The organism is Aquimarina sp. 433, assembly GCF_054054605.1.
Genome location: NZ_JBSWZK010000004.1, coordinates 346,030 through 403,700, shown reverse-complemented (window position 1 = coordinate 403,700; position 57,671 = coordinate 346,030). Strand labels below are relative to the sequence as shown.

The following is a 57,671-nucleotide window of genomic DNA, read 5'->3' as shown; positions in this document are numbered from 1 at the left end:
GAAATCTGGAAAGTATCGTGCGAAGTTTCTTATTGAGTCGGTGAATGATTTACGAGAAAATCTACTCAAAAAAAATATTTCCCTTTTAGTTTATACGAAGAAACCTGAGGATGTAATTCCTAATTTAATTGAAGATTATGAGGTAAATACAATCTATAGCCAAGAAGAGTGGACAACAGAAGAAACAGATACATACAAAACGGTAAGGAATGCAACGAAAAGTCAAGATATAGATTGGGTAACTTCTTACGATCAGTTTTTATTTGATCCACAGGATATTCCTTTTGATATTCAAGAAATCCCAAAAGTATTCACTGTCTTTAGAAAGAAATGTGAAAAATATGTACAGGTTGCAAGTGAAGTTGATATTTCAGGATTAGAACCAGATAATTTAATAGAAAATGAAACCAAGATACCCGTTTTGGAGGATCTAGGATTCAAAACTTTTGAGGTTGACTCAAGAACGGCATTTCCTTTTCTTGGAGGAGAAAGCGCAGTATTAAAAAGGATACAATCCTATTTTTGGAAAACCCATAAGCTTTCATATTACAAGAAAACTAGAAACGGTTTATTGGGAACTGATTATAGTTCTAAACTTTCTGCTTGGTTAGCTAATGGTTCTATTTCCGCGCGTACTATTTATAATCGGGTGCGTGATTATGAGAAAGAGATCGAAAAGAATCAAAGCACGTATTGGCTAATTTTTGAATTGATTTGGAGAGATTTTTTCAAGTATGTGTCCCTAAAACATGGTAATGATTTGTTTAAGAGAAACGGCATACTCCATAAAGAATATTCTTGGTCTCAAAATCAAGAGAAGATTGAGCAATGGATTCAGGGTGAAACTAAAGAGCCTTTTGTAAATGCAAATATGATCGAACTTTTACACACAGGATGGATGAGTAATCGAGGGAGGCAGAACGTAGCCTCTTATTTTGCAAAAGAATTACAATTAGATTGGAGAATTGGAGCTTCTTATTTCGAATCTTCGTTAATAGATTATGATGTGCATAGTAACTACGGAAACTGGCAATATGTGGCAGGAGTAGGTAATGACCCCAGAGATCGAAAATTTAATATCCAACTCCAATCCGAACGTTACGATCCACAACAAAAATTTCAAAATCTTTGGCTTCAACCTACATTATTCTAACCTATGATATTACGATTACTACTTGGCGACCAGTTAAATTACGAGCATTCTTGGTACAAAGAGGTTGAGCAAGATGATGTTTGCTACTTTATGGCAGAAATGAGGCAAGAAACCGATTATACCAAGCATCATATTCAAAAAGTTGTTGGTTTTTTTAGCAGTATGCGAAACTTTTCTTCTTGGCTAAAAGAGCAAGGGAAACAGGTTGTTTATTATCAACTCGATCATAAAAAAAATAAACAAGACTTAGTTGGCAATTTAAAGCAGATAATAAAGGAAAATAAGATTACTAAATTCGAATATCAACTCCCTGACGAGTATCGACTAGATGTACAGTTAAAAGAGTTTTGTGAAACACTATCCATAGAGTTTGAAGTATTTGATACGGAACACTTTTTGACTTCCAGAACTGATTTTGCTAAATTTTTTGAAGGTAAAAAGCAGTATATCATGGAATACTTTTATCGTGATATGCGCAAGAAATATGATATCATGATGCTTACCAAAAAAGATCCAGAAGGTGGTAAGTGGAACTTTGATCATAGTAATAGAAAAAAATGGAATGGAAAACCGGAAATACCCAGTCAGAAAGATTTCAAAAAGGATGTAAGTAAGATTGTCGAGCTAATTCATGATTGTGAAGTTAGTACTATTGGAAATATTGACCCGAAACAGTTTAATTGGCCAACTTCCCGAAAAGAATGTCTTTCGTTGCTTACTTATTTCTGTGAAAACTTATTAATGTACTTCGGAGACTATCAGGATGCAATGCATGTAAAAGAAAAATATTTATTTCACAGTAGGTTGTCTTTTGCGATGAATAGCAAAATGTTACATCCTAAGGAAGTAATCACCACTGTTATTGAATATTGGAGAGATAGACAAGATGAAATTGATATTTCGCAAGTAGAAGGATTTGTAAGGCAGATTTTAGGTTGGCGAGAATATATGAGAGGAATGTATTGGAGTCAAATGCCAGCCTACAAAAACCTAAACGAACTTCAGAATACAAACAAGTTACCAGATTTTTACTGGACGGCGAATACTAAAATGAATTGTTTACGTTCTGCCATTCAGCAAAGTTTAGATGACTCGTATGCACATCATATTCAGCGATTAATGATTACGGGTAACTATGCTTTATTGACTATGATCGATCCAGATGAAGTGGATCAATGGTATCTTGGAATTTATATAGATGCTATCGAGTGGGTAGAGATTACCAATACTAGAGGAATGAGTCAATTTGCAGATGGAGGTTTGGTTGCGACCAAACCCTATGTATCCAGCGGTAGTTATATCAATAAAATGAGTAACTATTGTAAATCATGCGAGTATAAAGTATCTAAGAAACATGAGGATGATGCGTGTCCTTTTAACGCTTTATACTGGAATTTTTTAGATGAGAAGCAAGACTATTTTAAAAATAACCAGCGTATGTCCATGATGTTGAATCTCTTGCATAAAATGGATAAAGAAAAATTACACAAATTAAAAACCAGGGCTAATCATATAATAGAAAATCCTGATGAGTACTAATAAAGAGCATGTAAATATTGTTTGGTTTAAACGGGATCTTAGATTGCAAGATAACGAGGCGGTTTATAACGCAATTGCGACGGATTCGCCTACGTTGTTGTTGTATGTTTTTGAGAATTCTTTAAAAGAGGATAAGCACTATAGTCAACGTCATTGGAACTTTATTAAACAGTCTATAGTTGATCTAAACACTCAGCTAAAAGTATATGATACAAAAGTGCTATGTGTTTCTTCTGAAGTTATTCATACAATCGGAACACTACAACAATTCTGGAAAATAGATCAGGTGTTTTCTCATAAAGAAACTGGAATAAGAAAGACATATGAAAGAGATAAAGCATTTTCAAGATTTTGCAAAAATAACTTGATTCAATGGGTGGAAAATAACAATAATGGTATTCACAGAGGTCTTAAAAACAGAGAGAGTTGGAGAGAGGACTGTGAGCATTATATGAATCAACCTCAATTTGAATTTAATCCGAAACCTGATAGTTTTATTTCATTAGAAAAAATAGGTGAATTAGAGAAAGTTTTTCATATCGAGAACCTAGATACGGTACCAGATACTAATTTTCAACAAGGAGGTACCAATAAAGCATATCAATACTTAGTTTCTTTTTTTAAAGGAAGGTATAAGAATTATAGCTTTCATATTTCGAAACCAGAATTAGCTCGTAAAGGTTGTAGTAGGTTATCTCCATATTTGGCTTGGGGAAACTTATCTATCCGACAGGTATGGCAATATGCTATTCAACAACGAGCTACATCTGATAGTAAAAAACAAATAGATGCCTTTACTTCTAGATTACAATGGCAAGTTCATTTTGTACAAAAATTTGAGATGGAAGATATCATGGAGTTCGAAAGTATTAATAAAGGATATCGGAAATTAAAAAAACAAATATCAGAAGAATACAAAGCTGCCTGGAAGGAGGGAAGGACAGGTTATCCTCTTGTAGATGCTTGTATGAGATGTTTAAAGGAAACTGGGTATATAAATTTTAGAATGCGTGCGTTGGTAGTGTCTTTTTTTACGCATAATCTTTGGCAACCATGGCAAGAGGCGAGTGCTCACTTATCTAGTATGTTTTTAGATTTTGAACCAGGTATTCATTTTCCTCAGCTTCAGATGCAGGCTGGAGAAACTGGAATTAATACGCTTAGGATTTACAATCCCATAAAAAATAGTATTGACCATGATCCAGAAGGTGTTTTTATAAAAAAATGGGTTCCAGAGTTGAGCAATTTGCCAATTGCTTATATACATGAACCTTATAAAATGCCACCACTAGAACAGCAATTTCATGATTTCGAATTAGGAAAAGATTACCCATATCCTATTGTCGAAATGAATAGTACTAGGAAAAGAGCGAGCGATACACTCTGGAAAATGCGAGATGATGCATTGGTGAAAAGAGAAGGATATCGAATCCTAAAAAAACATACATTACCGAACAGAAAAATTTAACAGTAGATGCAAAAAGAATTATCCATACGTGATATTGACAGAATCATAGAAATGGCTTGGGAAGATAGGACACCATTTGATGCAATCCTTATGCAATTTGGATTAAAAGAGCAAGAAGTAATTAATCTAATGCGAAGAGAAATGAAACCTTCGAGCTTTAGAATGTGGAGAAAAAGGGTACAAGGAAGAAAAACAAAGCATTCAAAAAAACGTACTTTTGAAGAAGGTAGATTTAAATGTTCTCGCCAGAAACAAATTACACATAACAAAATTTCAAAAAGGAACTAATGAGCAATAAGAAACCAGACCAAGTAGTATATAATGAAGATGAAGAAAGGTATGATGCTGCCTTAAAACCTTATGCTACGGATGTAGGAGCACCGTCAATTACCATTCCGGATACGGTTGCTTGGAAAAATACAAACGTACACAGGGTAAATAAGCAGGTAAAGGCAAAATACGATGAGCTAAAAGCGCAGTATGATGTATTGATGGAGCAATTTGAGTATAACAATTTAGTTTATAATGCTAAGTTTACTTTTGAACCTATCGTGGGAGAAACGTATCATCTATATCGCAATAGCAATGAAGAACCCTTTTTATCGATCATTGCTCCAACAGAGTGTAGCTTTGATCATCTAGGAACATTTAGATTAAATGCTGATAAAATGTGGGAGCGGTTGTAATCAACTGCATGAATTAGTGTATTCTCTTTTTCTTTTGGAAAGAAAACCAGTTTCTGGTTTTTAAATGAATATTAAGCATATTATTTTCTCTTGGATAGTTTATAGCTTTTAATCCACTTTTGTTGTTGATGTTTTCGCGTGTGTTAGATTTACTTATTTTTCGGTATTATGTTGTTTTCCTTTTTTTGATACCCTTCTTTGTACATACGACTGTAATTTTCAAACGAATACCTTGTTTTTATGCAATGGTGTGCTGCTTTAGTAAAACTTAAATCCTAGCTCTTTCATAAGTTTATATGCTTCGCTATATTTCTTTTAGAATTATAATTGATATTAATCGGGAGAATTAAAATATTTTAAAAACAAAAAACGCTTCAACAATAAGTTAAAGCGTTTTGCTTGCGGAGAAAGAGGGATTCGAACCCCCGGAGGTGTGACCCTCAACAGTTTTCAAGACTGCCGCATTCGACCACTCTGCCATTTCTCCAGTGTTTAGTCTCATCAGGTATTCCCTGAATGCGGGTGCAAATATAACAACCTTTTTTAAATCTATAAAAGTTTTTTTAAATAAATTTTGAAGGTTTTTTTTATGAAAATATTGATAAAATCATCTGCTGCTAAATCTGTATATTGCATAGTGTTATAAAAAGAAATAAATGAGAAGTATTTTAATCGTTATTTTAGGCTTAGTATTTTTATATTCCTGTGGAAGCTCACAAAAATCATCTAACAAGCCTGGTAATAACAAAAAAGCAGATATCATATCGTATGCAGAGACAATAACTTCAGATGAACTTCAGAAGTATTTATACAAATTTGCAGGGGATGAATTTGAAGGTAGAGATACAGGAGAGCCTGGGCAAAAGAGGGCGGCAGAGTATTTAAAAAAGCAGTATATGAGAATGGGAATTCCTTCTCCACTTGGAGGAGAAGATTATTTCCAGGAAATAGATGAAAGTTATTTTAGAGGAAGAATTAAATCATCTGAAAATGTTTTAGCGTATATAAAAGGAACTGAAAAGCCTGATGAAATAGTAGTAATTTCTGCACATTATGATCATGTAGGGGTCGATTCTAATGGAAATATATATAATGGAGCTGATGACGATGGATCAGGTACTGTAAGTATTTTGGAAATAGCTCAGGCTTTTGCGAAAGCAGCAAAGGATGGTTATGGTCCCAAAAGAACTATATTGTTCTTACATGTAACCGGAGAAGAAAAAGGGTTGTATGGATCTAGCTACTATACAGAAAATCCAGTTTTTCCATTAGAGAAAACGGTAACTAATCTTAATATCGATATGATTGGTCGAATTGATGAAAATCATAAGAGTCCAGAAAAGAATAATTATATCTATTTAATAGGTAGTGATAGGTTGAGTACAGAGTTGCATAATTTAAGTGAAGAGATAAATAAGGAGTTTACTCAATTAGACCTAGACTATACCTACAACGCTAAGGATGATCCGAATAGATTTTATTACCGAAGTGATCATTATAATTTTGCAAAGAATAATATTCCTATCATCTTTTATTTTAATGGTGTTCATGAGGATTATCACGAGCCAACGGATACGGCAGACAAAATAGAATACGATCTGATGACAAAACGGGCTAAACTAATTTTTTATACAGCCTGGGAGATTGCTAATAAAGAAGAAAGATTAATTGTTGATGGTATTGGCAAAGAATAGAATCAGGAAAAGCTAAGTCTTACGATATGTAATATAAAACGAAAAAGACTCCGCAGTTACGGAGTCTTTCTTTTTAAAAGGGTGGAAGATCGGTCTCGAACCGACGACCTCCTGAACCACAATCAGGCGCTCTAACCAACTGAGCTACAACCACCATTTAATTTCGGCTGCAAAAATAAGGTATTTCTTTGTTTCTGCAAAGAAAAAAATGAAATTATATAAGGTCAAATATGGAATCTACTGCGGCATAGCGTTCTACAGTATAACCTTCTGCATGATCTACTCCGATGATTCTACCTAAATCAGCAGCTCTATAGCGAATACTTTCCATAAAATTCCTACTAGAAATTGGAGTAGAAGGCGCTTTGCTATCTGCATCATAAAACTGAGTTTTATAGGCCATTACACTTTCCATTTTTTTATCTAAATATCCAGTGATATCTACTACAAAATCTGGTTCCAATATTTTCCATTGGATATAGTGATATACTTTTTTAGGTCTCCAAGCATCTTGCTTCGTTCCTTCTAAAGATGTTTCTATTTTGCGTAATCCTGATAAAAAACACGAATCACTAACTAATTTGCTTCCTTTACCATGATCTATATGACGATCATCAATAGCATTACAAAGCACTATTTCTGGTTGGTATTTACGTATGATTTGGATAATAGCAAGTTGATGTGCTTCATCATTTTTAAAAAAACCATCTCTAAACCCTAGATTTTCTCGAACAGTTACTCCTAGAATTTCTGCAGCATCCTTTGCTTCTTGATCTCTAGTTTCTGGAGTTCCTCGAGTTCCTAGTTCTCCACGTGTAAGATCTAGAATACCTACTTTTTTACCATGATCAATTTCTTTGGCAAGGGTTCCTGAGCAACTTAGTTCTACATCATCAGGATGCGCTCCAATAGCTAGTATGTCTAGTTTCATATTAATGTTCTAATTCTAAGACTTTAATTTTTTGAAGTGCCTGTTCAATATCCATCATCAAATCTTCTTTTTCTTCAATACCAACACTAAACCTTAGCAACCCATCATTTATTCCTTGGTGCTTTCTTTCTTCTGCAGTTAATAAAGCATGAGAAGTTAGTGTAGGGGAGAGTATGGTACTTTCTACTCCAGCAAGACTCATGGAACTTTTTATAAGCTTTAGTTCTTTCTGAAATTTACTAGCATCTAACCCTTCTTTTAATTCAAAAGATAGCATTCCACCAAATCCTTTCATCTGTCTTTTTGCTATTTCATAGTCGGGATGTGATTTTAAACCAGGATAATATACCGCTTGGATATCGTCATGTTTTTCTAACCATTTGGCTAGTTTTTTTGCATTTTTATTTTGTTGTTTTACCCGAAGTCCTAAAGTCTTTATGCTTCTTTCTAACATCCATACCGTAAAATCACTTAAACTTCCGCCAAGATTCTTAGCTAACTGAAAAATTTGTTCGATATTTTTTTCAGAAGAAACTACGGCTCCAGCAAGAATATCGCTATGTCCTCCTAAATATTTTGTAGCAGAATGAATTACAATGTCGATACCTAATTCTATAGGGTTTTGATTAACAGGAGAAGCAAAGGTATTGTCTATCATCGTAATAATACCTTTTTCCTTTGCTAGTGCTGCTATTGCTTTTATGTCTGTTATGGTTAATAATGGGTTAGAAGGAGTTTCTATATAAATTATTTTAGTGTTGTCTTGGATTTTTTCTTCGAACCCTGTCACGTCCTGACTATCTACATAAGAGTATTCAATACCATATTTGCTAAATTCTTCATTAACCAAATTAGCAGTACCTCCATAAAGTGTTCTTTGTAATACGATATGATCATCTTTGCTTAAAAAAGCAAGTAAAGCAGTACTAATAGCTGCCATTCCGCTTCCGAAAATAAGTGATGATTCACCTTTTTCAAGTTTTGCTATTTTTTTACAAAGCGCTTCTTGATTTGGAGTATTAAAATAGCGTGGATATCTTTTAATATCTACATCTTCAAAAGCGTAAGATGTAGAGAGGTAAATAGGAGAAATCGCTCCTTTGAATTGTTTATCTTCTATTTCGCCCACATGGGTGCAAATAGTATTAAAACCAGTGTCTTTTGAGTTCATGTTAATGTTCTAAGCTTAAATTGAGCTCTAAAAATACTATATAAAAGATTAAAGAGAATAAGCTTTAACAGAATAAGTTAATAAATAAGAAAAGAACTAGAATTAATTGATGTATTTTACTTTGGAAATATTCTTCATGATTGTTTGGAAGAATTGCTGAGTATCGTAAGGTTTAATGATCACATCATTCATACCTACTGATAAAGCTTGATCTCTAATCTCACCTTCTTCAACTGCTGTAAGTGCTATGATTGGGATGTGAGTATTAAAGGTTCTTATAACAGTAGTAGCATCTAAACCATTCATTTCGGGCATGTTGATGTCCATAAGAACTAAGTCAAATGCATTTGTTTTCACCATCTCAATAGCTTTCATACCATTGCTAGCAAGATCACAAGTATACCCCTTTTTCTTAAGAATATTTTGAGTAACTATTTGATTGATTTTGTTATCATCAACGATAAGGATATTAAAATTGGTAGTTCCAATACTGATACTTTCTCCCGTTTGAGAAGAGATATCTTTTTCTTTTACCGCTTTTTCATACACTAAATCAAACGTAAATTCAGAGCCAACCCCTTCTTCACTATCAATAAAAATTTCACTCTTATGCAGATGGATAAGCTTTTTCACGATCGCTAGTCCTAGACCAGTACCTTCGTATTCTTGATTCTCATTTTTTACCTGAGCAAAGTTTTCAAAAATAGTAGCTTGCTTGCTTTTTGGTATCCCAATACCGTCATCTTTAATGATAAAACGTAAATTGTAATTATCTCCTTCAGATGCTTGGCTTTTTACTTTTATCCAAATATTCCCATTATTAGTAAACTTTAAAGCATTACCAATCAGATTTATCAATATCTGAGATAGTCTTACAGAATCACCAAGTAATGTAGTTTTAATGTTTCTATCAATATCAATATGAACAGTATTGTTATTGTTTTTTTGTTTTGAATGGAGGGAGTTTACAATTCCCTCTATTAAAGACCTAAGATCAAAGGAAACTTTTTCTAGTTTTACTTCATTAGTTTCTATCTTACTTAATTGAAGCACATCATTAATCAGCGCAAGCAAATAATCCCCAGAAAATTTTAAAGATTCTAAATATTCATTTTTCTTCTTTTCTTCTGGGTTTTCCATAAGTAATGAAGTAAGACCAATAACCCCATAAAGAGGTGTTCTTAGTTCATGACTTACAGTAGAGATAAACTGAGATTTAAGTGTGGAAACTTGTTCTGCAGTTTCTTTTGCGTTCACCAACTCCTTATTTTTCTCTATAAGATCATAATTAAGCTTCTTCTTTTGTAAATTGTTTTTATATGAACTGATTAAGAAAGCCAGAGAAATTAATATTAGCACCACTCCAAGTATGGTAATGATCTGCCATTTGATTTCTTTAGAATAGTTTTTTGCATCCTTTTCATCAGCTTTTTTTACCTTATCCTTCATTCGATTTACATCGAATTCAATCTCAGCTTTTATCAGCTCTATTTTTCTGGTAATTGCTTCGGATTTTTTTTGGTTTTCGTAATGTTTTTCTAGATACGGAATGGCTTTTTCAAATTCCTTTTTAGCCCTGTAAACTCTATGTTTTGTGTAATATGCAGTGGCAAGTTCTTGATAAGAGTTAGAAATTACTAGTTCGTTATTTTCAATATTATTTATTTCACTACTGGCGTAGGATACAGCATTATCAATGTGTTCGTCCGCTCTTTCATATCTGCGTACCCTTAGGAAATATTTTCCTAGCAAATTACTTAATTTGATTTTTTGACTTGGAGCTAAATCAAAATTGGAACCTATTAATGCTCTTACTTTTGTTAGGTATTTGTCACTAGTTTGGTAATCTCTATTATCAATATAGTGTTCTGCAAGTGTTAACCAAGGTTTAATAATTTTTGTAGTATCATTAATCTCTTTGGCTATTTTAGAACTTTCTGTAAGATGATTGATACCATTCTGTACTTTGTTATCATTCTTCAGATATAATTTTCCAAGATTATACGTTATTTTTGCCTGTACTTCTTTGCTTTTTGAAGTAGAAGCATAGGTTATAGCAGTTATATAATTGGTAATCGCTTCGCTATCCTGGCTATTTAGCTCATGTATCTTTCCGATTAGAAATCGTATTTTTGCTCTACTTCTATCATCGTTATTGTAGGTAGCGCTTTTTAAAGCAACCTGTACTTTTTCTAAAGCTTGTTGATACTTAAATTCTTCCAAGAACAATTCTGCTTGTTCTATATGGATTTGAATACTATCTCTATCTAGAGATGATTGTGCTACTGTACCAATGTAAATACAAGTAAAAAATAAATAGATTATATGTTTTGTAAAGTTCTTCAACTTTTTGGTTTAGAGGCTAATTATATGCAGCGAAAATACAAAAATAGATCTAACAATGTGCAAATCATCGTGTAAAAAGAACAATTTATCCGTAATTTATGTAAGGTATTTTATTTTTTTGTAAGAATTTTTGAAGTATTGTTAGAAAGATAATGTGTATTAGAAAAAACTATATGAATATAAAAAAATCTAATTATCGTATCCTTTATATATGTATAGGCAGCGTATATTTGCCACTTCAAAAATTAATTAATTACTTTTTAAATTAACAAAAAAATGGCATTTGTAGGTAAAAAATTCCCAGATCTTAACGTTGACGCAATGAATGAAATGGGAGATACTTTCAAACTAAACGTATTGGAAGAGGCAAAAAATAACAACAAAAAGGTACTTTTATTCTGGTACCCTAAAGATTTTACTTTTGTTTGTCCAACGGAATTACACGCATTTCAGGAGGCTTTAGTAGAATTTGAAAAAAGAAACACAATTGTGATTGGTGCTTCTTGTGATACTCCTGAAGTTCATTTTGCATGGTTAAACACTTCTAAAGACAACGGAGGTATAGAAGGTGTAACATATCCTATTTTAGCAGATTCTAATCGTAATCTAGCGAGTACATTAGGAATTTTAGATATCACTAATGAAACGTACAATGAAGAAACAGGTGTTGTAACTGTAGAAGGAGATAACGTTACCTACAGAGCTACATATTTAATTGATGAAGAAGGAACTGTTTTTCATGAAGGTATCAACCATATGCCAGTAGGAAGAAATGTAGCAGAGTTTTTAAGATTGATCGATGCTTATGCTCATGTACAGAAAAACGGAGAAGTATGTCCTGCGAATTGGGAAGAAGGTAAAGAAGCAATGTCTGCAAATAGAGATGGAGTAGCTTCTTATTTAGCTTCTCACTAAGAACTTAGATCAAAATAGTTTTAGAAGAAACTTCTCTAAATACTAAAAGTAGTAAAGAGAAGTTTCTGTTTTACACGAAAAAATAGATTATGATTCAAGAATTAACAGCGGATAATCTTTCTGAATTAGTACAAGCTAATGATAAAGTTATCGTTCAGTATTCTGCTACATGGTGCGGTAATTGTAGAATTATGAAGCCAAAATTTAAAAAATTAGCTTCTGAAAATGAAGATGCTACTTTTGTAATTGTTGATGCAGAAAAAAATCCAGAATCCAGAAAAATGGCCACGGTAGATAACCTGCCAACGTTTGCTACTTTTAAAAATGGAGATTTTGTGAATCAGGTACAGACAAATAAGTTTGAAGTTTTAAAAGATTTAGTAAATGAAGTTACCAATAATTAAACATTTAACGTCTTTTATAGAGGAGAATGATGAGGATTTTGTTGTGGAAGCAATAGAAACTTTGGAAGCACTTACAGAAGTTCCTTCCTTAAAGGATGAGGAGCTAGATGTAATAGGAGAGCTTATTTCTAATATGTATGGTGCCATTGAAGTCAATAAAATGGTTAAAGAAGGTACTCCAAAAAAGGAAGCCCTAAATGGTTTTATGCAACGAGTTATGGGATCTATCGATACTTAAAATATTCCTAATCATATGTGCCCAAGCGATTATGTTTTATAAAAAAGCCGAAACAATATTGTTTCGGCTTTTTTATAAAATACTTTTTTACAGGTTTTAATTTGATATTACTTATACCTAATTCTCAATGAATTTTAAGTTTCCTTTTTTAATTTTTGAAAGATTTAAAATACATTTTGTTTAGAAATTTGAACATCTGAGAAATAAGTAACCAATAATAATGTGAAGGTTAACATAATATTTTTCTCATGAAGATTAAGGTTTGTTTATTTTAAAAACATTTATCCCCTTTAAAACCCTAAAAATTTTTTTATTTCTTGGTTAATGTGTAAACTTGAAGTAGAAATAAATCGGCTTAAATCTAAAGTTAAAAACACATAAAAATGGCTACAATCACATTAGGAGGAAACGAGATACACACCAGTGGTGAACTTCCAAAAGTAGGAGAAAAAGCTCCAGATTTCGCATTGGTAAATACTGATTTATCAATAGCAAAATTATCAGATTATGAAGGATCTAGAGTAGTACTTAATGTTTTTCCTTCGATAGACACAGATGTATGTGCTACATCGGTAAGACAATTTAATCAACAAGCTAGTCAATTAGAGAATACTAAAGTACTGTGTATTTCTAAAGATTTACCTTTTGCACAAAAAAGATTTTGTGGAGCAGAAGGGTTAGAAGGAGTTATCAATCAATCTGATTTTAGAGAAGGTAAATTTGGTAAAGATTATGGTTTAGAAATCGTTGATGGACCTTTACAAGGATTGCACTCTAGAGTGGTTATAGTGCTTGATGAAAAAGGTACTGTGGTGTATACAGAACAAGTTCCAGAGATTGCTCAAGAGCCTAATTACGAAAATGCTCTAAAAACATTGGCATAATCATTATATGAGTAATTTCTCAAAGTTTATACTTGGCAGAATACGAGGATGTGGATATGCACTAAAAGGTGCATTGATTTTGATTAAAACAGAACCAAGTATTCAGGTACAGGCTGTCATAGCAATTATTATGACAGCCTTAGGTTTTTATATGAATATCACCGCGACCGAATGGATATTACAAACTTTTGCGATTGGATTGGTTATGAGTATTGAAGGATTAAATACCACAGTAGAAGCAATCGCAGATTTTATTCATCCAGATTTTCATAATAAAATAGGTTTTATTAAGGATATCGCGGCTGGAGCTGTTTTTATAGCGGCGATTACAGCAGTAATTATAGGAGGTGTCATCTATATACCTTACTTGTTATAGAAAATTTTTTTTCCATTTTTACGTTCCAATATAGATATTCGTATTTTTGCGATAACATATCCAAAAAATGGCAAAAAAAAAGGCAACAACAAAAAGAAAAACCACTAAAAAAACTAAAACTCCTCTAAAAGAAAGACTTACTTTGTCTAGGCAACAAAAGGTTATTTTGGGAAGTTTTTTGTTCTTTTTAGGTATTGCATTATTCTTTTCTTTTATTTCATTTTTCTTCAATTGGAAAATAGACCAGAGTGAAATTTCTCAATTTCCTGACAGAACGGCATCAGCAAAAAATTGGCTTAGTATTTCTGGAGCAAAGGTTAGTGACTTTTTTATTTTTAGAGGTTTTGGAATATCAGCCTTAATATTACCTGTTTTAATTTCCCTAACAGGAGTTTACTTATTTTTTGATTTAAACAGAAAAAAACTAGCAGGGTTCTGGTTTTGGGGAACTTTGGTAATGCTTTGGATATCTGTAGTTTTTGGCTTTGTACAAAAAGAAAGTGGTTTATTTGCTGGAGTTATAGGTTATGAAGTAAATGATTTTATGCAGGACTATATTGGCTTTATTGGAACTGTATTGGTACTAGCGTTCTTTGCTATAGTATATATTGTAGTTCGTTTACGATACACGCCAGAAAAGATATCAGCTTCTTTAAAGAAAACTCAAAGTGAAATCACAAAAGATTATCAGGCAGCTAAAAAATTGAATGGAGCAAAAAAAGTAAAGACAGCAGAAAAACCAGTAGATGAAGAAAAAGAGGAATTATCAATTGGCGAGACGCAAGATTTATCGATAGAAAAACCTTTAGCGAATGCAAATACAACTCAATCAACTCAGATCTTAGATAAAACGAATACATCTAGTAGAACAACGGTAAATGAATTTTACGGAAATCCTGAAAATCAGTCAGATGAAATTCCAGAGAAATTGATCATAAAATCTGAAGATAATCCAGAAGATATTGCCATGGAAGTAGAGGCTGTGGTAGAAGAGGAAGAGGTAGAAAATCTTAGTGCTAAGCTGGTTAAAGACTTTGGAGAGTTTGATCCAAAGTTAGAGCTAGGAAATTTTAAATTCCCAACTATAGAATTACTAAAAGATTATTCTGTGCAGAATGGAGGTATTACTATAGATCAGGGAGAATTAGAAGAAAATAAAAATCGTATTGTAGAGACCCTTAAGAACTACAAAATAGAAATAGCTCAGATCAAGGCGACTGTAGGACCTACGGTAACACTATATGAAATTGTACCAGAGGCCGGTATTCGTATTTCTAAAATCAAAAATTTAGAGGACGATATAGCACTTTCGTTAGCAGCATTAGGAATTCGAATTATTGCACCAATACCTGGAAAAGGAACTATTGGTATCGAAGTACCTAATAAAAAATCTACTATAGTCTCTATGAGGTCGGCGATAGGTTCTTCTAAGTTTCAAGGAGCAGAAATGGAATTACCATTATCGTTGGGGAAAACAATTTCGAATGAGACTTTTGTTGTTGATTTGGCAAAAATGCCCCACTTATTAATGGCAGGAGCTACAGGACAAGGAAAATCCGTTGGACTAAATGCTATTTTAACTTCCTTACTTTATAAAAAACATCCTGCAGAAGTAAAGTTTGTTTTGGTGGATCCTAAAAAAGTAGAACTTACTTTATTTAATAAAATAGAAAGACACTACTTAGCTAAACTGCCAGATGCGGAAGAAGCTATCATAACCGATAATAATAAAGTAATTAATACACTTAATTCTTTGTGTATTGAAATGGATGCTCGATATGACTTGCTAAAAAATGCAATGGTTCGTAATATTAAGGAGTATAATGCAAAATTTAAAGCAAGAAAACTAAATCCAGAAAATGGACATAAGTTTCTGCCTTACATTGTTTTGGTTGTGGATGAGTTCGCAGATCTTATCATGACTGCAGGAAAAGAAGTAGAGACACCAATTGCCAGATTAGCACAATTAGCCAGAGCAATTGGAATACATTTGATCATCGCTACACAACGACCATCGGTAAATGTGATTACTGGTATGATTAAAGCTAATTTCCCAGCTCGAATTGCATTTAGAGTTACCTCAAAAATTGATTCTAGAACAATTTTAGATACAGGAGGAGCAGATCAATTAATTGGTAGAGGAGATATGTTATATACACAAGGTAATGATTTGGTTAGGATACAGTGTGCCTTTGTAGATACACCAGAAGTGGAACGTATTACCGAGTATATTGGTAGTCAAAAAGCATATCCTGAAGCACATATATTGCCAGAGTATTCTGGAGAAGAAAGTGGCACAAGTCTTGATATAGATGTAAAAGATCGCGATAAGCTTTTTAATGAAGCTGCAGAAGTTATTGTCACAGCACAACAAGGTTCGGCGTCTTTATTACAAAGAAAATTAAAATTAGGATATAATAGAGCAGGAAGATTGATTGATCAATTAGAAGCTGCTGGGATTGTTGGACCATTCGAAGGAAGTAAAGCGAGACAAGTTTTAGTTACGGATTTGGTCGCTCTAAAACAATTATTAGACGCTGAGTAAAACTCAGTAATGATTTAAATTTAAACTACACAAAGATTACAGAATGATACGAAGAATATTTTTTTTAGCAATAGCAACACTTTTTATAACCACTGCACACGCTCAAGATGCTAAAAAGCTTTTGGATGAAGTGTCGGCAAAAGTAAAAAGCTATGATAATATTGTGATTGGATTTAAGTATGCCTTAAATAATCCTGCAGAAAATGTATCTCAAGAAACTAGAGGAGATGTTACTTTATTAGGAGAGAAGTATTTATTGAATCTTATGGGTACAGAGCAAATGTATGATGGAAATAAATTGCACATCATCATTCCTGAAGATGAAGAAATTAATATTTCTTCACAAAGTCCAGAAGATGAAGCTAGTGTTACACCTTCTAAAATGCTAACGTTTTATGAAGATGGATATACTTCAAAAATGGATATTGTACAAAATGTACAAGGAAGAAAAATTCAGTTTGTGAAATTAAATCCAATAGATACTAATAGTGATCTTAAAGAGATATTATTAGGAATAGATAAACAAACAAAGCATATCTATAAATTGATTTTAATGCAAAATAATGGTACTAATATTACAATCACAGTAAATAGTTTTAAGACAAATCAACCGTTGTCGAGTACGTTATTTGTATTTGATGAATCAAAGTATGCTAATTATTACATCAATCGCTTAGATTAATTATATATTTAGGCATTATTAGTAAATCATAAACATCCCGAAGTTATTCGGGATTATATTTTATATATACGAATAGGTGAAAATATTAGACAGATATATTCTTACAACTTTTTTAAAGACTTTTTTTCCGCTCTTTATCATTATTATGTTTATTCTTTTGTTGCAAACGATCTGGTTATTTATATCAGAATTAGCGGGGAAAGATTTAGATTTTTCGGTAATTATTAAGTTTTTAACCTACGCAACGCCTAGGTTAATTCCTATGGTTTTGCCACTTACCATTTTGCTTACTTCTATTATGATCTTTGGTAATTTTGCAGAGAACTACGAGTTTGCAGCGATGAAATCATCGGGGATATCTTTGCAAAGAGCCATGAGAACATTATCTGTATTTATATTTTTTGTTGGTATTGGAGCATTTTTGTTTTCAAATACTGTGATTCCTAGTTCAGAGAGAAAATTTGTAAATCTTCGGAAGAATATAGTAAAGGTCAAACCTGCTATGGTAATTACTCCCAATCAATTTAATGATTTGGGAGATATTAATATTCGAGTCTCAGAAAAATATGGAGACAATGATCAGTTTTTAAAAGACGTGATTATCCATAAAAAAGCCGCAAGAGTTGGAAACTTTACAGTGATTAAAGCTACTGATGGTGAATTAAAAGGTAGTATAGATTCGGATTTAATTACATTGGTTCTTAATGATGGTAATTACTATGATGAAATTCAGCAAAATTCTCCAAAGCAAAGAAAGAAATTACCTTTTGCAAAAACACATTTTGAGCAATATGTACTAAATATAGATTTATCATCTTTGGATAATGTTGATATGGATGCCCAACAATATAGCAAAGGGTATAATATGCTTAACGTAAACGGTCTTAGAAACGAAATCGACACATTATCAATACAGGTTAATACCGAGTATAAATCTGCTGATGATGATGTGAATAGAAGAAATGGGTTTAAAGATTTGAATCGAAACTTAAAAATAGATACCTTAAAAAAAGCTACAAAGGATACACTAGATTTAATTGAAGAACGATTTAGTATAAAACAAAAATCACAAATATATAATCTTGCTTTTTCTAATGTAGATGGGGCAATTAGAAGAATCCAAACAGCTAAGAGAGCTGTAGAAGTAAAGAAAAGAGCTCTTAATAAGTATGAGATGTCATTACACGACAAATATGCATTAGGAATTTCTTGTGTACTATTGTTTTTTGTAGGTGCACCGCTTGGAGCGATTATTAGAAAAGGAGGTTTAGGACTTCCTATTGTTATTGGAGTAGTATTATTTCTTTCATATCATTTTATCGGGATATTTGCAAAGAACGGAGCAGAAGAAGGAGGAATTCCACCATTTTTGGGTTCTTGGTTGTCTACCTTCATAATTTTTCCTTTGAGTATCTTCCTTACCTATAGAGCTACAAGAGATAGAGGATTTGTAAGTTTTGATATTGTGATGCAGCCTATTCGTGATTTCTTTGCTAGAATTAGTAGTAAGTCAGAAAAAGTGAAGAGCGTTAATGATGTATCCGATAAACAGTTGGATGTTATTATCGATGACAATACAATGATTGCTGTAGAAAAATCTCGAAAGGATTTTAAAGAAAACTCTTCCATAGCATTGACGATGTTTATCTTCCTGGTTCTTATTAATATCATTATTACTTTAATTTCAAAAGGAGCTGGGGGTAGTAAATTGATGTTACTAACTTTTAATATACTAGGAGCCATCACCTACATTGTATTTCATATAAAAGCGTACATAAACCTTAAAAGTTTTTATTCTGGATTAAAAGGTTTCCTAAAGCAACCATCTTTAATACTCTTTCTGGTAGTTGGAATAGTTTTATTTCCATTAGCATATTTTGTATATCTAAAAAGATCGAATCGAGACCTCGATAGCGTCAGATAATTCATTGATACTTTCCATTTAAGAATTATATAAAGTACCTTTGCTTTTTAATAAAGAATCGGATTCATATGTCACAAATTACGGACACAAAAAATAAGGTTAAGCTAAATACCATCCAAGAAGCTATTGATGATATTCGCCAAGGAAAGGTGATTATTGTAGTAGATGATGAGGACAGAGAAAATGAAGGAGATTTTCTAGCTGCAGCTGAAAAAGTTACGCCCGAAATGATCAATTTTATGGCTACACATGGTAGAGGATTAATTTGTGCTCCAATAACAGAACAACGTTGTAAGGATTTGAAGCTGAATATGATGGTAGATAATAATACCGATCCTATGGAAACAGCTTTCACAATTTCTGTGGATCTTAAAGGGAATGGTGTTACTACAGGTATTTCTGCAAGCGATCGTGCTAAGACCATTCAGTCATTAATCGATCCAAATACTAAGTCTCACGAGTTAGCACGTCCTGGACATATTTTTCCTTTGAAAGCAAAAGAAGGAGGAGTACTTAGAAGAACAGGTCATACAGAAGCCGCAATTGATTTTGCAAGACTAGCAGGTTTAAAACCAGCAGGTGTAATTGTAGAAATCATGAATGAAGATGGTAGTATGGCACGTCTTCCTCAATTGGTGGAAGTAGCAAAAAAATATGACCTTAAACTAGTTTCAATAGAGGATTTAGTAGCATATCGCATGCAACACGATTCTCTTATCGAAAAGAAAGAAGATTTTGATATTGTAACACGTTTCGGGAAATATAGATTAAGAGCTTATAAGCAAACTACCAACAGTCAAATTCATATTGCATTAACAAAAGGTAGTTGGGCTGATAGCGAACCTGTATTAACAAGAATAAATTCCACTTTATTTAATAACGATATTCTTGGAACTTTAACAAATAATGCAGATGAACGTTTAGATGCGATGTTTACCACTATTAATAAAGAAGGAAAAGGAGCGATTGTCTTTATTAATCAAGAAAGTCAATCTTTTAACCTGTTAAATAGGTTAAAAGCTTTAAACGAAGCTCAAAATGGTGATGAGGTGGTAAAAGCACCAAAAATGGCTATGGATTCCAAAGATTTTGGAATTGGAGCGCAAATCTTACATGATTTAAATATTCATAAACTACGATTGATATCTAATAGCATCCAACAAAAACGAGTAGGTATGATAGGATACGGGTTAGAGATCTTAGAATACGTAAATTACTAAAAATACAACTATAAAATACTTTTTAGAGCTTCAATCATTTTTGAAGCTCTTTCTTTTACTTCTTGTTCTGTCCAACCTACTTTAATTAGACAAGAGATTGTTCTACCCATCCAAGCATCACTAGCATCAAAAGATTTATTGTTTTTTTGTAAACCTGCTAACTGTTCTTCAGAAAGCTTGTTTAATGAAGTAGGTTCTAGAAGATGTTCCCATTTTCTATAGTAATGCCAATTGTTATCATACCAATAAAAACAAACATCTACTCCATGTTCTCCAAATGCAGTATGCGCCTTTTTAGCCAGTTTTTCAGTAGGTAAAAAGATATTTAGAAAAGCATAACTTTCTACTCCTGTTTCAGGAACTCTTCTAAAGGTAACTTCTGGAATATCCGATAAAGCATTCCGAAGTATGGTATAGTTTTTCTCTTGCAGTGTTAATGTACTATCCAGTTTTCTTAATTGAGCAATTCCCACTGCAGCATTAAGCTCTGAAAGTCTGTAGTTATATCCAAGAAAAGGGTGTGTTTCTGCTCCACGATTGTTTCCTACATGATCATGTCCATGATCTTGATATTTATGAGCATGATCTGCATATTGTTTGGAGTTTGTGATCAAACCACCACCTTCTCCGCAGGTTACCGTCTTTACATAATCAAAGGAAAAACATCCTAAATCTCCATAACTTCCCAGTGGTTTATTATCGTATGTTCCACCGATAGCTTGACATGCGTCTTCTAATAGAATCAAATTATGCTCATCACAAATGGTTTTTAATTTTTTCAAGTCAGCCATGGAACCACACATATGTACAGGCATAACTACCTTAGTTTTGTCTGTGATTGCAGCTTTTACGGCTTCTGGATCTAAAGTTAAAGTATCATCTATATCACATAGGATAGGAGTAGCACCAACCGATAATATGGCTTCGAAACTTGCTACAAATGTAAAAGTAGGCATGATTACTTCATCACCAGAACCAATACCTGCAGAAGCTAAAGCTACTGTTAATGCAGCTGTTCCGCTAGATACTACTTGAGCATATTTTGATTGCATTCTTTTGGCAAGATCTTTTTCTAGTTCTAGCGCTTTATAGTGTCCATTTCTATTTCCATCAAAACCATATCGCATTAAAACTCCATTGTCTAATACATCTTGCACTTCCTTTTGTTCTTCAGTTCCAAATAGCTCAAATCCTGGCATAGGTATAGTCTTAAAATTAAAAACTCTTTTCGGCAAAAATACCGAAAAGAGTTTTGAAAATATAAAGGATATCTTATCTTTTTGACTAGTAATTATCGATAATCTTAGAAACAAAAGCAAAGTATCTACTAGGATCTCTAAGCGAAGCACTATAGGAACCCTCTTTATCAATTACTTTACCTTTGTGATTCATCGCAATGATATTAGGAAAACCACCTTCCTTATTATAGACTTTTACTAATTTTTTATTTGCTTTTAGTTGGTTTTCCGTTAGAATATCCATTCTTCTGGGAATATCTACTTTAAGTAAAACCACGGATTGTGATTGTCTATTAAACTTTTCGGTAGAAAAGAAGTCTTGCTCTAACATAATGCAAGGAGCACACCAATCACTACCAGTAAAATACATTAATATAGGTTTCTTGGATTCTTTTGATACTTCCTTTGCGGTTTCGAAATCGGTTAACCAGTTTAATTTTGATTCCTGACTATATGATGATATCACAAAAATGAATATTAAAAACGATATGATCTTTTTCATTTTTATAAAGTTTTAGATATTACAAAATTATAATAATTTTCATATACCAAATATCTTGCCAAGGATATGATTATAAAACAATTACTGTTTCGTCTATCGTACGTCTTACTTTTTTTAAGGTAGCAAACATATCATCTTCATCACGATATCCGACTGGTAAGACCAATACAGAAGTAAGTCCTCGTTTTGATAATTCTAGAATTTCATCATACTTTTCTGGAATAAAACCTTCCATAGGACATGCATCAATTTTTTCAGTTGCGCAAACTGTTAATAGATTCCCCATAGCTAAATAGGCTTGCTTAGCTGCCCAATTAGCAATTTCATCTGCCTCCTTGGTTTTAAATGAGTCTATAAGTTGTTCTCTAAAAGGTTTTAATATTTCTTCAGGAGTATTTCTGATAGCTTTTACATGATCAAAGTATTTGGTGATATACGTTTCCCCAACTGTTTTTTCAATACAGATAACAAATACATGTGATGCATCTGCAACTTGTTGCTGATTCCACGAGTGTGCGGTAAGTTCTTTCTGTAATTCTTTATTCTTTAATACGACCAGTTTTAGAGGTTGTAATCCATAAGAGGTAGCAGTAAGATTAAATGCTTTGATAAGTATATTGACTTTTTCCTCTGGTAGTATTCTAGTATTATCAAATTTTTTTGTCGCATAGCGCCATTGTAAGCTTTCTATAATTTCCATTCTAGAATTTTAAAAATATGCTGCAAAGATACAGCTATAAGAGGTATCTTTATGGATTAAACTAATAAGAAAAAACTATATCACTATTATATGAATACTATTGAAGAATTGATTCAAAAATCTGAAACAAGAATTTTTAAAGCTGTTTTTCCAAATACAACAAATCATTATGAAACATTATTCGGAGGAACTGCACTGCAGCTTATGGATGAGGTTTCATTTATTTGTGCTACTCGTTTTAGTAGAAAAAAAGTGGTTACCATTTCTACCGGTAAGATAGATTTTGAAAAACCAATTCCAGAAGGTACCATTATCGAATTGGTTGCTAAAGTTCAGGAGGTAGGAAGAACGAGTTGTATGGTAAAAGTCGATATATATAAAGAAGAAATGTATAGCTACGATCGAGAGATAGCTGTTTCGGGTTTATTTAAGTTTGTAGCCATCGATAATGATAAAAAACCAACACCAATAGTATAGTAGGAATCAACTACCCTCGTGATCATTATACAAAAGGGTAGTTGATATTATAATGTTTATAAACCTAATCCACCAAATAGATCAAAATATTTGTATGCTTCTAAGGTGTTTACTTTTCCATATCCAAAGATTGGATTGGTTCTAAATGGGTAGTCTGATTTTTGTTTTAATGCAAGAACCAAATCAGCTCTAGGAAGTGTGGTATTTTTACCCCATACTAAAGCAGCAATTCCAGCCATTGTTGCTGTAGCTACAGAAGATCCTCCAATAGTAGTTGTGTATAATCCACCTCTTCCAGTGGCAAGCGCTTGTGTACCATTTAATTGTTCCATTACTACTGCAAAATCAACATTTTTACCTTTTACACATTTGGTACAAGCTGTATAGTTAGTTCTTATTCCTGTTACTCCATACACTACATCTCCGTTATATTCGGTCATATTTGCTGGAAATACAATATTAGCAAGATTCGGATATTGACCAGAAACAAAGCTTCCTAGTTCTATGGTTCCTGCGGCAGAGAATATTAATTTTCCTTTTCTATACGCATATACTATTGCATCTGCAATTCTGCTTGATCTGCTTACAGAACCCATACTCATACTAATAATTCGTACATTACTAGTATTTGCTGCAGAAATAAAAGAGTTAGCTACTGCAGTAATATCTCTGGTTCCGTTTATAAATACATCACTATTAGCTCTATAGTTGTACAAGTTACATCCGTAAGCCACTCCATGAATACCATATTTCGCTCTTGGCGATGCTATTACTCCGGATAAAGCAGTTCCGTGACCACAATCATCAATTCGGTAAGAACCATTAGAACCATATTGGTCGGAAAATCTAATGATTCGATTAGAAACCAATCCTTCATTAAACATGTATTGATTTCCTTGAGAAAAACCATCAATTAGTTGTTCTTGTCTATGGCTTAGTCCAGTATCCAGAATTGCAACTCCTATTCCTTTTCCGGTTCCTTTGGTGGTAATTCCACCCCAATCCCAAGTTTCCTTAATTTTGTGGTACTTAAAATTCCAACCCATTTTTCCACCTGGATGTAAGTTGATGTAATCATAATTTACTCTTAAATCATATCTTGGATTATCTTCTCCGCATCCCAAGTCTCCACTGTCTTTAGCGTTATAATCTTCTGTATGACTATTATAATAAATGTCATACATAGGTTCTAGATATCTTAAATTAGGAGAGGAAAGTAATGTTTTTAGAGTTTTAAGATCTGAAATTTTAGCAGTTATACTTAATAAATTGTCTGCTTCTTCTATAATTGCTTCTTCTTTTAGTATTTTCGTTGAAGTTTGGTTAGACTCCAATATATTAGCAATCATATTATCTTTTATATCTACGATATCTTCATCAAGATTTTTCTTGTAATTAAACATATAGTCTCTGGTTTCATCATCATTCCATCCATCTTTTTTGTAACCAATCATAACCTCGTAATTAGAATGCACTATAGCACTCCAAAGCACTTCTTCAGTAGCCATATTCCAATCAAAAGACTTTTGTTGTTGGTCTGTAGTTTCTAAAATAAAATGATTGATTTTTTCTTTACTAAGCACTTTGTTAGAAGGCTGTTCTGTTAAAAAATCATCCTGAAGGTTTTCGTTTTCACAGGAGGCAAGAATACTTGATAAAAGTATTGAACCAATAATGCATTTAGCAATCTTTTTTTGTTGTTTTAAAAAAATCATTTTAAAGTTTTTGAGTTAATTTTTCGGGCAAAAATAGACTCAACAACCTTATATTTTTTGGGTACATGTACTCAAAAAAAACACGATTTTACTAGTATAAAACTAACTTTTTAATTGCTTTATCTTTATTCTAAAAGCAGCAAAAAGCAACGTAGTAAAAGGACTCAACCAATTAAATATGGCAAAAAAGAAATAATCAACGACTGGTACTCCTAAAACACCACTTTGATATGCTCCACAAGTATTCCAAGGAACTAGTACAGAGGTTACAGTTCCTGAATCTTCGAGCGTTCTACTTAAATTTTCTGGAGCAAGTCCTTTATCTTTAAATGCCTGTGCATACATTCTACCAGGAACCACGATCGCTAAATATTGATCAGAGGCGGTTAGGTTTAAAGCTAAACAACTAGCTACAGTACTGGCAAAAAGACCAAATACAGAATCGAATAAACTTAATAGTGCTTTGCTAATTCTTGCTAATGCTCCGATCGCATCCATAACACCTCCAAATACCATAGCACAAACAATTAACCAAATGGTACCGAGCATACCCGACATACCTCCTGCAGTAAATAAATCGTTTAATTCTTTACTAGTAGTTTCTACAGCTGTATCTACTGTCATCGCTTTCATAACACCAATATAAGCTGAATTAAAACTCAAGGTGTCACTACCAGCGATATTCATAACGATTTCTGGTTGCGCGATAATAGCTGCTATTCCACCCAACAATGTTCCTGCTAATAAAGCAATAAGAGGTGGTGTTTTTTTGATGATTAAACCAATTACTATTATTGGTACAATAAATAACCATGGCGAAATGGTAAAAGCACTATCTATCGCTAGCAATTGTTGATCAATCTCCGGGGTTCCCGAAGTGTTTAAAGTAAAACCAATAATAATAAATACGATAAGCGTAACAATAACGGTAGGAACAGTCGTATAGGTCATATATTTTATATGAGAAAATAATTCTCCACCTGCCATTGCAGGAGCTAGGTTAGTTGTGTCGGATAAAGGAGACATTTTATCACCAAAATACGCTCCCGAGATTACAGCTCCAGCCGTCATACCTAAAGAGATTCCTAAGGTATCACCGATTCCTATTAAAGCAATACCTACGGTTGCTGAAGTAGTCCAAGAACTTCCCGTAGCGATCGATATAATTGCACAAATAACTACACAAGCAGCCAAAAATATACTAGGACTTAGAATTTGTAGACCATAATAAATCATTGTTGGTATAATACCACTAATGAGCCATGTACCAGCCAGAGATCCTACCATTAACAAAATAAGCAATGCACCTGTAGTAGATTTTACATTTCTAGCTACTTCTTCCATCATCTGTTTGTAGGATACTTTATTAAAGAAACCAACAATAGCTGCAACAGCAGCTCCTAAAAGTAAAATAAATTGATTACTACCACTTAATGCATCATCGCCGAAAGCGTAGTAAACATTGTAGAATAACATTCCTACTAAAGCAATAATTGGAATTAAAGCTTCCCAAATATTCAATTCTTTATTTTCAATAATTTCTTCGTTTTGGGGATTGGTAGGATTGATTTGCTGACTGTCCATAAATTGTATTCAAAATTTAAGAATGTAATGTTACGATATTAATATACTTTATGCAACGTAATCTTTTTGTTTCAGGATAAAAATTACTTTTCTATTCATTATTGAAATAAATTATGTTTTTTGTCGATTATATTTGTTTTTTGTCGATATTTTGTTTTATATTTGAATCATCATTTCGGTGATATATGAGTATTTAAAATACCTTTGAAATATCAAATAAGAGAATTGATTTATTAAAATATACCGAAAGAGAAAAATTGGAATTGATTGTTACGTTTTTTTGTCCCCAACAAATTTAATCCCCCTACAAGTTAAATTTGAAAATTATAAGCCTCAGAAATGAGGCTTTTTTTTGCACATATTTCAAAGTTAAATGAGCGTAAGTCTTTTTTAAGTTTTATAGGAATAAATTGATTTTTTGGATACTAAAAAATTACTTTCATCGATAAAAATGGTTTTTTATCGATATTTTGGTAAATATTGATATGTAATAATCGGTTAAATATTGATGTATCACGTAAATTTGAAGTGTGAAATAATTAAAGTTTTTATTGAATTAGTTTTAATGTTACCCCATTATAAAAAGGTTCTTCAGAACCTATCGAACTACCTTTTTTAGCCCCAAATTTATTTCGCCCCAATAGCCAATAAGCCTCGTACCCCATGAGGCTTTTTTTTATACATAAACTCTTTTCATGTTTTTCTAAAGATTGGAAACAAACTAAATGTATAGCGAATTTACTGGAAAACTGCACTTAATCGATATAAAAAAGCACTTAATCGACATTTTTAGTGTTTTTTATCGTTTATTTTCAGGTTTATATGTACTTATCCTGTATATTTGAAGTGTTGTTTAAGATTGATATAAATTAAATTTAGTTGTTAAAGTATTGTTGAATACTAATTTTAATTACCCTCAGTAATTAAATATTTTCCCAAAATTTGATTTGTTTCAAAAAAGCCTCTTGCCCGGAGGCTTTTTTATTTGTTAAAAAATAAGTTGTTTCGAATTTTATGCTGAAATTAGTACAAAATTGAAATAATGTCATCTACTTTAGCAAGAGGTTTAGAGTTACTTTTTTTATTTGTTTTACTCCCAATTAGTTTTCTGTTTAATTATCATATTTTGATAAAAGTTGGAATCACACTTGTGGGTTTCATCTATATACTTTTGCATCTTCGGAGATCAGGTCTTTTAAAGTTTAAGAAACCGAATAAACTTAATTGGAAGCCATTTTGGAAAGAAACAATCATAAAGTTAGCCATTATAATAATTGTTACAAGCCTCTATGTATTTTGGATAGCACCTGATAAACTATTTTCGGTTTTACTAAAGAAACCGGGATTATGGTTAATGATTTTATTTATTTATACGTTTTTGTCCGTATGGCCACAAGAAATTATCTATAGAACCTTTTTTTACGATAGGTACGAGGCGTTATTAAAGAACAAATGGTTATTCATATTTATTAACGCCATATTATTTTCACTAGCGCATATTTTTCTAAGAAGTTTTCTTGTGCAATTGCTTACGTTTGTTGGTGGTTTATTATTTGCATTTACGTATCAAAGAACAAAATCCACCACACTAGTATCCATAGAACATGCTATCTATGGGAATTGGCTTTTTACTGTGGGAATGGGAGATATGCTTGCGTTTCCAGGAGCGGATTAATTAGTTAAAAATTCTACTAGTTGTTTGATCGCTTTTCCTCTATGACTAATTAAATTCTTTTCACTTAAGGTTAGCTCAGCAAAAGTCTGGTCGTAACCTTCTGGTTGAAAAATTGGGTCATACCCAAAACCATGAGCTCCTTTTTTTTCAGAAATAATACTTCCTCTACAAATACCAGTAAATGTATCCATATTTTCACCAAAGACTAATGAAATTACCGTTTTAAATTGTGCTTCACGATTATCCTTATCTTTTAGATTTTCTAGCACTTTCTTCATATTGGCTTCAGCATTTTTAGATGCTCCTGCATATCTCGCAGAGTAAACACCAGGATCACCATTTAATGCCTTTATTTCTAAACCAGTATCATCGGCAAAACAATCATATCCGTAGTTCTTTTTTACATATGTTGCTTTTTGAATGGCATTACCTTCTATAGTATCAGAGGTTTCCGGAATTTCTTCGGTACATCCAATTTCTGAAAGTCCTATTAACGTAATATGACTTGGTAATAATTTTTGTACCTCTTTTAATTTATTGAGATTGTTAGTAGCGAATACTAATTTCACAGCTTTAATTTTTAAATTATCGATGGTTCAATGGTTTAGAAAAGAACTCATCATACTATTGGTTAAGTTAAAATCATTGATAGTCTTGCTTATTGAGCAGTTCTAAATATTATTAATTTCAATTCTATTGGCTAAGCTTTTGCATTGTAATTTTGGATCCATTTCCCTTGAACTTTCAGGACTTGTTCGATAACATCTCGAACGCATCCTTTTCCACCTTTTTTAAAAGAAACGTATTTCGAAATTTCTTTAACTTCGGCTACAGCGTCCTGAGGACATGTGGGTAGTCCTACCATTTCCATAACAGGTAGGTCTGGAATATCATCACCCATATATAATACATTTTCTAACTTGATGTTTTTTCTGTTCATATATTCTTTTAGCTGCTCTATTTTATGGTGAGCACCTAAATAAATATCTGTGATTTCTAATCCTTCCAGTCTTTTTCTAACCCCTTCATTTTTTCCTCCAGAAATTATACATAAATTGAAACCTTGACGTACAGCAGCTTTTAATGCATAACCATCTTTGACGTTCATTGTTCTTAATAATTCCCCTTCTGTATTGATGATAACATTTCCATCGGTGAGAACACCATCTACATCGAAAATAAATGTAGTAATATGCTGTAAATATTCTTTATAACTTTTTTCCATATTTAATTTGTATTGCTTCTGTAAGCGCGGTATATAATTGTTTTTGAGAGTCGTTGTTTAAGAGCTTTAAATGCCTGTTAATGGTCTGTATATCATTGCGTATCGCAGGTCCTGTTTGAGCATTATCCGGATTCATTTCTGTTATTTTATTCGCAGTCTCTTGAATTAGCGGATGTAATATTTCAAACGGAACATCATTTTCTTTGCATATATCATTTCCCAAAGAAAATAGATAATTGGTAAAATTGTTTACAAAAACAGCGGCAACGTGTAATGTGTTTCGCTGATCAGAACTTATTTCATAAACTTTTTTTGATAGTTGAGAAGCTACATTTTTTAATAGCATAAGCTCATTTTCTTCTTCAGATTCGATACAAAATGGAATACTGGTGAAATCTACCTCTTTTGTGGCACTAAATGTTTGTAAAGGATAGAAAACACCTCTAATATTCTTGTCGTTCATAAATTTCATGGGAACACTGCCAGAAGTATGGACAACTAATCGATTTTGAAATGGAAGTTGATCAGAAACTTCTACAATCGCGTCATCACTTATGGCTAATATATATAAATCCGCTTTTTTTAAATTCTGCAGATTATCGGTTACGAAAACTTCTTCTTGGTTTTCGTGAATAGGTATTCCTTTTCGGTTATAACATTGTATGACTTTCACTAAATTTAGCGGCAAAAAGGCTTCATAAAGATGTTTAGCCACGTTTCCGGCACCAAGAAGGACTATTGTAATCATTTGGCTAAAATAAGGAAGATCCTTCAAAAATTAGACAAGTTTTATAGTTCTGTTAAAAGGATCAAAATAGGAATGTGATCGTATACAATTATCCTTTCAAAAACATTAAATTTGCCGAGCTAAAAAAGTTACAATGCAAAAGAGATTAGCAAGTATTTTATTTTCTACAAGATTAATGGCAATTCTGTTTATAATTTTCGCTGTTGCTATGGCAGTGGGTACATTTTTAGAGGATGGCTATGGAACAACAGCAGCAAGGATTTGGATATATAATACTTGGTGGTTTGAAGCAATTATGGCCTTTTTTATGATTAATTTTTGCGGGAATATTGTTCGTTATCAATTATATAAGAAAGAGAAGTGGGCAACATTGCTTTTACATCTTTCTTTTATTTTGATTCTCTTAGGAGCTTTTATCACAAGATATATTAGTTATGAAGGTGTGATGCCTATAAGAGAGGGAGAAACTACTTCAGAATTTCTTTCAGAAAGAACTTACCTAACTATTTTTTTGGACGGTGAAATAAATGGAGAGCCAAGAAGAAGACCTCTTTCTGAGCAATTAGAACTTACAGAAGCAACAAATAACCATTTTGTTATAAATACCGATTATAACAAGCAGCCTGTTACGATAACCTATAAAGATTATATCACTGGCGCAGAAATGGGCTTAGTAGAAACAGAAGAAGGTGATAATTATCTAAAGATCGTGGAAGCAGGTGATGGAAGCAGACATGAGCATTACTTAAAAGAAGGGGAGGTTTCTAACATACACAATATTTTAGTAGCTTTTAATGTACCTACAAAAGGAGCTATTAACATTACTTATAAGGACGATGAGTATTATATAGAATCTCCTTTTGATGGTTCATTTTTGAGAATGGCTGATCAAAAACAAGGTTTGGTAGTTAAAGATAGTCTACAGCCCTTAATGTTAAGGTCATTGTATCAAACAGCAGGAATGCAGTTTGTAATTCCTGATCCGGTAATTACTGGGATATACGATGTAGTTCCTATCGAAGTAAAAGACAAAGGACAACAAGATGCGTTAATTTTGGATGTTACTACTAAGGGAGAAACAAAAGAGGTGAAATTGCTAGGAGGAAAAGGATATGCTAATGATATGCAAAAAGTTTCTCTTGGTGGTTTGGATATGTATTTTAGCTATGGATCGAAGCGATTGGAGCTACCTTTTGCTTTAAAACTTAATGATTTCATTGCTGAGAAACAGCCAGGAACTCAAAAGGTGTATAAGTCATTTATGAGCAAGGTTGATATTGTAGAAGAAAATAAAACTCCAGAGCCTTATGATATCTATATGAATCATGTATTGGATCATAAAGGATATCGTTTTTTTCAGGCATCTTTTGAACCAGATGAGAAAACTACGATATTGTCTGTAAGTCATGATTATTGGGGTACTATGATAACCTATGCTGGATATTTGCTATTATATCTTGGGCTCATGTTAATTTTATTTACAAGAGGATCTAGATTTAAAGATCTTGAGAAGATGTTGAATAAGGTAAAGTCGAAAAAGAAAAATTTAGCTATCCTACTAGCATTGGTGACCAGTAGTTTTTCTTTTGCTCAAGAACAAATAGACCATGTAAATCATTTGCAAACGCTACCGAGTAAAGCGAAACTTGATTCTATTATTAAGGCAAATGCTGTAAGCAAGGAACATGCTGCAAAATTTGGAAGTATTGTTATTCAGGACGAGCGTGGTAGAATGAAACCTGTAAATACATTTTCTTCAGAGTTACTTCGAAAATTAAGTAAAAAAGATACTTATGAAGGATTAACGGCGGACCAAGTATTTGTTTCCATGATAGAGAATCCATTTATATGGTATAGCATTCCGATTATTGAGATTCAACGAGAAAATGATAGTTTGCGTAAGATTTTAGGAGTTTCTAAATCAGAAAGAAGAGTGTCTCTAATTGACTTGGTAGAGCAAGATGGATCGTATAAATTAGATCCTTACTTAGAAAAAGCAAGTAGTACAAGTACACCGAGTAGTTTTGAAAAAGACTTTTTGAAAACCCATGATAAGTTTTATTTATTAAATCAAGCGTTAGGTGGCGGTATTCTTAGAATATTTCCTGTACCAAATGACGAAGGTAATAAATGGGTTTCTGTACCTCAATTAAATGAGTATAAGTTTACGGGGATGGATTCTGTATACACTAAACAGATCATTCCAATCTACATACAGTCATTACAGGAAGCAAGAAAAACAGGAGATTATAGCAAACCAGAACAGTATATAGAAAGTATTAAATCATTCCAGAATAAGTTTGGAAGTGAAGTAATGCCAAAAGACGAAAAGATACAAGCGGAAATAGCTCTTAATAAATACGATATTTTTAGAACTTTATATCGCTATTATGGATTAACAAGTGTCTTATTCATTTTAATCATCATTTTTGGAATATTTTTCCACAAGAATAAGTTCGTAAAGTTCTTAATACAGGTTTTTACAGGAATTACCGTACTTATTTTTATGATTCACACTTCTGGTTTAATTATTAGATGGTATGTTTCAGGTCATGCTCCTTGGAGTGATGCTTACGAATCCATGATATATGTCGCTTGGGCTACTATGGCTTTAGGATTGGCATTTGGTAAGAAAAGTAGTCTTACTGTAGCTGCAACCGCTTTTGTAGCTGCAATTATACTATTTTTTGCACACGAGAACTGGACAGATCCTGCGATCGCTAACCTACAACCGGTATTAGATTCGTATTGGGTACTAATTCATGTGTCTATTATAGTTGCTAGTTATGGACCATTCTTTGTTGGAGCAATTCTAGGAATACTCTCGCTTTTATTGATGGTATTAACCACAAAATCAAATAAAAAAAGAATGGATCTAACTATCAAAGAGATTACTATTATTAATGAAATGGCTTTAACTATAGGGTTAGTGATGTTAACCATCGGTAATTTCTTAGGTGGAATGTGGGCAAACGAAAGTTGGGGGCGTTACTGGGGATGGGATCCTAAAGAAACTTGGGCATTAGTGAGTATTATGGTATATGCTTTTGTAATACACATGAGATTAGTTCCTGGTTTAAGAGGTAGATGGTTTTTTAACTTAATGTCAGTTTTGGCCGTAGGATCGATTTTGATGACTTATTTTGGAGTGAATTTCTATCTAAAAGGGTTACATTCTTATGCTAGTGGAGATCAGGTTGTAACTCCAAGTGCTGTGTATTATAGTTTCATAGCATGGGCAGTTTTAGGAGCTTTTTCTTATTGGAGATATACAATACACTATAAGAAAGCATAATTTATAACAATTTGTATTTCATTGGGTTATTCGCAAAAAGACCTATACAAAAACTATACATTCGTATTTTTTTAATATAATCTTTAATAGTATTAAATGATAACTGATATTTTTATGGTGTTAACAAATCATTAAAATTATAAAATGGGTATCATTTCTTTTGTAGGTTTCACACTTTTAGTTGCGGTTATTTCTTATTTAGCTACAAGAAAAACAGACGAAACTTCTTCAGACGGTTATTTTTTAGGTGGACGTAGTTTAACAGCTGTTGTCATTGCGGGATCTTTATTATTAACCAATCTGTCTACAGAACAAATAGTAGGTTTAAATGGATCTTCTTATTCAGAAGGGATTTTGGTAATGGCATGGGAGACTTTAGCTGCTATTGCTATGGTGATCACTGCTATTTTTTTATTACCAAGATATCTTAAAGGAGGTATTACTACAGTACCCCAGTTTCTAGAAAGACGTTATGATACAACTACAAAAGCTTTTACTTCTGTACTGTTTTTGTCAGGATATGTTGTGGTTTTTTTACCGGTGGTATTGTACACAGGTTCTCTTGCTATCACTACTATGTTCAATGTTCCAGAAATGTTAGGGGTTTCTAAAGATACATCTATTTGGATTTGTGTTTTCGGTATTGGAATTATAGGATCCATTTATGCAATTTTTGGAGGACTAAAAGCAGTGGCAGTTTCGGATACAATTAATGCAGTTGGATTATTAATAGGGGGTATTATGATTCCTGTTTTTGGATTACTAGAAATAGGAGAAGGAAGTATTACTGAAGGGATTAGTGTTCTTATGACATCTCATCCAGAAAAATTTAATGCAGTTGGTTCAAATGAATCATCAATTCCTTTTGCAACTATTTTTACAGGAATGATGTTAGTTCAGTTATTTTATTGGGGAACTAATCAGGCTATTATACAAAGAGCATTAGGAGCAAAAAATTTAAAAGAAGGGCAAAAAGGACTATTATTAGGATCTTTTATAAAAATACTAGGGCCAATTATTGTGGTATTACCAGGAATAATCGCTTTTCATATTTTTAAAGGAGAGCTCACTACTGCAGATGAAGCTTATCCAAAGTTAGTTAGCCGAGTATTGCCTCTTTCTTTAGTTGGTTTCTTTGCTGCAGTATTATTTGGAGCGATCTTGAGTTCTTTTAATAGCGCCTTAAATAGTTCCGTGACACTTTTTGGAATAGATATCTATAAAGAATATTTCAATAAAAATGCAAGTGAAAAGCAAGTGGTAAAAGCAGGAAAAAGTTTTGGTGTTGTTTTAGCAATATTAGCAATGTTAGTAGCTCCTTTTTTAGCACAAGCAGAAAGTATCTTTACGTATCTCCAGAAAATAAATGGATGTTATAGTATTCCTATTTTAACAATTATTGTTGTGGGATATCTTACTAAGAAGGTTCCTTCTATTGCTGCTAAAGTTGGTTTGGTTTCTGGAGTACTATTATATGTGCTTTATATACTTTTAGATGAGTTCGTTTTTATAAATAAAGAACTTCCTCATTTTTTACATGTGATGGCGATTCTTTTTGTGGTTAACATAATTATCATGTTAATTATTGGTAAATTGTATCCTAGAGAAGAGGCGTATGAACAGCAGTATACAAAAGAAGTAGATATTACTCCTTGGAAATATACCAAAGTGGTAGGAGCTGTCATATGTTTAATAGTGATATCTACTTACATCTATTTTAATTAATTGAGTATTAGAAAAAGCATATTTTTAATTCTATTTTATGTACTTCCGACTTTTATAGTTGGTCAGGAGTTACCTCCAATAGAGGTGTATTTGCCCGAAGTTTATGGTGCAGAAACTCAAAATTGGTCAATTTCCCAGGCTGCTAACAAGTATGTTTATATAGCCAATAATAAAGGACTGTTAGAATATAATGGAGCCAATTGGGAATTGTATCCTACACCAAATGAAACCGTAATGCGATCTGTAAAAGTAATAGGCGATCGTATTTATACGGGCTTCTATATGGATTTTGGATACTGGAAAAAAAATAACTTTGGCAAACTAGAATATTCCTCTTTAACAAAAAAACTTCAGGACAAACTTATCGAGGATGAGCAATTTTGGCATATCATTAATCAGGATGAATGGATTTTATTTCAGTCATTAAACAGAATTTATCTTTATAATACCAATACAGAGGAAATTTCATTTATAGATGCTAATCTTACTATTACCAATATATTTAATGTTAATGGAAGTATTTATTATCAGGATGTATCACACGGAATCTATAAGATAGTTAAAGGGAAACCAATACTAGTTATAGATAATCCCGAAATTATAAATGATAAAATAGTTAGTATTTCAAAATATCAGAATGAAATCATTTTACTTACTGCAACTAAAGGATTTTTTACTCTTTCCGGTGATAATATAAATAGATGGGAAATACCGTCGGATAATCTATTAGAGAATACCACAGTTTATAGTTGTACGATACTTAAAGATGGAGGTTTTGTATTGGGAACAATTTCTAAAGGAGTAATGTATTTTGATCCGAAAGGAGAGATTGTTTTTCAAATTAATCAAGCCAAAGGCTTAAGTAATAATACAGTTTTATCATCTTTTGAGGATGTAGAAGGAAACATTTGGTTAGGTTTAGATAAAGGGATTAATTGTTTAAATATAAAATCAGCGGTACAAAGTTTTTATGACGATAAAGGAGTAATAGGAACTGTTTATACAACGATCATTTTTGACGGCCATTTATACTTAGGAACAAATCAAGGCTTGTTTTATAAAAAACTTGATGAAACCGAAGAGTTTAAATTTGTAGAAGGAACCAATGGGCAAGTCTGGAATCTTTTTACGTATGATAACACATTATTTTGCGGACACGACGCTGGTACTTTTCTTATAAATAAAGGTGGTTCTAAATTGATTAGTGAAGTAGGAGGGACATGGATATTTAGAACCTTACCAAATCATCCAAATTGGTTGTTACAGGGGCATTATACGGGGCTTAGTATTTTAGAAAAAAAGAATGACAGCTGGGGACTTAAACATAAAATAGAAGGCTTTGATTATTCTGCTAGATTTTTAGAATTTTATGATGATAAGTTTTGGATTAATCATGAATATAAGGGACTTTTTCAATTAACACTTGATACTAACTTTACTAGAATACAAACAGTATCTAAAGATACGCTAACACCAAAAGGAAAGAACTCCAGAATAATAACCTACAAAGATGATTTTTTCTATGTCCATGACAAAGGTGTCTTTCACTACAATAAAAAGGAACAAAAATTTAATAAAACTAACATAATTAATGAAGCTTTTGGTGTTCAAAAAGATAATGTAGGGAGATTGGTAAAAGATAATAAAGGAGGGCTTTGGAGTTTTGCAGAAAATGAATTGAATTACATTTTTCAAAGTCAATTTTCAGAAAATTTGGATGCTAAAAAAATACCAATACCGTATACTTTGCGAAAGGAAATGATAGGTTATGAGAATATGTTGCATCTAAAAGATGATACTTACTTATTGGGTACTACAGATGGTTATATCGTGTTAGATATTTCTAAAGTTCACTCAGAAAATCATACTATTATTCTTGAGAATGTAGAAGTAAAACAAAAAGATACCGAATTTAAAAAAGTAGATATTTCTCAAGGAGATCCAGTTTTTAGATCAAACCTTAATACAATTTCTTTTTCGTATACCATCCCAGAATATGATAAATATCTCATCTCGAAGTTTCAATACAAGCTAGAAGGGTTTTATGAGGATTGGAGTGCATGGACAACAGAGACTAGTAAGGTTTTTGAGAATTTGCCTTTTGGAGAATACAAATTTGTTGTAAGAGCTAAAATTGGTAATGATGTAACTGCTGAAGAAATGATTTATGAGTTTACTATCGATAGACCATGGTATTTTTCGGTATTTGCCATTATATTATATTCAATCATGTTTTTGGCTGCTTTGTTTGCTATTAATAAAGCTTATAATCGATATTATACTAAGCAGAAAGAGAAACTGGTAGAGGAAAATAAAAAACAGTTAGAGCTTAGACAGTTAGAGAATGAGAGGGAGATAATGAAATTGAATAATGAAAAGTTAACTCAGGATATTGAAAGTAAGAATAGAGAGTTGGCGTCTTCGACAATGAGTATTATTAAAAAGAATGAAATCTTAAATACGATTAAAAAAGAACTTCAAAAATCACATCAAGAGACTAATGGTTTAAAAAATGTAGAGCGTATTATTGACAGAAATTTAAACAATAAAGACGATTGGAGACATTTTGAAGAGGCCTTTAATAATGTAGATAAAGATTTTCTAAAAAAACTAAAAGCCAAACATTCGAATTTAACGCCTCATGATTTAAGGTTTTGCACCTATTTAAGGCTCAATTTATCATCTAAAGAAATTGCACCATTATTAAATATTTCTGTGCGAAGTGTCGAAATTAAACGATATCGTTTAAGAAAAAAGTTGGAGTTAGAGCATTCAGATAGTTTGGTAAACTACATCTTAGAAATTTAAGACTACAACATCCTTAAAAATCACCTCAACATTACCTATACTCTAACGTTGTAGTACGTATACAAACTAGATTTTGTTCCGCTTTTTTCAAAAGTCTTCGAACCCTTAACAGCTATTGATTTTACTGCGTTTTATGATAAATTCATAAGATATTATTAAAAAAAACTTCTTTACTGTATGTTTTTTGTTGTGGCCTCTTATTAATGATTTCTTAACATTCGTGGCTAAATTTGAGTAATTCAAAGAAAAAAGCTTATGAAAATTGCATATTTCTTAATTGTTGTTTTTTTGACAACAATTATAAGTGCTCAAGAAATTAATGTTAATGGGAAGGTAAAAGATGCAACTGGTTTAGAATTGCCAGGTGTGAACGTAATTGTGAAAAACACATCTAATGGAGCAGTTACTGATTTTAATGGAAACTATACACTAAATAATGTTTCCATCGGAAGCACATTAGTTTTTTCGTATATCGGTTTTACAACTCAAGAAATAAAGGTAGGACAGAATTCTGAGATTAATGTAACCATGCAAGAAGATAGTCAATCTTTAGAACAAGTAATCGTTATAGGATATGGTTCTCAAACTAAAAAAGAAATTACAGGAGCGGTTTCTGTAGTTGGTTCTGAAACGATAGAAGAGTTAAACCCTGTTAGGGTAGAGCAAGCGTTGCAAGGACAAGTAGCAGGTGTAAATATTACCACACAATCAAGTTCTCCAGGAAGTGGTTCTACCATTTCTATACGTGGAATTTCTACGAATGGCGATAGTAGACCTTTGATTTTGGTAGATGGTAATGTGATAGAGGATCTAAGTGTTTTAAACCCAAATGATATAGAGAGTATTAATGTACTTAAAGATGCTACAGCAGGTATTTATGGAGTACGAGCCGCAAATGGTGTTATTCTGATAACAACAAAGTCAGGATATAAAAATACAGATCTAAAATTTGAATTGGATTCTTATGCGGGTTTTCAAGAAACGACTAGAAGATTACCCGTACTAAATGCTACAGAATATGGGGTTATTATAAACGAAGCATTTGCAGCTGGAGGAAGTACACCACCTTTTCCAAACTTTACAACATTGGGAGAAGGTACTGATTGGCAAGATGAAATTTTTAGAACCGCTGCGATTTCCAATATTAATTTTAACCTATCTGGTGGAGGAGAAAAATCTACATATGCGGGAGGAGTTTCTTATTTATCACAAGATGGGATTGTAGGTGGTTCTGATGCTAATTTTGATCGTTTTACAGGACGATTAAATTATAGTTTAGATTTTGCCAAAAACTTTAAGTTCACAACTTCCGGGATTTTTACACAAACAAATAGAAAAACTTTATTAGAAAATACATTGGGATCGGTATTGTTTAATGCCTTAAATATGGCTCCAACTTTATCTGTTAGAGACGAGAATGGAGATTTTACATTGGCGGAAGGTTTAGGAAATGAAGTTATTAATCCTGTAGCTCAGATAGAAAACACATTCAATAAGACACAAGTAAATAGAATAGGAGCTACATTTGGTCTTCGTTATGATTTTCTAAATAATTTCACAGCAGAATCGAAGTTTCAGTTTAATTATTCCGAGGTAGACGGAAAAGTATTTTCTCCAGAAGTATTTTATGGATCTGGAAAGGTATTTAATGTAGATAGAAGTAACGTTACGGAATTCAAAAATTTCTTTAGGGATTTTACTTGGGATAACTTTTTAAAGTACGAAAAGATATTTGCAGATGATCATGATGTAAAGGTATTATTAGGAATGTCAGTTTTTAAAACAACGGGAACTTTTACAAGTTTCACGGGTTTTGATATTATAGACAATTCTTATTCAAATGCTAACATTTCTCAGGCCTCTGATGTAGTAAATAATTTTCAGAATGGAGGAAATGAATTTGATAGTAGACTCTTATCATATTTTACCAGATTACAATACGGATATAAAGGAAAGTATTTATTCTCTGCCGTTTTGCGTAGGGATGGTTCTACAAAATTTGGTCCCAAAAATAAGTTCGGATATTTTCCTTCTGCTTCAGTAGGATGGGTGGTATCTGATGAATCCTTTCTGAATGATAGTAGTTGGTTAAACTTTCTAAAAATTAGAGGAAGTTATGGAGTTATAGGAAATGATAGAATCGGAGATTTTGGATTTGTTTCTTTATTAAATGGAGAAGGAGCTTACGTAATTAACGATGAGTTATTATTTGGTACTGCAATAGGACAACTTTCTAACCCAGAAATTAAGTGGGAACAACAAAAAACATTAGATATTGGTTTTGATACCAGATTTTGGGATAATAAAATCGATATCACCTTTGATTATTTCAAAAAGCGTACAGAAGATTTGTTGGTAGTGGCACCCGTTTCAGGAATTTTAGGAGTCGCTGCTCCGGGATCAGCTCCACCTATCATTAATGCAGGTATTGTGGAAAATAAAGGATATGAATTCCTGATTAGTTATAATGATCGTTTTTCTGAAAACTTCAAATTAAATGCAAGTTTCAATTTAACGACAATTGATAATGAAGTAATAGCCGTAAATAGTGATAATAGTTTTATCGCAGGAGGTTCATTTGGAGTAGGACAGGATCCTCCATCAAGAATGGAAGCCGGTAAACCTATAGGATATTTCTTCGGATTACAAACCGATGGTGTTTTTCAGAATCAAGCAGAAGTAGATGCTCATGCGACTCAGGCAAATGCAGCACCAGGAGATCTTAGATATGTAGATGTGAATGGTGATGGAGAAATTAATTCAGATGATAGAACAGATATTGGAAATCCTATCCCAGATGTAACCATGGGATTAAATATTGGTTTCGAATATAAGAATATTGACTTTACAGCATATGCATTCGCATCATTAGGTAATGATATTATCAGGAATTATGAACGTAATCAGCCCTTAGTGAACAGAAGAACAGGGTTCTTAGATCGTTGGACTGGAGAAGGATCTACTAATCAGTTTCCTAGAGTAACAACAGGTGCCAATTCTAATAATTTATTCTCAAGTTTTTACGTAGAAGATGGATCTTATCTAAGAATTCAAAATATACAATTAGGATATACTTTTTCTGATCAATATATGCAACCTATAGGTATCGATAAGTTTAGAGTATATGCTTCTATAAATAACCTATACACATTTACAGAATATCAAGGGTATGATCCGGCAGCATCTTCCGGTGCGCCTATCGGTGGAGGAATAGACCAAGGTTTTTATCCAGTACCAAGAACATATTTATTAGGTGTTAATCTTAAATTTTAGTCAAACATGAAAAAGATAAAGTATCACAAACAATTAATCATGTCCCTAGTATTAATAGGATCTGTTCTTATGGGATGTAGTGATGATTTTGTGGATGTAGCTTCAGAAGATGAGAATTCAGAAGACTTTTTTAACAGCGAAGAGGACTATCAGAGTGCTTTAATTGGGACATATGATCTATTACAGTCTACTTACATAAATGTCATGTTAGGTGAGATAGCATCCGATAATACATTGGCAGGAGGAGAAAGTGCTACAGATGTACCAGGAATACAAGAGATAGACGATATGATACATACTCCTGTAAATGCACAATTAAGAGATATTTGGAATTGGATGTATGCTGGAGTGAATAGAGCCAATTATATCATGGAGTTTCAGGATAAAACAGATTTTCCGGGAAAAGAAGAGGTGATTGCACAAACCCGTTTTCTAAGAGCTTATTATTATTTCGAATTGGTGAAATGGTTTGGAGATGTTCCTCTTGCGATAGATAAAAGAATTCTATTTGGAGAAGAAACTGAAATAGATCGCTCTCCAAAAGAAGATGTATATGTACTTATAGAAGAAGATTTGTTATTCGCTTCAGAAAATCTACCGGCAGTTCAGTCAGAAATCGGTAGAGTAACACAAGGTGCTGCAAGAGCATTACTGGGTAAAGTCTATTTGTTTCAGGATAAGTTTAGTGAAGCTGCTGATGTTTTAGACTTAGTAATTACTGGGCCATATGATTTAGTGGATGATTACGATACTATTTTTGAACAAGAAGGTGAAAATAATATAGAATCCGTTTTTGAAGTTCAGTATACAGATGTCGAAGGAGCAGGTTTTGGTTGTTTGCAGTGTAGCGAAGGGAATGTAGCAGTTGGTTTCAATGGAATTAGAAATTATTCAGGACCACTATTTGATTCTGGTTTTAGTTTTAATATACCTACTCAAGAAGTTGTGGATGCTTTCGAAGCTGGCGATATAAGGTTAGATGTTGCTATCCTGGATATTGATGCTTGGGCAGCAGCACAAGGGGCTACTTTTTCTACAGGTTTTGAGCATACAGGATATTATAATAGAAAATACATTGCACGTCAGGGAGATTTGAATACAGGAGATGCTAATCTTACCAATCCTAATAATTATAGAGCTATTCGTTTCGCAGATGTTCTATTAATGGCAGCAGAAGCACATAATAGAAAATCTCCAAGTAACGATGGTATTGCACAAACCTATTTGAATAGAGTAAGGACAAGAGCACAACTAGCGGATGTAACTGCTACAGGAACTTCGTTAACAGATGCGATCTATCAAGAAAGGAGAGTTGAGTTAGTGGGAGAAGGGCATCACTTTTTTGATTTGGTAAGAACAGGACGCGCAGCTACAGAAATAGATGGTTTCGTTACTGGAAAACATGAGGTTTTTCCAATACCATTGATAGAAATACAATTAGCAGGAAATAGATGGGAACAAAATCCAGGATACTAAAAAAAAATGATAAGAAAATGAGATTATTAAAATTTATACCAATACTAACGATACTTGCATCTATTTTTGTTGGATGTAATGATGATGATATTTCTTACGCATTTGAAGGAATATCAGCACCTACAAATGTAAATGCAGTTTTTGATATTACACAAGATGATACTGGATTAGTTTCAATCACACCAAGTGCTACAAGTGCTTCTTCTTTCGAAATATATTTTGGTGATACGGATAATGAAGAAGCTACTGTAATATCACCAGGAAGCACTGCTGAGCATATTTATCAAGAAGGAACATATACTGCTAGAGTAGTAGCTGTTGGAGCAACTGGACTAACTAGTGAGTTTTCGCAAGTAGTAGTAGTATCTTTCAGAGCACCAGAAAATTTGGTAGTAACCTTAGATCAGGATACTGTTAATCCTGCAATAGTAAGAGTGAGTGCTAGTGCAGATTTTGCTACTTTGTTTGATGTGTATTTTGGTGATGTTGAAAATGAGGAGCCAACAATAATAATGCCTGGTGAAACGGTTGAACATACCTATGAAAACCCAGGTGATTATACCGTAAGAGTAGTTGCCAGAGGTGCAGGAGCAGCTACAACAGAAACTACACAACTAGTAACCATAACAGCAGCTACAGATCCGGTAACATTGCCAATAGATTTTGAATCATTTACTATTAATTACGGATTTACAAGTTTTGGAAATGCAACTGCACAGGTTATAGATAATCCTAATCAATTGGATATTAATACTAGTGCCAGAGTTGGACAATTAACGAAACCAACAGGAGCTGAAGTATGGGCAGGAACATTTTTGCAATTAGAAAACCCAATAGATTTTTCTACTAATAAATTATTTAGAGTAAAAGTATTTGCTCCTAAAAGTGGAATTACGGTAAAACTTAAAGTTGAAAATGCAACAGATGCTAGTATTGGTTATGAAGTTGATGTTATAAATACCGTTGCTAATGAGTGGGAAGAATTAGAGTTTGATTTTAGTGCAATTGACACCAATAATGAATATCAAAAGGTGGTGATTTTCTTCGATTTTGGAGTAGCAGGTGATGATTCTGTATACTTATTTGATGATGTTACCTTAACAACAAATATGACAGCAAGTATAGAGGGAGTATGGAAACTAGCACCAGAAGCTGGGGCTTTAGGTGTTGGACCTGCTCCAGGAGATACAAGTTGGTTTGCTTGTGATGATGCATGCGTTGCTGAAAGAGCTTGTTATTATGATGACTTATATGTGTTTGACACGGATGGGACATTTAGTAATGTACTTGGTGATCAAACTTGGATAGAGGGATGGCAAGGCGGAAGTGATGCGTGTGGAACACCTGTGGCTCCTTATGATGGAAATAATGCGGCAACCTATACGTACGATCAGGCAGCAGGAACATTAACAGTAAATGGAACTGGCGCTTATATCGGTTTACCAAAGGCTAATAATCAAGGAGAACTTCCTAATGTAGCAGTGCCTTCTTCAATTACCTATAATATTTCTTTTATAGATAATAATACAATCAGTGTCATTGTAGAATCTGGAGCAGGTGTGTTTTGGCAATATAGATTAATTAGAGAAACGTATACCACGCCAATAGAAGGAGTATGGAAACTAGCACCAGAAGCAGGAGCTTTAGGGGTTGGACCAGCTCCAGGAGATACCAGTTGGTTTGCTTGTGATGATGCCTGTGTTGCAGAAAGAGCTTGTTATTATAATGATTTATATGTTTTTAGTGAAGATGGTACGTTTAGTAATGTATTAAATGGTGAATCATGGATTGAAGGATGGCAAGGCGGAGGTGACGCTTGCGGTACTCCTGTCGCACCTCATGATGGATCAAATCCAGCTACATATGCATATGATCAAAGTGCGGGCATAGTGACGATTACTGGAACGGGCGCATATATAGGTTTAGCTAAGGCAAATAATCAAGGAGAGCTTCCTAACGTAGCAGTTCCTGGAGCTATTACCTATGATGTTACATTCCCAGATACCAATACAATGTCTGTAATCGTTGAAGCAGGTTCGGGGGTATTTTGGCAATACAGACTAATACGCCTTTGATCTCTTATATCAAAAAAATAAATATCAGTTGTTTTTAGAGTTGATATAGAGGATTAGAAAGAAAAAATAAAAAGATAATAAAAGGTAATCTAATGATACAGATTTATAGAAAAATAGTAATAATAATTGTATTAGTGATTTGTGTAGGTTGTCAAGATGATGATTCGGAACTCAGTGCAATTATTCCACCTTCTAATCTTCAGATTGATGCAATCATCGAAGACGGACAAACAGGAAACGTAACTATTACACCGCAGGCTGATAACGCGTTGAATTTTCATATTTTCTTTACGCAAAACGGGGAACCCACAGTAGCATTGCCTGGAGAATCACAAACATTTAGATATACACAATCTGGTCAATATTCGGTGTTAATTACCGTGGTAGCTTTTGGGACAGGAGGGACTTCTTCTTCCCAAACGATAGAATTGGATTTGGACGTAAGGCTATTTATTGATCAAGCAACATTACAAATGATTGGTGGAGACGGAAGTAAAAGATGGGTTTGGGACCGCGGTGTAGGAGGACATTTTGGAGTAGGACCGATTACAAATGATTTTCCAGAATTCTTTTCTGCTTCGCCTAACCAATTAAATTCATGTCTCTATGATGATGTTTTGGTATTTAGTTATGACGCTAATGATAATTATACTTTCGAATTAATTACGGGCGATGCGAACCAAACTTTCATTAACTGGGCAGAGATTCCGAGGTTTTTCCCTAATGATACTCCAATTCAGTTTGTAGATGAATGTAGAGATATTACAGATCAGATAGCAACGAATAGTAGTTTCGTTATTTTCGAAAATGAAGAAGGGAAAAGAGTTATTAGTGTAGAAAATAGCACCATGTCTTACTGGTCTGGAGCTGTAGAATATGAAGTAATAGAATTAACTGCAGACAAACTAAGTATTCGAGGAATTCAGGATGTCTCTAGCGATTTTGGTGGAGGACAATTAGCATGGTATCATACTTTTGTTCCAGAAGATTCTGGATCTGGAAATGTAGGAGAACCACCATTTGATACTTTAGTATGGTCAGATGAGTTTGATGCTAATGGAGCTCCGAATCCAGCAAATTGGACATATGATTTAGGAACCGGAGATAATGGGTGGGGAAATGGAGAGTCGCAATCTTATACCGATGATCCTTCTAATGTTTTAGTCGAAGATGGAGTACTAAAAATTACAGCGAGAGCAGAAAATGGAGGATATACATCGTCTAGAATAAGAACACAAGATTTGTTTGAGTTTACCTATGGTAGAGTAGATGTTAGAGCAAAATTACCAACAGGTGGAGGAACGTGGCCTGCCATATGGATGTTAGGTGCAAATATTAACGAAGTGGGATGGCCAAATTGTGGTGAGATTGATATTATGGAACACGTAGGGAATAATCAGGATGTTGTTTCTAGTGCACTTCACTTTCCTGGAAATAGTGCAGGAAATGCAATTTTTGAAGAAACTACTGTTTCAGGTGCATCAAATGACTTTCATGTGTATAGCGTAGAATGGTCTTCAACCGAAATAGTCTTTTCTATAGACGGTACCGTATATCATACGTTTCCATATGCTAATAATTTACCTTTTTATAATAATGATTTCTTTTTGATACTAAATGTAGCAATGGGAGGAACTTTTGGAGGAACTATTGATCCTGCTTTTGTAGAATCCACAATGGAAATTGATTATGTAAGGGTTTATCAGTAAAACTAAAGTTAAAGTTAGTTTTTAAATTGTTTTTTGTGGGGAAGGCTATTTACCACATATAGCCTTCCTATAAACAAAGATTATGAAAAAAAGGCTTAGATCTTTTATAACGAAACAAGTCTGAATTAAATTTGACATACAAACAAATGATTGTTGTTGAGTTCTACATGACCTCTAGAACAATAATATAAGAGCATGAAAAAGAGAAGTAGCATATTCATAGGGATTCTATCTAGTTTATTAATAATGAGCTGTACATCTTCATCAGAAAAAACAATGAATTTAAATACAGAAGCTAGTCCAAATACTTCTTTAGGATTAGATCAAGCTATTGAATCAAAACTAGATTCTCTGCTTGGTATTATGACTTTGGAAGAGAAGATAGGACAAATGAATCAATATAATGGATTCTGGGATCTAACAGGTCCTCAACCTAAAGAAGGAGCTGCTGCTAAGAAGTATGAACATTTACGCAAAGGCTGGGTAGGCTCGATGTTAAATGTACGAGGAGTAAAAGATGTTAGAGCTGTACAAAAAATTGCTGTTGAAGAATCTAGATTAGGAATTCCTTTAATTATAGGTTTTGATGTCATACACGGATATAAAACAATGAGTCCTATTCCTTTGGCAGAGTCTGCAAGTTGGGATATGGAAGCAATTAAAAAGTCTGCTGAGGTAGCTGCCTTAGAAGCATCCGCAGCAGGAATTAATTGGACATTTGCACCAATGATTGATATCTCTAGAGATGCCCGATGGGGAAGAGTTATGGAAGGTGGTGGCGAAGATCCGTTTTTAGGTGCTAAAATAGGTGTAGCCAGAGTGCAAGGTTTTCAGGGAGAAGATTTATCTGCTAACTATACGATAGCTGCTTGTGCAAAACATTTTGCAGGATATGGTTTTTCAGAATCTGGTAGAGATTACAATACCGTAGACATTGGTACTTCTACCTTAAATAATATTGTTTTTCCTCCATTTAGAGCTGCTAATCATGCAGGAGTAAAGACTTTTATGAATTCGTTTAATGAACTTAATGGAATTCCTGCTACGGGTAATAAGATGCTGCAAAGAGATGTTTTAAAAGGAGATTGGAATTTTACAGGTTTTATAGTTTCCGATTGGGGTTCTATTACCGAAATGATAGCACATGGATATGCAAAGGATGGTAAAAGAGCAGCTGAATTAGCTGCGAATGCTGGGTCTGATATGGATATGGAATCTTATTTATATGTGGAACATCTTGCAGATTTAGTAAAAGAAGGAAAAGTAGAAGAAAAACTGATTAACGATGCTGCCCGAAGAATTCTTAGAGTCAAGTACGAACTAGGATTATTTGATGATCCTTATAAATATTGTGATGAAAAAAGAGAAAAAGAAGTATTAGGTAGTTCTGAAAATAATGATGCTGTTCTAGATATAGCCAAAAAATCCATAGTATTACTTAAAAATGAAAATCAATTACTTCCTCTTAAGAAAGAAGGACAAAAAATAGCTTTAATAGGTGCATTAGCAAGTGATAAAAATAGTCCGTTAGGAAGTTGGCGAATAGCGGCAGATGATAATACAGCTATATCCGTTTTAGAAGGAATGCAGCAGTATAAAGGAAACTCTTTGAAGTATGCAAAAGGTGCTGATGTTTCTATCGGGAATACTGCTTTTGTTACCGAAACTAAAATTAATACCACTGATAAGGGTGAGTTTAATGAAGCCATAAAAGCTGCTAAAGCTGCAGATGTGGTGGTTATGGTGTTAGGTGAAATTGGTTTTCAAAGTGGAGAAGGTAGAAGCAGAACAGAACTAGATTTACCAGGAGTTCAACAAGAATTACTAGAAGCAATATATAAAGTGAATACGAATATTGTTTTAGTGCTAAATAACGGACGACCTTTGGCCATTCCTTGGGCCGACGAACATATACCAGCTATTGTAGAGGCTTGGCATTTAGGAACACAAAGTGGAAACGCTATTGCTCAAGTTTTATATGGGGATTATAATCCAAGCGGTAAATTGCCAATGTCTTTTCCTAGAAATGTAGGGCAAGTACCTATTTACTATAATTATAAAAATACAGGTCGGCCAACGGAACCAGCACCAGATATTGTTTTCTGGTCACATTATTCAGATCAAAAGAATTCTCCATTATATGCTTTTGGTCATGGATTAAGTTATACAACTTTTGAGTACTCGAATTTAAAAATTACTACAGAAAATCAGCCATATAATGATCCAAAAGTATTAGTGTCTATTGAGCTTGCTAATACTGGAGATTATGAAGGAAAAGAAGTGGTGCAATTGTATATAAGAGACCTTTTTGCAAGTATTACGAGACCTGTAAAAGAACTGAAAGGATTCGAGATGATCTCCTTAAAACCAGGAGAAACGAAAACAGTAAATTTTGAATTAGATAAGGAAACGCTTGGTTTCTACGATAATAAAAATACTTGGATTATCGAACCTGGAGAATTTGAAGTTTTTGTGGGTGGTAGTTCTGACAAAACAATGAAATCAACTTTTGAACTTAAATAAATTGAAAAATCTCTTAACCTATATTATTATTTCTCTTTTTCTAGTGTCTTGCCAAGACTCTAAATCTATTATTTGGGAAGAAAATTTTGATGGAACGGAATTAAATGAATCTTTTTGGAACTATCAACTAGGGGACGGTTGTCCCGATTTATGCGGTTGGGGTAATAATGAAAGGCAAATCTATACTAGAGAAAATGCCAAACTACAAAATGGAAATTTAATTATTACAGCGACTAAAAAAGGAGATGTATATAAATCTACGAGAATAACTACTAAGGATAAAATAGAGTTTCAGTATGGTACTATAGAAGTAAAAGCAAAATTACCTACCGGTCAAGGTTTATGGCCTGCAGTATGGATGTTAGGATCAGATATTGATGAAATTGGATGGCCAGACTGCGGAGAAATAGATATTTTAGAATATGTTGGTAAGGAACCTCATACGATTTATACTTCTTTACATACTAGAGATAGTCATGGAAATACAATCAACTCTAAGAAAACTGTTAATTATAGTATTGAAGAAGGTTTTCATATATATAAGTGCATTTGGACAGCCGAAAAGATAGAATTTTATTTAGATGACCAACTGGTTTATACATTTTCCCCAGAAATAAAAAATGATCAAACATGGCCTTTTAATAAACCATTTTATATAATTATTAATCTTGCAATTGGTGGTAATTTTGGGGGACCAGAAGTTGACGATTCGATTTTTCCGAAAGAATTTGAAATCGATTATATCAAAATCTGGCAATAAAACTGATTTATAGATTTATATATATTATTCTACCCTTAGTTTCAGTTATGTATAAATTCATTGTACAGCTAAAACTAGATTTAAGACCACGATATTTTAATATCACTTGGAAATAGATCATAGAAACCGATTAAATGTTTCTATGTATCACGGACTACTTGGGAAAAACATAATTAGCGTATCCATTATTTATTGATAATAATGCGAATACGCAGAGAAGAAAAGCTATATGAAGAAATTCATATAGCATAGAATTATTATGTAAAAATTTTACAACTAACTTATTTACACAAAACATTTTAATGATGAAAACAAATGAATTTCTTAAAACCATTTTACTATGCAGTTTTCTTATATGCTGCTTAAATACTAGTTATTCCCAATGTTCTGAATTAATATTTAACGATGAATTCGATGGTACTTCTGTAGATCTTTCCAAATGGAGTTTTGATAATGGAGATGGATGCCCTACACTCTGTGGTTGGGGTAATGCAGAAGAGCAGTGGTACAGATCAGAAAACACAACAGTACAAAATGGAAATTTAATAATTACAACTAAAAATGAATCCTTTGGAGGAAAACAATATACTTCTTCTAAGTTGATAACTTCTGGTAAATTTAATGCACGATACGGAAGATATGAAGCGAGTATAAAATTACCGTCGGCAGGTGGCATATGGCCAGCATTCTGGATGCTTCCGGAAAATGGAAGTTGGCCTTTTACTGGAGAAATTGATATCATGGAATCCCAACATAAAAACCCAGAATCTATCGGTGGTACTGTACATTATAATAATGGAGGTCATCAATTTAATGGTAGAGAATATGATGCAGGTTTGGACCTTTCGGAAGGGTTTCATGAATATGCTGTGGAATGGGAGCCAACAGAAATAAGATGGTATGTAGATGATCAATTATATCATGCTGTTACACCTGCTAATACCGTGGATCCGTGGCCATTTAATCAAGGAGACTGGTATATTATTCTTAATGTAGCCGTTGGTGGTCCAGGAACTCCATATACCGGATTTATAGCACCTACACCATCAGATTATCCAACACAAATGGAGGTAGATTATGTAAGAGTCTATAGTGGAACTTTTAACACACAACTCACTGGAGATAATACAGTTTATCAAGGTGATACCAATAAAGTATACACTATATCACCAACTGAGGATGCTTCTTACAATTGGTCAGTGCCATCAGATGCTACGATTGTATTTGGTCAAGGTACAAATTCGATCACCGTAAATTGGGGGAATACTGGTGGCGATGTTTCAGTTTCAGTTAATACCGCCAATTGTGGGAGTAATGAGTATAGCATAAGTGTAACTGTAGAACCACCAAGAACTTTAGACTTTGTTTTTGAAGATTTTGAATCAAATAGAAACCTAATCTATGGTAGTACGACTTCAGGAGTATTAACAGAAAGTATTACTAATCCCGAGACAGATAACACTAACAATTCATCATTAGTAGGTAGCTATCAACGAGACGGAGGATCACAGTATGATGTGTTGTTTATGGAATCTTCGGATATAGGAAATGCTCTAGATTTTATATCTGGAAAGAAATCTATTTGGATAGATGTATATACAGAGGCACCGGTTGGAACGGAATTTATTTTACAATTAGAAAATGGAAATTTATCGTCTGGAGATTGGCCAATCGGAAGACATAGTCGATATGCTGCTAGATCTACTACCCAAAATCAGTGGGAAACCTTAGAATTTGAATTGTTGGATAGACCCGATGTAACCGTTGGAGCTCTAGAAGTAAATCAATTTGCTTTATTAATAGATTCTAACAGTAATACAAATCATATTGTTTATTTAGATAATATGAGAAGTATGATAGCTGGAGAAGTACCAGTAATAGATGAGGTTATTATTGCTAATTATGATGGAGTAAATGAGTTAAATGCTATTTTTCAGAATGGTGTATATACAGCGGATGTTTCTAACCCTTCTGTAAATAATATAAATAATAGCGCTAACGTAGCTAGCTATGTTAGAGATGCTTCGTCACAATATGATGTAGTAAGCTTTTCTACCTCAATCATTACGGATAGTAATCCTTTTAAAGAAGGAGATCAAATTTTCGTTATGGATATTTACACAGAAGCAGAAGTTGGAACAGAAATTACTATTAGTTTAGAAAATCAAGTAACATCGGAAAACGATTTTCCATTAGGAAGAAACAGTCAGTATATCGGAATAGTTTCAGAACAAAATGCTTGGCATACCATAGCATTTACACATGCTGCATCACCAGATGGAGGAACTTCTAATTTATCCGTCGATGAAATTTCGATACTTTTTGATCCAAACTCCAATACTTCTGATACCTACTATTTTGATAATTTTAGATATGGGATTACTTCTCTACCTGCATCATATATTTTTTCGGAAATGATTCAGGATTATGATGGTAACGATCATTTGACTTTTGATTCCAGATCAACAGGAGTGTATCAAGCTCCTTCGGTTAATCCAGAAGAAAATGAAATTAATTCATCAGCACAAGTGGGAAGATATGTTAGAAATGGTGTTGAACTATATGATGTTTTGTTTTTTGAAACAAATTTTATCAATGATGCTAGTTCATATGTTTCTGAAGAAAAAAGATTTGCAATGGATATTTACACTGATGCTCCGATTGGAACGGTAATTAGTTGGCAATTAGAATCAAGTACAATGGCAACTCCAGCTAACTATCCAACAGGACGACATAGTGTTTACCAAGCTGTAGTGAAAGAACAAAACAATTGGCATACATTAGAATTTGTATTAACCGCAACACCCGATTTAGTGGTGAATGATGCACAAATAGATAATGTAGTATTACTTTTTGACCCTAATAACGAAAGTGATTACATATTTTATTTTGATAATTTGAGATCGTTACAAAAAGAAGATGTTGTGCCAACTCCAGTATTGTCTTCTATTGTTGTTTCTTCTGATGCTACAGAAATATATCAGGGAGAAACTTTACAATTTCAAGCGCAAGGATTTGATCAAAATGGAGAACCGTTTGTTACTAATGTTGATTGGACAGCTACTATTGGTTTCATTAATTCGGATGGTTTATATACTGGTTCCAATATTGGTATGCATACCATTTCAGCATCTAGTGGATCCGTATCTGGATCCGCTACAATTACTGTTTTAGAGAACGATTTATCATTATATACACTTCCAGGGAAAATTGAAGCAGAGGATTATAAAGAAGGAGGAGAAGGAGTTGGTTATCATGATCTTACCTCAGGGAATACCGGCGGAGCATATCGGCAGGATGATGTAGATATTGAAAACACTGGAGACGTTGTAGGAGGATCGTATAATGTTGGTTGGATACGAGGAAGCGAGTGGTTGGCTTACGATATTTCTGCTACAGCTTCTTCATCCAATTATGATATAGATTTTCGAGTAGCTTCACCTAATGGAAATGGTCAGTTCCATTTAGAGCTTGATGGTGTTGCGATTACAGATGTTATATCCGTTCCTAATACAGGAAGTTGGCAACAGTATGAGACAGTTTCTGTAAATGATATTACTATTGCGGAAGGGAATCATGAACTAAGGTTAGTTTTCGATTCAAATGGTTTAAATGTGAATTATCTAGAATTTAAAGAATCTGAGATAGTTACAATTGATAACTGTACTGGATTAGCTGCTAACAACCAATATAGCTATGAAATTTCATCGGATACATCTAATCCTACGATTACCTTTATACCAGAGATTAATGGCGTAGGTGATGGAGTTTGTATTTTGTATTATAGTACAAATACTTCAGGTCCATATCCAGGATATTTGGTAACACCTAATGTACCTTTTCAGATCAATGCCAATAGTGGAGAGCAGATTTATTTCTACTATACTTATAGTCTTCCAACGGGAGGAGAAAATAACACAGCAGCTACTAAACATGATTTTATAGTAGGAGCATGTGATCAAAACCGAATATCAGAGGTTCCTGATGTAGAAACGGACATTGTGATGTACCCAAATCCTGCTAGTGATGTTTTAGAAATATCCAACATTAATGGAATATCTCAAATTCACTTGTACAGTATTAAAGGTGTACCAGTACTCAAAAAACAACTTGATAAAACCACAACGGCACTGAATTTAGATATTAGCTCATTAGCTAAAGGTGTATATATCATAAAAGCTTATGGTCAAAATACAGAACCTTTTATCTCTAAAATAGTTAAAAACTAATCTACCAAAAGGAGCGACTTTATTAAAAGTTGCTCCTAATATTTTCTTACTATCAAAAATCGAATTCTTGGAGTATTCATCTTTGTTTCATCAAAAAATACTTTTTAAGAAGTTGTTGATGAGATTAGACTCTAATGCAATATTTATGAATACCAACATAAAAACTCAAGATATCATACTCATTTAGAATTCACACAAATACCATACTCATGAATAAAACCACAATATGCACCAAAATAGTATTGGGATTACTGTATCTAGTATTTCCATATACAGAGCTTTATACCCAAAATGTAATTCCCGTGGGAGCAGGATCCTATGCAGAATATCCTCCTGCTCATGAATATATAGGAAACGATCCCGAAAATGGAACATTTCAGAGTATAGCACTAAATCCTACACTAGATCTCGGTCCTGATATGATAGGCAGGCCAATACCTACAAATGATTGGTGGACGAGTGTTTTGTATAACGAAAATGCTGATGGATCCCGAAATGGAGGAAATCTTTGGACATACCCACTATTATCAAGAGCAAATGATAAGGGATATCAAATTGGTCACAGAACGGCAAAAGACTGGGGAGGTAATGAAAGTGTTGGTGTTAGTGTTGATTACTTGGTAACTTTAACTGGAAATGATTTTATAGCTAACAAAACATCAGCGATAAATTGGTCTGATTGGCATGTAGATTTAGAAGTTCAAAGTACAACCAATAATCAGACCATTGATGTTACTTTAGCACAAGGAATGCCATTTGTCTGGACAAAACCAAATGGGTTTGATGCTGTTATTCAATCTATTCATACTGGTGTTAGAAATTATTATGATGCTAATGGAAATCCACTCGTTTTTCCTGCAACCTTAGATCGATTTATTATCGAATATGATGGAAATTTGTACGGTGTTCATCTTACCGAAAGTACGAGCATCATTCCAAGAAATGGGATAGGAGGAGATCTAGAACTAGTAGATAGTAATGGTAAGTACATCGTTTTTTCTGCATTAACAGAAATATCAGATCTAAATTTTTTACATGATTATGCTTTTTCAAAACCTGTGAATACAAAAGCGATATATGAATATCGACCCGAGAATGGTCTGGTAAATGTTACTTATAATGTTGAAAAAATAAATATAATCGGTAATCAACCTAATGTTTTACAAGGTTTTATTCCACATCATTATAGAGGAAATACAAACAATTTTTCGTTTCTTAATAATAGGGAATATAGCGCTACACCCAGAGGAACATTAAAATTAGCTGAAGGAACTAGTTTTTCTTTTAATTATGAGTTTAACGCAAATCTTTTACCACATTTTAATGAACCTATAACCGATAATGGTGATATAACTCCTTATGAGCGTGCTAAATTGATCGAAATGATCGATAATTATAATGCTCGCCTAGACAGAGATAATTTTGCTGATGGCACATATTGGGGAGGAAAATATTTGGTCCAACTAATTAAATATGTTCTTATTGCCAAAGAAATCAGCCATCCAGACTATCAAGATTTATTGAATTTTGCAAAAGAGAGAACATATGACTGGCTTACTTATACACCAGGGGAGACATCTTTTTACTATGCATACTATCCAGCGTGGAAAGCATTAGTAGGGTTTAATGAGGAATTTTTCTCTGGACTTTTTACCGATCATCATTTTCACTATGGATATTTAGCACATGCTGGAGCATTATTAGAAATGGCAGAACCAGGATCAATGGATGCATATTGGCCTATGCTTACAAAAGTTATAAAAACGTATGCTAATTGGGATAGAAATGATACAGATTTCCCTTATTTGAGAACTTTTAGTCCTTGGATGGGGCATTCTTTTGCTAATGGTTTAGGAAATGCTATTGGAAACAATCAGGAATCTACTTCAGAAGCAATGCAGTCTTGGGCCGGAATGTTTATGACAGGAGAAATAACTGAAAATGTTGAGATGAGAGATGCTGCAGCCTATGGATACGTAATGGAAGGAAGAGCCATAGCTGATTATTGGTATAATGAAAGTGGTGTATTTGAAGAAATCGGATATGAGCAACCTATAGTTGGTATTTTAGAAATGAATAGATACGTTTATGGAACTTTTTTTGGTGCGCAAGACACTTATATTCATGGTATACAATGGTTGCCGATTACACCAGCATATAGCTTTTGGAATGACTTCTTAACGACAAACGAAGTAAATGCTTTGGTAGATCCGATTATCAATAATATGGAGAGTGATTTAGGGAATTTAAGTGGAGACTGGATGAATGTTTGTTGGGGTTTTAAACTATTTTTTGATCCAGAAGGTGTTACCAGTAAGTTTGATGAGTTTTGGGATAGTGCGATAGGATCTCAAGAATATGGTGTCGCTCATAATTCGAATGAAAGTGCCTTAACATATTATTATGCTCATAATTCTCAAAACCTTGGATTAAGACAATCAAATTATCGACTAAGTTTACCATTAAGTAGTACTTTTCAGAAAGATGGAAAGATAACCTATGTGGTGTATAATCCTAAGAATATAGATCAGACATGTATTGTATTTAAGGATAATATAGAGATAGATTCATTTGTTGTTCCGGCAAATACATTATTAACAACGGATGGTGATGAAATTATTGTTCCTCCAAATAATGATCATATGATTCCTGGAATAATTGAAGCAGAGGACTATAATGAAGGAGGAGAAGGAATTGGGTATCATGATCTTACATCAGGGAATACCGGAGGGGCATATCGGCAGGATGATGTAGATATAGAAAACACTGGAGATGTTGTAGGAGGATCGTATAATGTTGGTTGGATACGAGCAAGCGAGTGGTTGGCTTACGATATTTCTGCTACAGCTTCTTCATCCAATTATGATATAGATTTTCGTGTAGCTTCACCTAATGGGAATGGTCAGTTTCATTTAGAACTTGATGGTGTTGCGATTACAGATGTTATATCCGTTTCTAATACAGGAAGTTGGCAACAGTATGAGACAGTTTCTGTAAATGATATTACTATTGCGGAAGGGAATCATGAACTAAGGTTAGTTTTCGATTCAAATGGTTTAAATGTGAATTATATAGAATTTAAAGAATCTGAGATAGTTACAATTGATAACTGTACTGGATTAGCTGCTAACAACCAATATAGCTATGAAATTTCATCGGATACATCTAATCCTACGATTACCTTTATACCAGAGATTAATGGCGTAGGTGATGGAGTTTGTATTTTGTATTATAGTACAAATACTTCAGGACCATATCCAGGATATTTGGTAACACCTAATGTACCTTTTCAGATCAATGCCAATAGTGGAGAGCAGATTTATTTCTACTATACTTATAGTCTTCCAACGGGAGGAGAAAATAACACTGCAGCTACTAAACATGATTTTATAGTAGGAGCATGTGATCAAAACCGAATATCAGAGGTTCCTGATGTAGAAACTGACATTGTGATGTACCCAAATCCTTTTTTGGAAAAAGCATATATGACACTACCTAAGGAACATGATTATTTTAGATACCGGATCATGGATGTTTCTGGCAAAGTGGTTTTGGATAAAATGATAGATTCAAAACAACAAGAACTCGAATTTAATATGCGTAAAAACCCAACAGGGATATATTTTTTGAGATTATATAATGGAAGCGAAATACGAAGTTTCAAATTGGTAAAAATATAATACAGGTTTCTCATTTGAGATAAAAAAGTGATTTGAATAGCTCAAATCACTTTTTTCTTTTTTGTAGTTATTTGAGTC

At 33.3% G+C, this 57,671-nt stretch carries 39 protein-coding genes and 2 tRNA genes (1 of these 41 running past the window's edge); 28 read left to right on the top strand and 13 right to left on the bottom strand.

Annotated elements, in window-relative coordinates; all coding sequences use genetic code 11:
- The 5 genes in view from ACWNT5_RS11140 to ACWNT5_RS11120 are tightly spaced (at most 6 nt apart) and all read left to right on the top strand, a layout consistent with a single transcriptional unit that may run on beyond the window.
- A protein-coding gene (locus tag ACWNT5_RS11140; RefSeq protein WP_456517364.1) for a DASH family cryptochrome crosses the window boundary here: on the top strand, nt 1-1,153 show its 3' portion. The gene continues 149 nt to the left of window position 1, outside the view; only the last 1,153 of its 1,302 coding nucleotides appear in the window; its start codon lies beyond the left edge, outside the window; it ends in the stop codon at nt 1,151-1,153.
- A 3-nt stretch (nt 1,154-1,156) separates the two neighbouring features.
- A complete protein-coding gene (locus ACWNT5_RS11135) occupies nt 1,157-2,692 on the top strand; it encodes a cryptochrome/photolyase family protein (RefSeq protein ID WP_456517363.1) in 1,536 nt (511 codons plus the stop codon).
- Nucleotides 2,682-4,160 (top strand): cryptochrome/deoxyribodipyrimidine photo-lyase family protein, encoded by a 1,479-nt coding sequence (locus tag ACWNT5_RS11130; protein WP_299600251.1) that lies wholly within the window; start codon nt 2,682-2,684, stop codon nt 4,158-4,160. The genes ACWNT5_RS11135 and ACWNT5_RS11130 overlap by 11 nt, the downstream gene beginning before the upstream one ends.
- Before the next feature lie 6 nt (nt 4,161-4,166).
- Nucleotides 4,167-4,448: a TIGR03643 family protein gene (locus ACWNT5_RS11125; RefSeq protein WP_299600253.1), complete on the top strand. Its 282-nt coding sequence runs from the start codon at nt 4,167-4,169 to the stop codon at nt 4,446-4,448.
- Nucleotides 4,448-4,846 (top strand): DUF2452 domain-containing protein, encoded by a 399-nt coding sequence (locus tag ACWNT5_RS11120; RefSeq protein ID WP_299600256.1) that lies wholly within the window; start codon nt 4,448-4,450, stop codon nt 4,844-4,846. Before ACWNT5_RS11125 ends, ACWNT5_RS11120 begins: the two co-directional genes overlap by 1 nt.
- Before the next feature lie 402 nt (nt 4,847-5,248).
- Here the strand turns inward: ACWNT5_RS11120 and ACWNT5_RS11115 are convergent.
- A tRNA-Ser gene (locus ACWNT5_RS11115) sits at nt 5,249-5,333 on the bottom strand.
- 169 nt (nt 5,334-5,502) lie between these two features.
- Between ACWNT5_RS11115 and ACWNT5_RS11110 the strand changes: the two genes are divergently transcribed.
- Complete coding sequence (locus ACWNT5_RS11110) at nt 5,503-6,540, top strand: M28 family metallopeptidase (protein WP_456517362.1); 1,038 nt, start codon at nt 5,503-5,505, stop codon at nt 6,538-6,540.
- A 79-nt stretch (nt 6,541-6,619) separates the two neighbouring features.
- Here the strand turns inward: ACWNT5_RS11110 and ACWNT5_RS11105 are convergent.
- The 4 genes from ACWNT5_RS11105 to ACWNT5_RS11090 all read right to left on the bottom strand — a co-directional run bounded on the left by ACWNT5_RS11105 (nt 6,620) and on the right by ACWNT5_RS11090 (nt 10,988).
- Nucleotides 6,620-6,695: transfer RNA gene (locus ACWNT5_RS11105), tRNA-His, on the bottom strand.
- A gap of 59 nt (nt 6,696-6,754) precedes the next feature.
- On the bottom strand, nt 6,755-7,471 hold the full coding sequence (bshB1, locus tag ACWNT5_RS11100; RefSeq protein ID WP_299600296.1) for a bacillithiol biosynthesis deacetylase BshB1: 717 nt from the start codon (nt 7,469-7,471) through the stop codon (nt 6,755-6,757).
- Between the two features lies 1 nt (nt 7,472).
- Entirely contained in the window at nt 7,473-8,642 is a 1,170-nt protein-coding gene (locus ACWNT5_RS11095; RefSeq protein WP_456517361.1) for a trans-sulfuration enzyme family protein, read from the bottom strand.
- A 102-nt stretch (nt 8,643-8,744) separates the two neighbouring features.
- Complete coding sequence (locus ACWNT5_RS11090) at nt 8,745-10,988, bottom strand: tetratricopeptide repeat-containing hybrid sensor histidine kinase/response regulator (protein WP_299600301.1); 2,244 nt, start codon at nt 10,986-10,988, stop codon at nt 8,745-8,747.
- 276 nt (nt 10,989-11,264) lie between these two features.
- Here ACWNT5_RS11090 and ACWNT5_RS11085 point away from each other — a divergent pair, with 276 nt between their 5' ends.
- From ACWNT5_RS11085 to ribB, 9 genes are all read left to right on the top strand, one after another.
- On the top strand, nt 11,265-11,903 hold the full coding sequence (locus tag ACWNT5_RS11085) for a peroxiredoxin (RefSeq protein ID WP_299600304.1): 639 nt from the start codon (nt 11,265-11,267) through the stop codon (nt 11,901-11,903).
- Nucleotides 11,904-11,992: 89 nt separating this feature from the next.
- Complete coding sequence (locus ACWNT5_RS11080; protein WP_299600308.1) at nt 11,993-12,307, top strand: thioredoxin family protein; 315 nt, start codon at nt 11,993-11,995, stop codon at nt 12,305-12,307.
- A complete protein-coding gene (locus ACWNT5_RS11075; RefSeq protein WP_299600312.1) occupies nt 12,288-12,545 on the top strand; it encodes a DUF6952 family protein in 258 nt (85 codons plus the stop codon). The genes ACWNT5_RS11080 and ACWNT5_RS11075 overlap by 20 nt, the downstream gene beginning before the upstream one ends.
- Nucleotides 12,546-12,928: 383 nt before the next feature.
- A complete protein-coding gene (gene tpx, locus ACWNT5_RS11070) occupies nt 12,929-13,429 on the top strand; it encodes a thiol peroxidase (RefSeq protein WP_456517360.1) in 501 nt (166 codons plus the stop codon).
- 7 nt (nt 13,430-13,436) lie between these two features.
- Complete coding sequence (locus tag ACWNT5_RS11065) at nt 13,437-13,805, top strand: diacylglycerol kinase (RefSeq protein ID WP_299600319.1); 369 nt, start codon at nt 13,437-13,439, stop codon at nt 13,803-13,805.
- 67 nt (nt 13,806-13,872) lie between these two features.
- Entirely contained in the window at nt 13,873-16,350 is a 2,478-nt protein-coding gene (locus tag ACWNT5_RS11060; protein WP_456517359.1) for a DNA translocase FtsK 4TM domain-containing protein, read from the top strand.
- 43 nt (nt 16,351-16,393) lie between these two features.
- The gene (locus ACWNT5_RS11055) at nt 16,394-17,032 is read left to right on the top strand and encodes a LolA family protein (RefSeq protein ID WP_299901770.1); all 639 of its coding nucleotides are present in this window, start codon (nt 16,394-16,396) and stop codon (nt 17,030-17,032) included.
- Between the two features lie 76 nt (nt 17,033-17,108).
- Nucleotides 17,109-18,956, top strand: coding sequence for an LptF/LptG family permease (locus ACWNT5_RS11050; RefSeq protein ID WP_456517358.1), 1,848 nt, complete (start codon nt 17,109-17,111; stop codon nt 18,954-18,956).
- Between the two features lie 68 nt (nt 18,957-19,024).
- Nucleotides 19,025-20,176 (top strand): 3,4-dihydroxy-2-butanone-4-phosphate synthase, encoded by a 1,152-nt coding sequence (gene ribB / locus ACWNT5_RS11045; protein ID WP_299901765.1) that lies wholly within the window; start codon nt 19,025-19,027, stop codon nt 20,174-20,176.
- 8 nt (nt 20,177-20,184) lie between these two features.
- Here ribB and ACWNT5_RS11040 read toward each other — a convergent pair whose 3' ends face one another.
- The 3 genes from ACWNT5_RS11040 to ACWNT5_RS11030 form a co-directional block, all read right to left on the bottom strand.
- Nucleotides 20,185-21,375: a DegT/DnrJ/EryC1/StrS family aminotransferase gene (locus ACWNT5_RS11040; RefSeq protein ID WP_299600327.1), complete on the bottom strand. Its 1,191-nt coding sequence runs from the start codon at nt 21,373-21,375 to the stop codon at nt 20,185-20,187.
- Between the two features lie 85 nt (nt 21,376-21,460).
- Nucleotides 21,461-21,916 carry a thioredoxin family protein gene (locus tag ACWNT5_RS11035; protein WP_456517357.1) on the bottom strand — a complete coding sequence of 152 codons (456 nt, stop codon included), beginning with the start codon at nt 21,914-21,916 and terminating at the stop codon, nt 21,461-21,463.
- Between the two features lie 70 nt (nt 21,917-21,986).
- Nucleotides 21,987-22,616 carry an NAD(P)H-dependent oxidoreductase gene (locus ACWNT5_RS11030; protein ID WP_456517356.1) on the bottom strand — a complete coding sequence of 210 codons (630 nt, stop codon included), beginning with the start codon at nt 22,614-22,616 and terminating at the stop codon, nt 21,987-21,989.
- A gap of 90 nt (nt 22,617-22,706) precedes the next feature.
- Here ACWNT5_RS11030 and ACWNT5_RS11025 point away from each other — a divergent pair, with 90 nt between their 5' ends.
- A complete protein-coding gene (locus ACWNT5_RS11025) occupies nt 22,707-23,093 on the top strand; it encodes an acyl-CoA thioesterase (protein ID WP_299600333.1) in 387 nt (128 codons plus the stop codon).
- A 56-nt stretch (nt 23,094-23,149) separates the two neighbouring features.
- Here ACWNT5_RS11025 and ACWNT5_RS11020 read toward each other — a convergent pair whose 3' ends face one another.
- Complete coding sequence (locus ACWNT5_RS11020; RefSeq protein ID WP_456517355.1) at nt 23,150-24,808, bottom strand: S8 family peptidase; 1,659 nt, start codon at nt 24,806-24,808, stop codon at nt 23,150-23,152.
- Between the two features lie 102 nt (nt 24,809-24,910).
- Entirely contained in the window at nt 24,911-26,392 is a 1,482-nt protein-coding gene (nhaC, locus tag ACWNT5_RS11015; protein ID WP_456517354.1) for a Na+/H+ antiporter NhaC, read from the bottom strand.
- A 1,042-nt stretch (nt 26,393-27,434) separates the two neighbouring features.
- Here nhaC and ACWNT5_RS11010 point away from each other — a divergent pair.
- Nucleotides 27,435-28,067 (top strand): CPBP family intramembrane glutamic endopeptidase, encoded by a 633-nt coding sequence (locus ACWNT5_RS11010; RefSeq protein ID WP_456517353.1) that lies wholly within the window; start codon nt 27,435-27,437, stop codon nt 28,065-28,067.
- On the opposite strand, the gene ACWNT5_RS11005 is transcribed toward ACWNT5_RS11010, so the two are convergent.
- The 3 genes from ACWNT5_RS11005 to ACWNT5_RS10995 all read right to left on the bottom strand — a co-directional run bounded on the left by ACWNT5_RS11005 (nt 28,064) and on the right by ACWNT5_RS10995 (nt 30,040).
- Complete coding sequence (locus ACWNT5_RS11005) at nt 28,064-28,636, bottom strand: non-canonical purine NTP diphosphatase (protein WP_456517352.1); 573 nt, start codon at nt 28,634-28,636, stop codon at nt 28,064-28,066. The genes ACWNT5_RS11010 and ACWNT5_RS11005 overlap by 4 nt on opposite strands.
- A gap of 131 nt (nt 28,637-28,767) precedes the next feature.
- Complete coding sequence (locus ACWNT5_RS11000; RefSeq protein ID WP_299600343.1) at nt 28,768-29,292, bottom strand: KdsC family phosphatase; 525 nt, start codon at nt 29,290-29,292, stop codon at nt 28,768-28,770.
- Nucleotides 29,276-30,040 carry a Rossmann-like and DUF2520 domain-containing protein gene (locus ACWNT5_RS10995; RefSeq protein ID WP_299901745.1) on the bottom strand — a complete coding sequence of 255 codons (765 nt, stop codon included), beginning with the start codon at nt 30,038-30,040 and terminating at the stop codon, nt 29,276-29,278. Before ACWNT5_RS10995 ends, ACWNT5_RS11000 begins: the two co-directional genes overlap by 17 nt.
- A gap of 133 nt (nt 30,041-30,173) precedes the next feature.
- Here ACWNT5_RS10995 and ccsA point away from each other — a divergent pair, with 133 nt between their 5' ends.
- The 11 genes from ccsA to ACWNT5_RS10940 all read left to right on the top strand — a co-directional run bounded on the left by ccsA (nt 30,174) and on the right by ACWNT5_RS10940 (nt 57,593).
- Nucleotides 30,174-33,335: a cytochrome c biogenesis protein CcsA gene (gene ccsA, locus ACWNT5_RS10990; RefSeq protein WP_456517351.1), complete on the top strand. Its 3,162-nt coding sequence runs from the start codon at nt 30,174-30,176 to the stop codon at nt 33,333-33,335.
- A 144-nt stretch (nt 33,336-33,479) separates the two neighbouring features.
- On the top strand, nt 33,480-35,060 hold the full coding sequence (locus ACWNT5_RS10985; protein WP_299600352.1) for a solute:sodium symporter family transporter: 1,581 nt from the start codon (nt 33,480-33,482) through the stop codon (nt 35,058-35,060).
- A complete protein-coding gene (locus ACWNT5_RS10980) occupies nt 35,061-37,868 on the top strand; it encodes a triple tyrosine motif-containing protein (RefSeq protein ID WP_456517350.1) in 2,808 nt (935 codons plus the stop codon). It begins immediately after the preceding gene.
- A gap of 255 nt (nt 37,869-38,123) precedes the next feature.
- Nucleotides 38,124-41,141 (top strand): SusC/RagA family TonB-linked outer membrane protein, encoded by a 3,018-nt coding sequence (locus ACWNT5_RS10975; RefSeq protein ID WP_456517349.1) that lies wholly within the window; start codon nt 38,124-38,126, stop codon nt 41,139-41,141.
- A 39-nt stretch (nt 41,142-41,180) separates the two neighbouring features.
- Nucleotides 41,181-42,617 (top strand): RagB/SusD family nutrient uptake outer membrane protein, encoded by a 1,437-nt coding sequence (locus tag ACWNT5_RS10970; RefSeq protein WP_456517348.1) that lies wholly within the window; start codon nt 41,181-41,183, stop codon nt 42,615-42,617.
- Nucleotides 42,618-42,634: 17 nt separating this feature from the next.
- Complete coding sequence (locus ACWNT5_RS10965) at nt 42,635-44,692, top strand: PKD domain-containing protein (protein WP_456517347.1); 2,058 nt, start codon at nt 42,635-42,637, stop codon at nt 44,690-44,692.
- Between the two features lie 92 nt (nt 44,693-44,784).
- Nucleotides 44,785-46,401, top strand: coding sequence for a glycoside hydrolase family 16 protein (locus ACWNT5_RS10960; RefSeq protein ID WP_456517346.1), 1,617 nt, complete (start codon nt 44,785-44,787; stop codon nt 46,399-46,401).
- Nucleotides 46,402-46,596: 195 nt separating this feature from the next.
- A complete protein-coding gene (bglX, locus tag ACWNT5_RS10955) occupies nt 46,597-48,924 on the top strand; it encodes a beta-glucosidase BglX (RefSeq protein WP_456517345.1) in 2,328 nt (775 codons plus the stop codon).
- 1 nt (nt 48,925) lies between these two features.
- Nucleotides 48,926-49,684: a glycoside hydrolase family 16 protein gene (locus tag ACWNT5_RS10950; RefSeq protein WP_299600372.1), complete on the top strand. Its 759-nt coding sequence runs from the start codon at nt 48,926-48,928 to the stop codon at nt 49,682-49,684.
- A 305-nt stretch (nt 49,685-49,989) separates the two neighbouring features.
- Entirely contained in the window at nt 49,990-53,913 is a 3,924-nt protein-coding gene (locus ACWNT5_RS10945) for a family 16 glycosylhydrolase (protein ID WP_456517344.1), read from the top strand.
- 209 nt (nt 53,914-54,122) lie between these two features.
- Entirely contained in the window at nt 54,123-57,593 is a 3,471-nt protein-coding gene (locus ACWNT5_RS10940; RefSeq protein WP_456517343.1) for a glycosyl hydrolase, read from the top strand.
- Nucleotides 57,594-57,671 lie beyond the last annotated feature (78 nt).

Bases quoted from the DNA above. Each gene is read 5' to 3' on its own strand.
- ACWNT5_RS11025 (WP_299600333.1), top strand. From the start codon at position 22,707: ATGAATACTATTGAAGAATTGATTCAAAAATCTGAAACAAGAATTTTT.
- ACWNT5_RS11120 (WP_299600256.1), top strand. From the start codon at position 4,448: ATGAGCAATAAGAAACCAGACCAAGTAGTATATAATGAAGATGAAGAA.
- ACWNT5_RS11035 (WP_456517357.1), bottom strand. From the start codon at position 21,916: ATGAAAAAGATCATATCGTTTTTAATATTCATTTTTGTGATATCATCA.
- ACWNT5_RS11075 (WP_299600312.1), top strand. From the start codon at position 12,288: ATGAAGTTACCAATAATTAAACATTTAACGTCTTTTATAGAGGAGAAT.
- ACWNT5_RS11020 (WP_456517355.1), bottom strand. From the start codon at position 24,808: ATGATTTTTTTAAAACAACAAAAAAAGATTGCTAAATGCATTATTGGT.
- ACWNT5_RS11065 (WP_299600319.1), top strand. From the start codon at position 13,437: ATGAGTAATTTCTCAAAGTTTATACTTGGCAGAATACGAGGATGTGGA.
- ACWNT5_RS11095 (WP_456517361.1), bottom strand. From the start codon at position 8,642: ATGAACTCAAAAGACACTGGTTTTAATACTATTTGCACCCATGTGGGC.
- ACWNT5_RS11110 (WP_456517362.1), top strand. From the start codon at position 5,503: ATGAGAAGTATTTTAATCGTTATTTTAGGCTTAGTATTTTTATATTCC.
- ACWNT5_RS10995 (WP_299901745.1), bottom strand. From the start codon at position 30,040: ATGATTACAATAGTCCTTCTTGGTGCCGGAAACGTGGCTAAACATCTT.
- ACWNT5_RS10945 (WP_456517344.1), top strand. From the start codon at position 49,990: ATGAAAACAAATGAATTTCTTAAAACCATTTTACTATGCAGTTTTCTT.
- ACWNT5_RS10940 (WP_456517343.1), top strand. From the start codon at position 54,123: ATGAATAAAACCACAATATGCACCAAAATAGTATTGGGATTACTGTAT.
- ACWNT5_RS11010 (WP_456517353.1), top strand. From the start codon at position 27,435: ATGTCATCTACTTTAGCAAGAGGTTTAGAGTTACTTTTTTTATTTGTT.
- ACWNT5_RS10975 (WP_456517349.1), top strand. From the start codon at position 38,124: ATGAAAATTGCATATTTCTTAATTGTTGTTTTTTTGACAACAATTATA.
- ccsA (WP_456517351.1), top strand. From the start codon at position 30,174: ATGCAAAAGAGATTAGCAAGTATTTTATTTTCTACAAGATTAATGGCA.
- ACWNT5_RS10985 (WP_299600352.1), top strand. From the start codon at position 33,480: ATGGGTATCATTTCTTTTGTAGGTTTCACACTTTTAGTTGCGGTTATT.
- bshB1 (WP_299600296.1), bottom strand. From the start codon at position 7,471: ATGAAACTAGACATACTAGCTATTGGAGCGCATCCTGATGATGTAGAA.
- ACWNT5_RS11135 (WP_456517363.1), top strand. From the start codon at position 1,157: ATGATATTACGATTACTACTTGGCGACCAGTTAAATTACGAGCATTCT.
- ribB (WP_299901765.1), top strand. From the start codon at position 19,025: ATGTCACAAATTACGGACACAAAAAATAAGGTTAAGCTAAATACCATC.
- ACWNT5_RS11040 (WP_299600327.1), bottom strand. From the start codon at position 21,375: ATGCCAGGATTTGAGCTATTTGGAACTGAAGAACAAAAGGAAGTGCAA.
- ACWNT5_RS11085 (WP_299600304.1), top strand. From the start codon at position 11,265: ATGGCATTTGTAGGTAAAAAATTCCCAGATCTTAACGTTGACGCAATG.
- nhaC (WP_456517354.1), bottom strand. From the start codon at position 26,392: ATGGACAGTCAGCAAATCAATCCTACCAATCCCCAAAACGAAGAAATT.
- ACWNT5_RS10970 (WP_456517348.1), top strand. From the start codon at position 41,181: ATGTCCCTAGTATTAATAGGATCTGTTCTTATGGGATGTAGTGATGAT.
- ACWNT5_RS10965 (WP_456517347.1), top strand. From the start codon at position 42,635: ATGAGATTATTAAAATTTATACCAATACTAACGATACTTGCATCTATT.
- ACWNT5_RS11000 (WP_299600343.1), bottom strand. From the start codon at position 29,292: ATGGAAAAAAGTTATAAAGAATATTTACAGCATATTACTACATTTATT.
- ACWNT5_RS10960 (WP_456517346.1), top strand. From the start codon at position 44,785: ATGATACAGATTTATAGAAAAATAGTAATAATAATTGTATTAGTGATT.
- bglX (WP_456517345.1), top strand. From the start codon at position 46,597: ATGAAAAAGAGAAGTAGCATATTCATAGGGATTCTATCTAGTTTATTA.
- ACWNT5_RS11060 (WP_456517359.1), top strand. From the start codon at position 13,873: ATGGCAAAAAAAAAGGCAACAACAAAAAGAAAAACCACTAAAAAAACT.
- ACWNT5_RS11080 (WP_299600308.1), top strand. From the start codon at position 11,993: ATGATTCAAGAATTAACAGCGGATAATCTTTCTGAATTAGTACAAGCT.
- ACWNT5_RS11055 (WP_299901770.1), top strand. From the start codon at position 16,394: ATGATACGAAGAATATTTTTTTTAGCAATAGCAACACTTTTTATAACC.
- ACWNT5_RS11130 (WP_299600251.1), top strand. From the start codon at position 2,682: ATGAGTACTAATAAAGAGCATGTAAATATTGTTTGGTTTAAACGGGAT.
- ACWNT5_RS11125 (WP_299600253.1), top strand. From the start codon at position 4,167: ATGCAAAAAGAATTATCCATACGTGATATTGACAGAATCATAGAAATG.
- ACWNT5_RS11030 (WP_456517356.1), bottom strand. From the start codon at position 22,616: ATGGAAATTATAGAAAGCTTACAATGGCGCTATGCGACAAAAAAATTT.
- tpx (WP_456517360.1), top strand. From the start codon at position 12,929: ATGGCTACAATCACATTAGGAGGAAACGAGATACACACCAGTGGTGAA.